We start from the raw sequence: 49,617 nt of genomic DNA on the forward strand, positions 1-49,617 counted from the left end.
TGCAGGGGGGACCCTGTGGGAGAGTAGGACGCCGCCGAACAAATATTGGGAAAGCCCCCGCACCTTTGGTGCGGGGGCTTTCTGCATTTCCGGGGAGTTTATTGTCGGGGTATGCGCTACGACCTCGTCCTCTTCGACAACGACGGTGTGCTCGTCGACAGCGAGCCGATCTCCAACCGGCTCCTGGCCGGCTACCTGACCGAGCTCGGGCACGAGACCTCCTACGAGGACTCGATCCGCGACTACATGGGCTCGGCGATGCACCGCATCCACGACCTGATCCTCGAGCGGACGGGACAGCGGCTGCCGGGCGACTTCGACGACGTGTTCCATGCCCGTGTCTTCGAGGCCTTCGAACGCGATTTGCAGCCGGTGCCCGGCGTCGCGGAGGTATTGCGGCGGCTGACCGAGGACGGGGTCCCGTTCTGTGTGGCCTCGTCGGGGAGTCACGAGCGGATCCGGGTCGGGCACCGGAAGACCGGGCTGGACCGCTGGTTCGACGACGCGCGGATCTTCAGTGCCCAGGACGTCGGGCGGGGCAAGCCGGCGCCGGACCTGTTCCTGCACGCCGCGCGGTCCATGGGCGTGCCTCCGGAGCGGTGTGCGGTGGTCGAGGACAGTCCGCTCGGTGTCCAGGCGGGGCTCGCCGCGGGAATGGACGTCTACGGGTTCACGGCGATGACGCCGGCCGCGAAGCTGGCGGGGGCGAAGGCGCTGTTCTCCACGATGGGGGAGTTGGCGGCGCTGCTTGCGTGACCGGCTACGGTGGCGGGCATGAGCGGCCGCGCGCAGATGATGTGGGACGAGGCAGTCACCGGATACGACTTCGGGCGAGGTCATCCGATGGATCCGGTGCGGTTGACGCTGACGCGCCGCCTGGTGGCCGCGCTGGAGCTGGACCGTGAGGTCACCGTGGCCGGTGGCAGGGCGGCCGGGGACTCCACGTTGCGGCTGGTGCACCGGCAGGACTACATCGACGCGGTGAAGGCGGCCTCGGCCGACCCGGCGGTGGCGGATCCCCGGTACGGGCTGGGTACGGAGGACGACCCGGCCTTCGCGGGGATGCACGAGGTGTCCGCCCTGATCGCGGGGCTGTCGGTGGGGGCGGCCGAGGCGGTGTGGCGGGGGGACGCGCTGCACGCGGTGAACTTCGCCGGCGGGCTGCACCACGCGATGCCGGGGGCGGCGTCCGGGTTCTGTGTGTACAACGACGCGGCGCTGGCCATCGCACGGCTCCTGGAGCTCGGTGCGGAGCGGGTCGCCTACGTGGACGTCGACGTGCACCACGGGGACGGGGTGCAGGCGGCGTTCTGGGAGGACCCCCGGGTCCTGACCGTCTCCCTGCACGAGCATCCGCGCACGCTGTTCCCGCAGACCGGGTGGCCCGAGGAGACCGGCGGTCCCGGCGCGGAGGGCACGGCGGTGAACGTGGCGCTGCCGGCCGGCACGGGGGACGCGGGGTGGCTGCGGGCCTTCCACTCGGTGGTGCCGGAGTTGCTGGAGGAGTTCCGGCCGCAGGTGCTGGTCTCGCAGCACGGGGCGGACACGCACTTCGAGGACCCGCTGGCGCATCTCGCGGTGTCGCTGGACGCGCAGCACGCGGTGCAGGCGGCGTGCCACGGGCTGGCGCACGCGCACGCGGAGGGGCGGTGGATCGCGCTCGGCGGGGGCGGGTACGAGGTGGTCGACGTCGTGCCGCGGTCGTGGGCGCATCTGGTGGCGGTCGCGGCGGGGAAGCCGGTGGCGCCGGAGACGGCGGTGCCGGAGGGGTGGCGCCAGGAGGTGTACGCGTCGACGCGGCAGGCGGGGCCGCGGCGGATGACGGATGGGCGGTGGCCGGTGACGTTCCGGGAGTGGGGGGACGGGTACGACCCGGCGGATCGGCTGGATCAGGCGATTCTGGCGACGCGTAAGGCGGTGTACCCCTTGCGGGGGCTGATGCCGTAGGCGATGGCCGGCCCCCGGCGGGGCCGCACGGCGGGCTCGCCCTCGCCTCCGCGGGCTTGCTCGCCCTCGCCTTCCGCGGGCTTGCTGCCGCCGTCCGTGCCGGGGAACCGGTGCCCCCTCTCGCCGCAGGTCCTCGTGCCCCCTCCCTGTACGGGGGTTGATCCGTTTCGGTCTTGTTGGGGCCCGGGGGCGGGCAGTATGTGATCGAGGGTGATCGCGGGCGGGGATGCGGAATCCCGGCGCGGGAGGCGGGAGCAGCGGGTTCCGGGGGGTCTGCGGCGAGGGCGGGGCGAGGTGCGGTCCGCCCGGGCGGTGGGGGCGGCTCGACGGGCGGCGGTGGTGACCTGCGCCCGATGCTGGGCCACCGTGTCGACAAAACGACCCGGTTCCGCCTACGCATCAGCAACCCCGGCAGCCCCTGGACCGCACCGCTCCGCCGCCCCCGCCGATTCCGCGGCCGGGGGCGCACCACCGGCGTGCCGTCGTCCGCGGGGCCGGTGGCGGCCGGGGCTCCGCGGCGGGCGCCAAGGGGTGCCGGGGCGGTTCCGGCGGGCGTGGTGAACGCGCGGTTCCGTGGCCGACGGGCAGGTCAGCGGGCGTGCGGGCCGACGCGCCGGCCGGGGTGGACGAGGTGCCGGTGGGCGTCGGTGGCGCGGGGGGCGCGGGACGCGGCCGGCGTTCCGGTTGGGGTGCGTGTGGGGCCCGGGCGGCGTCCCCCGCTTATCCGTTGCGTGCTCAATCGCGGGTGTCTGTCACGGTAGGCCGGTGATGGCTGCTCCTCTTCCCCACTCGCATCATCCGCCCCTAGCCTGGGGAGTGAGCACGCAGCGACGAAGAGTCACCGGAAGGGGAAGCCGGTGGCCGTCGAGTGCGAAGGGTTCAGGTGTGTCATGGCAGCTGGCAGCGAAAGGCCTCTGAACGAGGTTCAGTTCCTTACCGTGGCGGAGGTCGCCTCGGTGATGCGCGTGTCCAAGATGACCGTGTACCGGCTGGTGCACAGCGGTCATCTGCCCGCCATCCGGGTCGGACGGTCGTTCCGGGTTCCGGAGCAAGCGGTTCACGAGTACCTTCGCGAGAGCTATGTGGGGGTGGAGACGGCCTGACGGGCCGCCCGCGACGGTCCCGGGACCAACCCGGGACCCCCTCGATTACGACCTTGCGGCCGGGGGAAGGTAGGCTTTCCCCTCGAAGGTCGTATGGGCCCATGGCGCCCAACACCGAGTGATGAGAAGTGAGCGAGGGTAAGTCGTGGGCTCTGTTATCAAGAAGCGGCGCAAGCGGATGGCGAAGAAGAAGCACCGCAAGCTGCTCAAGCGCACGCGCGTCCAGCGTCGCAACAAGAAGTAGCGCGACGCGGCACACGCCGCGCGAAGCGTGCCTCTGCGGCCCCCCACCGGTTCGGTGGGGGGCCGCGGTCGTTGTGGCGGTGTTCCGGTGCCGTCGCGGAGGTGGCGTGCACGTGGCGTGGCCGGTGGGCGTCGGGGGCATGAGGGCCCTGCCCGCGCGCCGTGGAGCGGCTAAGTTGTCGCGTACCGCCGTAAGGGAGTCCGGCGGACGAGGGGAAGGCGCTGATCTTGGGCAGGATCGTGCTGGTGACCGGGGCGGCCCGGCGCCTGGGGTGCCTCTACGTGCGCCGGTTGCTCGAGGACCCGGACGTGGAGCGGGTGGTGGCGGTGGACGCCGTCCTGCCGGAGCACGACCTGGGCGAGGCGGTGTTCGTGCGGGCGGACATCCGGCAGCCGGTGATCGGCCGGGTGCTGGCCGAGCATTCCGTGAACACGGTGGTCCACCTCGACGTCACCGGTACCGCGCTGGCCGGCGGCGGCCGGTCCTCCGTGAAGGAGACCAACGTCATCGGCACCATGCAGCTGCTGGGCGCCTGCCAGAAGTCGCCGACGCTGCGGCGGCTGGTGGTGAAGTCCAGCACCACGGTGTACGGGTCGGCGCCCCGGGACCCGGCGGTGTTCACCGAGACGACGGCGCCGAAGGCGCTGCCCAGCGGCGGCTTCGCCAAGGACGCCGTCGAGGTGGAGGGCTACGTCCGCGGGTTCGCCCGGCGGCGGCCGGACGTGGCGGTGTGCGTGCTGCGGTTCGCCAACATCCTCGGCCCCGGCGCGGACACCCCGCTCGCCTCCTACTTCCGGCTGCCGGTGCTGCCGACGGTGCTCGGGTACGACCCGCGGCTGCAGTTCGTCCACGAGGACGACGTCACCGACGTCCTGCTGCTGGCCTCCCGGGAGCCGGCGCGGGGGACGCTCAACAGCGGCACCTTCAACATCGCCGGGGACGGCGTGCTGACGCTCTCGCAGTGCGCGCGGCGGATGGGGCGGCCCACGGCTCCGGTGCTGCTGCCCGCGGTCACCCTCACCGGGTCGCTGATGCGGACGCTGGGGCTCTCCGACTTCTCCCCCGAGCAGATCCGGCTGCTCACCCACGGGCGGGTCGTCGACACCGGCCAGATGCGCGAGGTCCTCGGCTTCACCCCCCGGTACGGCACGGCGGAGACGTTCGCGGACTTCGCCGAGGCGGCCGGTCCCGGGCTGCTGCCGCCCGCGCTGCTCGCGGCGGCCGTCGACCGGCTCGCCGAGGCCGTGACGCCGGACGCCGCCGGCGGGAACGCCGCGCGGGAGGAGGCCCCGCGCAACGCCGCCGGGGCGGCGCACACCAGCACCGAGGCCGGCAGCGGCCCGCAGGCCACGCGGTAGACGGAGGAGCACAGTCACCATGGCGGACGCGAAGGTCATCCCGTTCGACGACGACCGCGCCAGGCGGCGTTCCGCGCCGCGCGGCACCCGGTCCGGCCCGGGCGGCGCCGTCCCGCTGCCCGCCCAGGGCCACGGCACCCCGCACGACGAGGAGGCCCGCGCCGAGGACGCCCCGAGGGACCAGGACACCGGGAGCGGCGACGAGGCCGCCGCCGGGCAGCCCTCCCGCGCGGAGGCACCCGGGCAGCCCTCCCGCGCGGAGACGCCCGGGGAGACCGCTCCGGGCGGGCCGGCGCGGCGGCTGGCCAAGGGGCTGGCGTTCCTGCGCCGCCGGGTCACCGGCGAGTACGAGGTCGACGACTTCGGCTACGACGCCGAACTCACCGACGAGGTGCTGATGGCGATGCTCCGCCCGCTGTACGAGAAGTACTTCCGCATCGAGGTGAAGGGCATCGAGAACATCCCCGCCGAGGGCGGCGCGCTGATCGTCGCCAACCACTCCGGGACCCTCCCGCTGGACGGCCTGATGCTGCAGGTGGCCGTGCACGACCGGCACCCGGCGGGGCGTCACCTGCGGCTGCTCGCCGCCGACCTGGTCTTCACCCTGCCCGTGGTGAACGAGATCGCCCGCAAGCTGGGGCACACGCTGGCCTGCGCCGAGGACGCGGCGGAACTCCTCGGCCGCGGCGAACTGGTCGGGGTGATGCCGGAGGGCTTCAAGGGCATCGGGAAGCCGTTCGGCGAGCGGTACAAGCTGCAGCGGTTCGGCCGCGGCGGGTTCGTCTCCACGGCGCTGCGCGCGGGGGCGCCGATCGTGCCGTGCTCCGTGGTCGGCGCGGAGGAGATCTACCCGATGATCGGCAACGCCCGGACCGTGGCCCGGCTGCTCGGGCTGCCCTACTTCCCGATCACGCCCACCTTCCCCTGGCTGGGGCCGCTGGGCGCGCTCCCGCTGCCCACCAAGTGGACCATCCAGTTCGGGGAACCGATCCCCACCGACGGGTACGCGCCGGAGGCGGCGGACGACCCGATGCTGATGTTCAACCTCACCGACCAGGTGCGGGAGGAGATCCAGCACACCCTCTACAAGCTGCTGGTGCAGCGACGGTCGATCTTCTTCTGACTTCTTCCGAGTCCCCGTGCCCGGGTAACGGCCGCAGACCGCCCCGCGCGCACGCCGACGCGAGGGGCGGCGGACGGGCCGCCCCTCGCGTCGGGCTCACTCCTCGGAGTCCCCGCCCAGGCCGAGGCCCGGGAGCAGATCCGGAAGCAGCGGCGGCAGGACGACCCGGCGGTCGTCCTCGTCCTTGTCCTCCGGCGGGGCGCTGTCCTGGTCCTCCTGGGCCGGAGGATCGAACAGGCCGCCGGTGCCGCCGCCCAGGAGACCGTCCGGCTCCGCGGACGGGGACGCGTCGGGCCTGCCCGAACCACCGGGACCCGTGGAGCCCGTGCCCCGCTCCTCCTTGCCGGACTCGCCGGCCTCGCCGGAGGGCGAGGAACCGGGGGACCGGGTGCCGGCCCCGCCGGGCCTGGCGTCCTCCCCGCCGGCCGACGGCGCCTTCGGCAGCAGCGGACGCAGCGGCGCCACGTCCTGCTCCATGGCGTCGAAGACCGAGGAGACCTCCTCGCTCACGTCACCCAGCTGGACGGGGAGCCGGTCGCGGAGCTCGCTCCACGTCCGGCCGTGCCGCTCGGAGAACGCCGAGAGGGTCTGGATGGGGGACAGGGAGTCCGGATCGCGCTGGTACGCGTCGTGGAGCAGGCGGTGCCCCTCGGAGGCGTCCTCCTGCATCCCGGACAGCGTGCGGCGGATCTCGGTCAGGGACTCGTGGTCCAGATGGCCGCCGCGGCCCCGCTCCATCAGCCGCCGCGTCTCCGCGAGCCGCCGCGACGCCTGGTCGAGCAGCATCTCGCCGCGCTCGGCGCCGCCGTCGGCGAGGCCGAGACGGAAGTCCTCGATGCCGCGCTTGAGGCCGTAGAGCGAGTCACCGGGAAGGGCGTCGGAGCTGGCCGCGGCAACACCGCCGAAGGCACTCGCCGCCACGCCGACACCGAGTCCGCCGGCGGCCAGGCCCTTGGTCAGGCGCGAGCGCGGCCGGAGCTTTCCCAGCGGGCTCGCCCGGTGGGCGCCGCGCGCCCGGGTCGACCGCTGGTCGGAGACCTGCGCGGACACGTCGCCGCCCAGGGTCCCCTCCTGAACCATGGCCTCCATCGCCGCCACCAACTGGGCGCGCTGGACGACCTTCACCTCCGGATCGAGTTCCGGCTTGGGCAGTTCGCCGAGACCCGCGGCCACGGCCAGCATGGCCGCCTGCCCGGTCTCCTCCGCGGCAGCCGGGGTCGGTGCCGATCCCTGTGGCTGCTCGGCCGCCGTGCCCCGGTCGGACAGCTCCTCCAGGGCCTGGGCGAAGGCGTTCGCCCGCCGGTGCGCCGATACGTTCGCGATCACTGGCGGCACCTCCTCTCGTCATGACGGACGACTCCCGGCGGGACCTCGGGGAGTCCGCAGGGAGCCTGTATCCCGGACAACGAGCGGCTGGGTGCTTCGGTTACGGACATAGGGCGGATGGAATGAGGAATCAACCGCCTTTCACTCTTGGTGAGTTGACGATGGCGGAGCGTGCCCGGCCGGTGACCGCGCCCGGGCGGCGTCCCCCGGTCAGCGGGCGTCGTCGGGCAGCAGCCGGGCCAGGGTGCGGACGGCGCGGTACTGGAGGGTCTTGATGGCCCCCTCGTTCTTGCCCATCACCCGGGCCGTCTCGGCGACCGAGAGGCCCTGGAGGAACCGGAGCGTGACGCATTCCTGCTGCTGGGGGTTGAGCCTTCGGACGGCGTCGAGCAGGGCGGCGTTGGAGAGATGTTCCAGGACGGAGTCCTCGGGCGAGCGTTCGACCTCGTTGGCGTCGAGCATCTCGCCGGTGGTCACCTCGAGACGGAAACGGCTGGACTTGAAGTGGTCGGCGACCAGGTTGCGCGCGATGGTGACCAGCCATGCGCCGAAGTCCCTGCCCTGCCAGGTGAAGGTGCCGATGCGGCGCAGGGCGCGCAGGAAGGTCTCGCTGGTCAGGTCCTCCGCGGTCGCGCGGCTGTTCACGCGGTAGTAGATGTAGCGGTAGACGGTGTCGCTGTACTGGTCGTAGAGCCGCCCGAAGGCCTCGGCCTCGCCTCCCTGGGCGCGTTCGACCAGGTCCATCATGCGGGCGCTGTCGCTGTCCGCCGCCGGGCGGCGGGCGGGCGCGGCGGTGGCGCCCGCGCGGCCCCTCCGGACGACCGTGGAGGCGCCCTCGGCGAGGGCGTAGCACGGGCCGGCGGGGGCGGCGAGGGCGGGAACGGCGTACGCGGTGGGGACGAAGCCGCGCAACAGCTCCAGGGCCGCTGAGCGGAGCGCAGCCAGGCCCGAGGCGTCAACCCCGACGTGTGGGTACACGGGACTCCCAGAGGCAGAGCTTCCATCACGTGCAGTGCGGGACCGTTCACCCGTCGTAGCGACGGAGGGGTACCGGATTGCGTCTGAGGAGAATAACGCTTCGTACAGGCGCTGCTACGCCGAGTTGCTCAAATCACCGATTACGTTGCTTCCGTACCCGGTTGGGGTCGGATCCGGTGTCACAGAGCGACCGTTTGGCGATCGCATTCGGCCATGATTTGAGCGCGTGCTGTCCGGGTCCGGCCGATGTGAGCGGAGCGTCAGGGGCCCGCCGGGGTGCGCGCGAAGGCGCCCGACGGGGGGCCGGTCCGTCGGGGCCGGGCGCCGTCGGGCGCGGGGTGTCCGGGAGGGAAAGGAAAAGCGCCGGTCAGACCAGGCGTCGGCGGCGGTGCAGCGCTATCGCGGCGGCGGTGCCGCCGGCCACGGCGCCGACTCCGGCGGCGGCCGGGATGCCGACCATGGCCGCCTTGCGGCCGGTGCGGTAGTCGCGCAGTCGCCATTCGCGTTCGCGTGCGTATTTGCGCAGCCGGGTGTCGGGATTGATCGCGTAGGGGTTGCCGACCAGCGAGAGCATGGGGATGTCGTTGTACGAGTCGCTGTAGGCGGCGCAGCGGTCGAGGTCCAGGCCCTCGGCGGCGGCGAGGGCGCGGACCGCCTCGGCCTTGGCGGGGCCGTGCAGCGGCTCGCCGACCAGGCGGCCGGTGTAGACGCCGTCGACCGACTCGGCGACGGTGCCGAGGGCGCCGGTCAGGCCGAGGCGGCGGGCGATGGTCTGGGCGATCTCCACCGGGGCCGCGGTCACCAGCCACACCTTCTGGCCGGCGTCCAGGTGGGCCTGGGCCAGCGAGCGGGTCCCGCTCCAGATGCGGCCGGCCACGTACTCGTCGTAGATGTCCTCGCCGATGTCGCGGAGTTCCTCGACGCGGTGGCCCTTCACGATGGACAGGGCGGCGTCGCTGGCCTCCTGCATGTGGGCCGGGTCCTCGATGCCGGCCAGCCGGAAGTAGGCCTGCTGCCAGGCGAACCGGAGCAGCTCGCGGGTGTCGAAGAACTTCCTCTTGTAGAGGCCGCGGCCGAAGTGGAACAGGGCGGCGCCCTGCATCACGGTGTTGTCCAGGTCGAAGAAGGCGGCGGCGCGGGTGTCGCCGAGGACCGGGAACCGGTCCTGCTGTTCCAGCGCGCGGGAGGACTTGCGGGCGGCCTCCGCCGCGGCCTCGCCGGCCAGGACGCTGCGCGCCGTGGCGAAGCGCTTCCTAGGGAGGAGCCATCCAAGAGCGGCCATGCGGTGAGCATATCCACATCGTGGGACGGGTTCGGGGCGGTGAGGTTGTCGTGCTGTGAACACCGCCTTTACGCCGCCCCCGCGGGCCGGGGATCAGGTGAGGGCGGCGCGCAGGCGGGACTCGTCGACCCGCCAGAAGGTGTGCTGGCGCCCGTCGATCAGGACCACCGGGATCTGCTCCCAGTAGGCCCGGTGGAGTTCCTCGTCCTGGGTGATGTCCTTCTGCTCCCAGGGCACGCCCAGCTCGTCGCAGACCTTGGCCACGACCTTCTCCGCGTCCTCGCAGAGGTGGCACCCGGGCTTGCCGATCAAAGTCACCAGACCACTCATGCCGCCATTCTCGCGCCTCCGCGGAGCGCCCGGTGCGGCCCCCCGGTGCGGCCCCCGGTGGGTCCCCCGGGGCGGTGACGCGCAGGCGCGACGGCCGAGCGGATCGTGACGAGGTCGTGATCGTCTTCACGAAGAGGGCGCCGCGGAGGAGGCGGGAGGGGCCCGAGGGAGGAGAGATAGCTCTCACCCGGGACGGGAAGAACCCGCTGACCTGGGGTTTCGCGCTCCGTAACCGTGCGGTGGACTCCCTTCGGTCGCTTAGGATTTACCACGAATTTGCTTGCGGGGGCGTGCATCTGAAGAGGAGCGTGTGCTGCTTTGTCCCCGTCGAGTGAGGGACCCGGGCGTCTTGCCGGCGGTTCCACGCACGTGCGCGAACATCGCGTGACCCCGGTCACGTCGGTGGGGCAAAACGGACACCATCTTTGTGCACACGTTCACAAAGACATAGCCTGCATCCGACGAGGCGGTCCGGGGACGTGTGGCCGCCCCCAGCCCCGCTCTACCCGCAGGAGCATCGTGGCAACTGGCCGAACTCACCGACCGGCGACCCGTGGCCGAGGGATTCCCGAGGCCACTGTCGCCCGGCTTCCGCTGTACCTCCGTGCGCTGACCGCTCTGTCGGAGCGCTCCGTGCCGACGGTCTCCTCCGAGGAGCTCGCGGCCGCGGCCGGGGTCAACTCCGCGAAGCTGCGCAAGGACTTCTCGTACCTGGGCTCCTACGGAACGCGCGGCGTCGGCTACGACGTCGAGTACCTCGTCTACCAGATCTCCCGCGAGCTGGGCCTGACCCAGGACTGGCCCGTGGTCATCGTCGGCATCGGCAACCTCGGCGCGGCGCTCGCCAACTACGGCGGTTTCGCCTCCCGCGGCTTCCGGGTCGCGGCGCTGATCGACGCCGACCCGGCGATGACGGGCAGGCCGGTCGCCGGCATTCCCGTGCAGCACGCCGACGCGCTCGAGGACATCGTCCGCGACAACGGCGTCTCCATCGGCGTGATCGCCACCCCCGCGGGGGCCGCCCAGCAGGTCTGCGACCGTCTGGTCGGGGCCGGGGTGACCTCCATCCTGAACTTCGCGCCGACCATGCTGACCGTCCCGGACGGCGTCGACGTGCGCAAGGTGGACCTCTCCATCGAGCTGCAGATCCTGGCCTTCCACGAGCAGCGGAAGGCCGGCGAGGACGCGTCCGGCGACGCCGGCGCGATGCCGGCGCCGCCCGCCTCCAGGAGCGCCGCCGCCGCGGCCGCGGCGATGGACGCGGCCGACCCGAAGGGCACCGACGGGGAAGCCCCCGCCGTGATGCCGGCATGAGTCTGCTCGTCGTCGGGCTGAGCCATCGCAGCGCGCCGGTCAGCGCGCTGGAGCGCGCCGCGCTGGGCGCCGAGGCGAAGGCCAAGCTGCTGCGGGACACGGTGGCCGCCGAGCCGGCCGCCGAGGCCGCGGTGCTGGCCACCTGCAACCGCATCGAGCTCTACGCCGACGTGGACAAGTTCCACGCCGGTGTCGCCGAGCTGTCCACGCTCCTGGCCCGGCACAGCGGGGTGGGGCTGGAGGAGCTCACTCCTTATCTTTATGTGCACTACGAGGACCGCGCGGTCCACCACCTGTACTCGGTGGCCTGCGGGCTGGACTCGATGGTGGTCGGCGAGGGCCAGATCCTCGCCCAGATCAAGGACTCCCTGGCCCAGGCTCAGGAACTGCACACCGCCGGGCGGCTGCTGAACGACCTGTTCCAGCAGGCGCTGCGGGTCGGCAAGCGCGCCCACTCGGAGACCGGCATCGACCGTGCCGGGCAGTCCCTGGTCACCTTCGGCCTGGAGCAGCTCGCGGGCGGCGCCGGGGCGCCGTCCTGGCTGGAGGGCAGGCGGGCGCTGGTCATCGGCGCCGGGTCGATGTCCTCGCTGGCCGCCGCCACGCTGGCGCGCGGCGGGGTCGCCGAGGTCGTGGTCGCCAACCGCACCGTGGAGCGCGCCGAGCGGCTCGCGCAGATCCTCACCGAGAGCGGGGAGTCCTCCGTGCGCGCCCGCGCGGTGACGATGGACGCCGTCGCCGATGAGCTGGCTCGCGCCGACATCGCCGTGTCCTGCACCGGCGCGACCGGGCTGGTGCTCACCGCCGCGACGGTGGCCGCCGCCGTCGAGGGCCGGGTCGGCCCGGCCGGTCCGACCGGCGTCGCCGAGGGCACGGCTCCCCGGACGGACTCCCGCGCGCGCACCGGCGCGGCGAAGGCCGCCGAGGTCTGCCCGGTCGACGTCGCCGACCTCACCGGGCTGCCGCAGGGCGCGCCCGCCGCGGACTTCCCGGCCTCCGGCGAGGCCGCGGTGGCCGGGATGGACGCCGCCACGCTGGAGCAGCACGGCGCCTGGGTGGACCGCGGCGACGCGGAGCGCCTGGAGGCCGCGCGCGCCGGGCAGGAGGCGCGTCCGGAGCCCGACCCGGAGCTGGTCACCGCGCTGGCCGCGACCGCGGCCGCCGTGGGCCGGATCCCCGAGCGGCGCCGTCCGGAGGCCGTGGAGACCGTCCGGCCCGAGCCCGTGCTGTCCCTGCTGGACCTGGCGATGCCCCGTGACGTGGACTCCGCCGTGCACCGGCTCGCCGGTGTGCGCCTGGTGGACATCGAGTCGCTGGCCGACGCCTCCGCGGACGCGCCGATGGCGGCCGACGTGGACCAGGTGCGGCGGATCGTCGCCGACGAGGTCGCCGCGTTCGGCGCCGCGCAGCGGGCCGCGACCATCACGCCGACCGTGGTGGCGCTGCGCTCCATGGCCGCCGAGGTGGTGGCGAGCGAGATCGCCCGGCTCGAGGGCCGGCTGCCGGATCTCGACGCCAAGCAGCGCCAGGAGATCACCCAGACCGTCCGGCGGGTGGTGGACAAGCTGCTCCACGCGCCGACCGTGCGGGTCAAGCAGCTCGCCGCGGAGCCGGGTGGCGCCGGTTACGCCGACGCCCTGCGCACCCTGTTCGACCTCGACCCGGAGACGGTGGCGTCCGTCTCCCGGGCCGACAAGGCAGCCGGCCGCACCGCGACCGACGCCGGCCACGACACCCCGGTCGGCAGCACCCTGATCGACGCCAACGCCAAGAACCGAGGGCGAGCATGACAGAGAAGGCTTTGAGGCTCGGCACCCGGCGGAGCAAGCTCGCCATGGCCCAGTCCGGGCACGTGGCGGAGGCGGTGAGCCGGGTCACCGGCCGGCCCGTCGAGCTCGTCGAGATCACCACCCACGGCGACGTCTCGCGTGAGCACCTGACGCAGATCGGTGGCACCGGCGTGTTCGTCGCCGCCCTGCGCGAGGCGCTGCTGCGCGGCGAGGTGGACTTCGCGGTCCACTCGTTGAAGGACCTGCCGACCCAGCCGGCCGAGGGCCTGACGCTGGCCGCGATACCCGTGCGCGAGGACCCGCGCGACGTGCTGGTCGCGGCCGGTGGCGTCAAGCTGGCCGACCTGCCGCGCGGTGCCCGCGTGGGCACCGGGTCGCCGCGCCGGATGTCCCAGCTCAACGCGTACGCGCGGGCCCACGGCCTGGAGCTGGAGACGGTGCCGATCCGCGGCAACGTCGACACCCGGATCGGGTTCGTGGAGAGCGGGGAGCTCGACGCCGTCGTGCTCGCCGCCGCCGGACTGAACCGGATCGGCCGCGCGGACGAGGTCACCGACTTCCTGCCGGTCGACACCGTGCTGCCCGCCCCCGGCCAGGGAGCCCTGGCCGTGGAGTGTGCCGCGGACGACACCGCGCTGGTCGCCGCACTCTCGCAGCTCGACGACCCGCACACGCGGGCCGCCGTGACCGCCGAGCGATCACTGCTCGCCGCCCTGGAGGCCGGCTGCAGCGCACCCGTGGGTGCCCTGGCCGGCCTTCTGGGGGACGGGCAGATTGTCAAGGAAATGCGCCTGCGGGGCGTCGTCGGCACGACCGACGGCTCCCGCGTGGTGCAGATGTCCACCACCGGTCCCGTACCCCAGACGCACGAGCAGGCGATGGCGCTCGGCCGCGAACTCGCGGAGGAGATGCTTGCCCGGGGTGCGGCCGGTCTGATGGGGGAGCGAGCACAGTGAGCCCCACCACCCTTCCCGCCGGTCACGACCACGGGCACGTCACCTTCCTGGGTGCCGGGCCCGGCGATCCGGGCCTGCTGACACTGCGCGCAGTGGAGGCCCTGGCGAACGCGGACGTCCTCGTCGGCGAGCCCGACGTGCTCGACGTGGTGCGTGCACACGCCAGGCCGGGCGCCGTCCTGGAGAGCACCGGGACGGACGCGGACGCGCCGCAGCTCACGGTGGTTGACGGCACGTCAACAACCGTTGCGGTTCCGGCGGAACGCGATGCCGTTCATCTTGTCATGGCGGCCGTACGGTCCGGCAGGCGGGTGGTCCGTGCCGTCACGGGCGACCCCGGTCTGGACTCCGACGCGGCCCGCGAGATGCTCGCCTGCGCCACGGAGGGCGTGACGTTCGAGGTGGTGCCCGGCATCGCCTCCGCCGTCGGCGTCCCCGCGTACGCCGGTGTGCCGCTGCGCGACGACGAGGGCACCGACGTGCGCTTCGTCGACGCCCGCAGCGCCAGCGCCCGCTGCTGGACCGAGCTCGGGGCCTCCGACGGCACCGTGGTCGTCTCCACCACGCTGGACGGCGTCGCGGCGACCGCCGCCGAGCTGGTCTCGGCCGGCCGGAAGCCGGACACCCCGCTCACCGTGACGGTGGCCGGCACCACGACCCGCCAGCGCAGCTGGACGGCGACGCTGGGCACCATCGCGCAGGTCTTCAAGCAGGGCAAGGTCCTGCCGTCCGCGGACGGCGGCCGGGCCGTCATAGCCGTGGTCGGTGAGCGCGCCGCCGCGGGTGACCGGCGCGACCAGCTCTCCTGGTTCGAGTCCAAGCCGCTGTTCGGCTGGAAGGTCCTCGTGCCGCGGACCAAGGAGCAGGCCGTCTCGCTCTCCGACCAGCTCCGTTCCTACGGCGCGGTGCCGCACGAGGTGCCGACCATCGCCGTGGAGCCGCCGCGCACCCCGCAGCAGATGGAGCGCGCGGTCAAGGGCCTGGTGACCGGCCGCTACGAGTGGATCGCCTTCACCTCGGTCAACGCCGTCAAGGCGGTCCGGGAGAAGTTCGAGGAGTACGGCCTGGACGCGCGCGCCTTCGCGGGCATCAAGGTCGCGGCCGTCGGCGAGCAGACCGCCAAGGCGCTGATCGCCTTCGGCGTGAAGCCGGACCTGGTGCCCAGCGGCGAGCAGTCGGCCGCGGGTCTGCTGGAGGACTGGCCGCCGTACGACCCGGTCTTCGACCCGATCGACCGCGTCTTCCTGCCGCGCGCCGACATCGCCACGGAGACCCTGGTCGCCGGGCTGATCGAGCTGGGCTGGGAGGTCGACGACGTCACGGCGTACCGCACCGTGCGCGCCTCGCCGCCGCCGGCGGAGACCCGTGAGGCGATCAAGGGCGGTGGCTTCGACGCGGTGCTGTTCACCTCGTCCTCGACGGTGCGGAACCTGGTCGGCATCGCCGGCAAGCCGCACAACGTCACGGTGATCGCCTGCATCGGCCCGGCGACCGCCAAGACGGCCGAGGAGCACGGTCTGAGAGTGGACGTGATGGCCCCCGAGCCGTCGGTCACCAAGCTGGCGGCCGCGCTCGCGGACTTCGGCACCAAGCGGCGCGAGGCCGCGCTGGCGGCCGGCGACCCGGTCACCCGGCCCTCCGAGCGCCGCCCCGGCGCCCGCCGCCGCCGGGCGACCACCAGCTGAGGCGCCGTCCGCGTCGGCCACGCATGCCCCCGTACCCGGGACCCGGGTGCGGGGGCACGCGTGGCCGGCGCGGACGGCGGACGGGTGGGGCGGGGGACGGCACGATCATCCGGTTGCCCCCGTCCCGCGCGGGCATTCCCGCGCCCACCTGGCGTTTTCCCGTGGCCGGGCGGTCGGCCGCCGCCGTCGACACCGTGCTCGCGGCGACCGGTCCCCGGCACGGTCCTGGCCGCCCTCGGCATTTCGCTCGCGTTCGCCACGGTTCGATCCCTAGGCTCGGACGCATGATCGCCACCCTGCAGTGCGTCGTCATCGACTGTCCGCGGCCGCGTGAGCTCGCGGCGTTCTACCAGCGGGTGCTGGGCGGGGAGGTGGACGGGGAGGACCCGCGCTGGTCCACGGACGAGACCTGGGCCACGCTCCACACCCCGGGCGGCGGCGTCATCGCCTTCCAGCAGGCCCCCGACCTCCAGGCGCCCGCCTGGCCCGACCCGTCGCGCCCCCAGCAGTTCCACCTCGACCTGGGCGTCCCCGACCTCGACGCCGCCGAGGCGGAGGTGCTGAGGCTGGGCGCCCGGCTGCTCGACGCGGGGGAGGCGGGGCGGTCCTTCCGGGTGTACGCGGACCCGGTGGGCCACCCGTTCTGCCTGGTGCGTGAGTGACCGGAGGCCTGCCGGGCGGCGCGGTCCTGCTGATCACGGGGGTGATGGCCGCCGGGAAGTCCACCGTGGCCGAGCGGCTGGCCTCGAGGCTGCCGCGCGCGGCGCACGTGCGGGGCGACCTCTTCCGCCGGATGGTGGTCTCCGGCCGCGCGGAGATGTCACCGGAGGGCTCGGCCGAGGCGCTCGCCCAGCTCGACCTGCGGCAACGGCTCGCCGCGACGGTGGCGGACGAGTACGCGGAGGCCGGGTTCACCGCCGTGGTGCAGGACATCCTGCTCGGCGACGACCTGCCGCGCTTCGTCGCGCGGGTGCGTACCCGGCCGCTGTACGTGGTGGTGCTGGCTCCGTCGGCGGCCGCGGTGCGGGAGCGGGAGGCCGGACGGGCCAAGAGCGGGTACGGCGGCGGCTGGACGGTGGAGGACTTCGACCGGCTGCTGCGGGAGGGCACGCCGCGGCTTGGGCTGTGGCTCGACACGTCGGCGCAGGGCCCGGACGAGACGGTGGACGCGATCCTCGCCGGCGCGGACCGGGCGGCGGTCGGGAGACCACCTGAGGACACCTGAGGACACCTGAGGACGTGGGCCGCCGCATGGCCTCAGCCGACGGCGAGGTCCAGCATCCGGCGCAGGACCCGCTCAGGGACCGCGGGGTGGTCGGTGGCGCACCCGGCGGTGTCCGGATCCAGCAGCAGGCCGACCAGGACGTCGGCCGGCAGCCCCGGGTGGTGCCGGGCGGCGTGCCGTACCCGGCCGTCCGGGTGCGTGAGGAGCCGCACCGCGGTGGCGGCCGGCAGCCGGGGATCGGTGGCCGCCCGGTACCGCACGTCCGGGTCCGGGTCGTCGAGGAGTCGTTCGGCCACGTCCGGGGTGGCGGCGGGGTCGTCCAGGGCCAGCCGGCGGAGGTTCGGGTTCGGGTCGTCGGCGAACCGCAGCAGCCCCTCCCGGGGGAAGTTGGGGTGGTTGCCGGGACGGCCGGGGAAGCTGAGGCTGCCCGACCACCACTCGGCGACGCGGAGCAGCATCTCGGCGGGGGCGTCGTCGCAGGACTCGGCCAGGAAGAGCTGGACCACGCGGTCCTCGTCCCGGGCGAGGCGCTCGACGACGTCCGCCGGGAGGCGGCGGGCCCGTGCCACCGCGCGGCGGACCAGCGGGTGGGCGGAACGGGCGAGGCGGCGCATGGCCTCGGGATCGTCGTGCAGGTCGAAGACCCACAGGGGGAGGAAGTACCGCCCTTCGGGGCCGACGTCGATCTCCACCGCGGCGCGCTGCTCCTCGGTGAGGTCCGGGCGGAGGGACAGGCACCGGCGCACCGCCGGGTCCGGGTCGTCGCGCAGGCGGAACGCGTCCTCCGCGCCGACGCGGACGTTCTCGGCCAGGGCGGCGCGCAGGGAGGCGTCGGGGTGGCGGAGCACGTGGTCCACCAGGTCGTCGGCGAGGAGGCAGTTCCGGACGGCCTCCCGGTCCAGCCCCTCGGTCTCGAGGACCGCGGTGGTGAGCGGGTGGTCCCGGTGGTGGAGGAGAAGGGCGGCCCGCCGGATCCCGGGGCGGGGGTCGTCCAGGACGGCCTGGCGGGCGGCGGGTCCCAGGTGGTCCCAGGCCGTCCGGCGGGCGAACGCGCGGACGCCGGGGTCGGGGTCCTCGGCGAGCTGGAGGGCGAGCCGGACCGGGAGGCCGACGAGGCGGACGGCCTCCATCCGGATGCCGGCGGACGGGTCGGAGGCGAGCCGCTCGCACGCCTCCTCGGTGAGCTCGTGACGGTACTCCCCGGCGATCATGGCCAGCTGCCGCCGGGTCCGCTCGTCCGTCTCGGCCAGGATCATCCCTGACCGCTGCTCCCGGGTGAGCGGCTGGATGTCGAAGGCCGCCTGCCGCATCCTGGGGTCCGGGTGGACGAGTACGGCTTCCAGGACGCGCGGCGGGAAGCGGCGGTAGAAGAGGGTGGAGCGGGGCTCCAGGACGCGGAGCAGCAGGGAGGGCGGGGCGTCCGGGTGGAAGGCGAAGGCCTCCGCCCAGGCGTCCAGCGGCGGCTCGCCCCGGGTGCCGTCGAACAGGGCGTCCCAGACGGCGTCCCGCTCCGGGTCCTCGGCGTCGCCGCGTTCCGCCGTCGCCGCCGGGCTCCCCGCGTCCCCCATGTCGTCCACGCCGACCATGTCCCCCGTGCTTCCCACGCCGCCCACGTCCCCCGTGCCCTCGTGTCACCTGCGCTGTGCGGGCCTCATCGTCCCAGGCGGGTCACTCCAGGGGAACGTTCCAGGCGGTCCCGCCCAGGGGGTAGTCGTACCGGGGGCGGCCCTTGTTGCCGCTGGTGCGGAAGGGGTTGCCGCCGTCGTCCACCCGGACCGTGCCGGACCGGCCGCCGCTGGACCACTCCAGGTCCAGCGCCCAGCGCACGTCGCGGGCGGAGGCGTGCGCGGTGACGTACACGACCAGCGGCTCGGAGGCGGTGACCTTGTAGGGGAAGGCGCCCTGGCCGTTCTGGGGCCGGGCGGTCGGGCGCGGGTCGTCGAGGCGGACGTCGAACGACCGGGTGGAGACGTTGCCGCCGCAGCCGACGCCCATGGCGAAGTCGTTCCAGGCGAGCGGGGCGGAGGACGACAGGACCCGGACGTGGAGCGCGTCGAGGACCACGGTCTCCTTCCCGGAGGCCTGGACGGTCAGCGCGACCATCTGGTCGCCCGCGGGCACCGCGCCCAGCGCGGCGACCCACCCGGCGGCGTCCGGCTCGGCGGGCGGCGGGGGCACCTCGGCGGGCGGGCGGTTCACCAGGTAGTGCTGGCTGCAGGGACCCTCCCAGACGTGGGGCCGGGTGGAGACGGTCAGGGGTGTGCCGGTGGCCGCGGGGGCGTCGGCCCTGTCCCGGGCGGCGGACGGGGAGGCGGAGCCGGCGCCCTTCCCGCCCCGGTCCTTGTCCTTGTCCTTATCCTTGTCCTTGCTGCCGTCCGGTGAGGCGGAGACGGACGGGGAGGCGGAGGAACGGGTGCCGGTGGGGGACGCCTGCGCGCCCGCCGCCGCGGTGCGGTCGGGTGCGTCGCCGCCGCCCGGCTCCTGGCGGGTCATCAGGGTGCCGGCCAGCACCACCGCCGCGACGGCGGTCACCGCGGAGGCGACGAGGAGACGACGGCGGGCGCGCGGGCGGGCCGTGGGCACGGTTACGGGGTGGTCGGCCACGTCGTTCCGCGACGCCCCGGTCCCGGCCGCGCCGTCGTCCGCCGCACCGGTCCCGGTGGCGGCCGGGACGCCGACGGGGCGGTGCTCCGGGGTGCCGGGCCGCTCGGCGGGTGCGGGGTCGGCGGGTGCGGGCCGCGTCGCGCTGACCGCGGCGGCCGGAGCGGTGCCCGCGGCTCCCGGAGCGGTGTCCGCAGCCCCCGGGGCGGTGCCCGGGGCCCTCGGGGCGGTGCCCGCGGTTCCCGGGGCGGTGCCTGCGGCTCCCGGAGCGGTGCCCGCGGTTCCCGGGGCGGTGCCTGCGGCTCCCGGGGCGGTGCCCGGGGCCCCCGGAGCGGTGTCTGTGGCGGCCGGGGCGCTTTCCGCGGCGGCCGGAGCGGTGCCCGCGGCTCCCGGAGCGCTCTCCGCTGCCGCCGGAGCGGTGCCCGCGGCTCCCGGAGCGGTGTCCGCGGCGGCAGGGGCGGTGCCCGGGGCACCCGGGGCGGTGTCCGCGGCTCCCGTGGCGCTCTTCGCGGCGGCCGGGGTGTCGTCCGCGGTGGTTGTGGCGCGGCGGCGGTTGGCGTCGGCGAGGACCCAGGCGCGGTGGAGGCTCACCAGCTCCTCGGGCGACGCCCCGCACACCCGGGCGAAGCGCTCGACCGGCGCGTAATCGGCCGGAACCGCATCCCCGTTGCAGTAGCGGTGCAGGGTCGACGTGCTCATGTGCAGCCGCTTGGCGAGCATGCCGTAGCTGCGCCCCGACCGCTCCTTCAGCTCCCGCAGCCGTTCGGCGAACTCTGCGGTGCGCTCTTCCCCCGTCACGGTCCCTCTCCCCTTCGTCCGAGGTCGTCCGTCGCCTGGGACGTCCCGTCCGGGCGTTCCAGGCGACCGCGTTCTGGCTGGTCAGGGCGCCGGGAACGTTCCAGCGTCCCGTACGCCCCGGCATCGGCGCCGGTGGGACGAAACTGCCCACAAGCTGTGGTCATCCAAGCACGCCGCTCCGGTCAACAGGTCGAGCGGCCTGCCGAACTCCACTGCCTTGAGAGGTATTTCGCCATGCGTGTTCTCGCCTTCCGCCGCCCCCGTGTCCGTGTCCTCGCCGTCGCCACCGCCGCGTTCGCCGCCTTCTCGCTGACCGCCTGCGAGAGCGGCGCGGACGCCGGCGCTTCCGCCCCCTCCTCGGAGGGCTCGCACCCCGCCACCGCCCCCGAGACCACGGAGAGCGGCTCGGGCACCGAGCCGGCCGGCACGGACAAGTCGACCGACGGCGCCTCCGGCGACGGGAAGGACACCGCCGGATCCGCGAACGGCACCGGCGGCACCGGCGGCTCGGGCGGCACCGGGGGCGGCGACAAGGGCGCCTCGGGCTCCGGCTCCGGTTCGGGCTCCGACGCGTCCCCGGTGACCTGCACCGCCGCCAACACCAAGATCGTCGTGACCTCCGTCTCCCGCCCGATCAACCACCTGCTGGTCACGGCCACCAACACCGGCAAGGTCCCCTGCTTCGCCTACCACGCGCCGTTCCTGCGGTTCGACGACGCGCAGGCGGCCGTGCCGGTGCTGGACGCCAGCGTGCCGCAGGCGGTGGTGACGCTGGAGCCGGGGGAGTCGGCCTACGCCGGGGTGATGACCGCGGCGGCCACCGGCGAGGGCGAGGGGGGCCGCACCGCCCGCAAGGTGACGGTCACCCTGGCGGCCCGCTCCGGCGACGCGGGGTCCGGCGCCTCCACCGTCACGCTCCCCTCGGGCGGCGTGTACGTCGACAGCACCCACACGGTCACCTACTGGCAGCAGGAGATGGACCAGGCGCTGGCCTGGTGACGCGGCGGCCGGCCGGGTCGACCCGGCCGGCCCGGCCGACGAGGAGCTGGGCCCTCGGCCTTCGGACGTCCCGTACGTCGAGGCCGGGGGCCCGCCTCTCGTAGCGGACGAAGAGGTACGCCCCTCAGCGGCGGCGCCGGGGGACGGGGGCCTCGGTCCGTCCGCCGTTGTGCCGCGCGATCAGCGAGGCGACGGCGAGCATCACCAGGGCGAGGACGCCGATGAACCACGGGGCCGGCTCGCCCTCCGCCTTCGGGGCGACCCGGCGTTCGGGGTCGTAGGTGATCCGCACCCGGTCTCCCGCCCCGTACTCCTGGACGGTGGTGATCTTCGCGGGATGGCCGCCGGGGCACTTCAGGGTGAGGAAGTGACGGTCGGGGACGGCGGGACCGTCGGTGCCGGGTTCCCGGGAGCCGCCGGTCGCCTCCGTCACCGCGCAGTCGACGGCCACCGCGCGCGGGGTGCCGCGCTCGGCCGCGGTGACGGCGGCGAACAGGGCGAGCGCGGTCAGCAGAACGCCGAAGAAGCAGCCGACGCCCTTGACCAGCACCGTGTAGGCGATCGCGGCGGCGAGCATCAGGGCGCCGCCCACGGCGATGCCCGCGGACAGCGGGAGGCCGCTCGACGAGTAGAACCAGAAGGCCCATCCGTGGACCGCGACGGCGGTGCACGGCGGGATCAGTACGGCGGTCCAGCGCCGGAAGGTCATCTCCGGCGGACCGTCCTGGTGCGGGCGGTGAGTCGTGGCCATCTCCGGCACTCCCCGGGGTCGCCGCTGGGTCCACCGGCCGAGACGTGGGTCCGGGCGCCCGCAGTTCCCGCACCGCTCCGCGCCGCACGGCCGTACGGCCGCCGCGGACCGACCCGGCGTCGGCAAAACATCCGCTACCGCGGGCGTAGCGTGGAGGGCATGACGACGTACGGTTCCTTCCCCGGTACGCGGCCGCGGCGGCTGCGTACGACCCCCGTGATGCGACGCATGGTGGCCGAGACCCGGCTGCACCCCGCCGACTTCATCCTCCCCGCCTTCGTGCGGGAGGGCGTGAGCGAGCCGGTGCCGATCAGCTCGATGCCGGGCGTCTTCCAGCACACGCGGGAGACGCTGAAGAAGGCGGCGGCCGAGGCGGTCGAGGCCGGGGTCTCCGGGATCATGCTGTTCGGCGTGCCGGAGGACGGCAAGAAGGACGCCCTCGGCACCTGCGGCACGGACCCGGACGGCATCCTCCAGGTCGCGCTGCGCGATGTGCGGGCCGAGGTCGGCGACGACCTGATCGTCATGTCGGACCTGTGCCTGGACGAGTTCACCGACCACGGCCACTGCGGCGTCCTGGACGACGAGGGCCGGGTGGACAACGACGCGACGCTGGAGCGGTACGCGGAGATGGCCCAGGTCCAGGCGGACGCCGGCGCCCACGTCGTCGGCCCCAGCGGCATGATGGACGGCCAGATCGGCGTCATCCGCGACGCGCTCGACCAGATCGGGCGGGAGGACGTCTCGATCCTCGCCTACACCGCCAAGTACTCCTCCGCCTTCTACGGCCCGTTCCGCGAGGCCGTCGGCTCCTCGCTCCAGGGCGACCGGAAGACGTACCAGCAGGACCCCGCCAACGTCCGCGAGTCGCTGCGCGAGCTGGCCCTCGACCTGGAGGAGGGCGCGGACATGGTCATGGTCAAGCCGGCCGGCCCCTACCTCGACATCCTGGCCAAGGTCGCCGACGCGGTGGACGTGCCGGTCGCGGCGTACCAGATCTCCGGCGAGTACTCGATGATCGAGGCCGCCGCGGAGAAGGGCTGGGTCGACCGCGACAAGGCGATCCTGGAGACGCTGACCGGCATCAAGCGGGCCGGCGCGCAGAACATCCTCACCTACTGGGCGGTGGAGGCGGCGCGCATGCTGCGGTAGCCGGTGCCGACGGGGCTCCCCGCGGTGTCTCCCCTTGGGTACAGTCGCCCTCGCCCGTGGGCGTGCCGCCCCGAGTGAGGGCGAACCCGGGGAGCCGCCGTCCATGTCCACACCGTCCACACCGTCCATACCGCCGTCGGCGCCGTTCGCACCCCCCGCCTCGCCCACGCGTCCGGGCCTCGACGACCCCGCCTGGGGACCGCTGCCCGCCCGCCCGGCGGTGCTGCGCTGGCTGGTGCTCCTTCCGCTGACGCTGCTGTTCCTGCCGGTCTGGTGGGTGGTGTGGCTCCTCCTGGCGTTCTGCCTGTACTGCGTGGCGCCGTTCGTCGAGCTGTTCGTGTACCTGGTGCCGCGTGCCGAGAACGGCGCGGTGCGGATGATCGACGCCACGCTGGGCCGGGTGCCGTTCGTTCCGCTCTGGTGCGTGACCCCGGTTTCGCTCCTGCGGGAGGGCGACACGGAGTACTACCGGGCGAGGGTGGACCGGCGCGTCGAGAAGGCGACCCGGCGGGCGGAGACGTCCTCGGGCTTCCGCCCCTGGGACCGTGAACTGGTCCTCCGGGCGCGCGTCTTCCGCGGCGTCGGCGCCGGACACGTCGTGCGGGTGGCGTCGGAGCGCAACTGGACCCTGCAACCCCGCTCGCACCCCCGGCGCCGGCTCCGGCTGCGCCACAACGGCCGGACGCGGGCCTGACCGGATCGGTACGGTCGACCCCGTGCCGCGCCGAGAGAACGCATCCCGCCGCCTGGTCGCCGACGGGCGGACGTACCTGTGGAACCAGCGCCACCGTCACCGGGTGCCGGACGGCAGCGGCGGCGTGTGCTGCAGCCAGCTGCTGACCCTGTCTCCGCAGCCCTCCGGCTCGGGCGGCCCGCTGCGGATCGTGTTCGACGGAGGGCCGGGGCGGATCGTCGCCGACGGGTTCACCTCGGGCAGCGGGGACGTCGGCCTGGTGCACGGCGCCCACCTCAACCTGCACGCGCCGGGCGCCGTCCGGGCCCTGCTGGACGTGGCGCTGGCGCGTGGCTGGGACCCCGACGTCCGGGGCGAGGCGTGGGTCGACGGCTGGAGCCTGCTGGAGGAGGCCGCCGCCGCGTACGCCGAGCGGCAGGCCGACGCGGGCGGGGACGGCGACGGCGACGGCTGAATGATCGTTGACGGGCCTCGGACAAGGGCCGTAGCTTCAGCACCGTGCCCTGCGGTTCGCCGGTCACCTGTCGCGCGGGAACGCGCCGGAAGAGGGGGGCGGCATGGTGCACGAGCACATCGCCACGGTGTTCAGGAAGGGCGGGTCCGTCCGAGGACGTGCCCGGCGGGCGGAGTTCTGGCGGTACGCGGTGGTGATGACGGCGGGCAACCAGTTGGCGCTGATGCTCATGGGGCTCACCGACGTCCGCGCCCTCGACCTCGCCCTGACGGTCGTGGTGGGTTACCTCACCGGCCTGGGCGTGGCCACGCTGATCCGGCGGCTGCACGACACGGGCAACTCCGGGCTGATGGCCCTGTGGGTGTTCGTCCCGCTCGGCGTGCTCGTCGTCTGGTGGCTCGCCCTGCGGGACGGCAAGCCGGACCCGAACAAGTGGGGCGACAGCCCGAAGTACCCGGCCGTCACCGTCGCGGCGTGACCCCGGCGGTGAACGCCGCCCAGGCGGCCGGCCCGACGCGGAACGTGGGGCCGTCGGGGTTCTTCGAGTCCCGCACGTGCACGGCGTGGGGGCAGCCGGCGACCTCGACGCACTCGCCGCCCTCATCGCCGCTGTAGCTCGACTTGCGCCACACGTAGGCTACTTCGAGGCATTCGCCGCCTTCACTGCCGCTGTGGCTCGACTTGAACCACTCGAGTGCGGTGCTCATGAAACTCCTAGCAGTCGGTCCAGCAGAGCCTTCGACTCCTGCGGAGTCATGCTCTGCGACCGCAGCATCGCATGCTTGCAGGCCAGGATCGACACCTCGTCGGCGCCGGAGACCCATTGGCTGCCACGCTGGCCCTCGACGTAGGCGAGGTGCTGGTGCTCCGGGGTCTCCAGGAGGACGAACGGTCCGTTCAGGCCCGCGTGGGAAGGGCTGTCCAGCGGGATGAACTGGACTGTTACGCCAGGCAGTTCCACGCACCGGCGCAGGTGCCGCAGCTGTTCGAGGTGGATGTCGGGTGGTCCGAAGCGGAGCGCCAGGACCGGCTCCCAGATGACGAAGCTGACCGTCGGTGGCCCTTTGCGGCGGAGGATGTCCTGGCGGGCCACACGAGCGGCCGTTTTCGCCTCCACCTCGTCCTCGTCGTACGCCGGGACCCGTTCGCGCAGTACCGCCCTGGCGTAGGCCTCCGTCTGCAGAAGTCCGGGCAGGACCTGGTTGGCGTAGAAGGACAGCGCGATCGCCTCGCGCTCGTGAACCATGTACTGCTCGGCGTACATCGGGAACTGGTCGATCTCCGGCAGGTTCTCCACGCCCGCCGCCAGCAGGCCGCGCGTGCCGAGGGCCTGGTCCAGCCGTCCTGCGAGGTCCGGCATCAGGCGGCGGCGGCCCTGCTCGATGGAGGCGATGGTCTCCGCGTCCACGTGGACGGCGTCGGCGAGCGACCGCTGGGTGAGGCCCGCGGCGCGGCGTGCCGTCTGCATCTGCGCGCCGAGCAGGCGCATGGCGGACGGGTTCTTGGCCTTGCGCGACGTCGGCATCCGGCGCCTCCCTGGTCGTGCTCGTACTGGCAGCGAGTACGGGCTAACGCACTGTGCACTGTAGTCGCGCAGGGTGACAGTCGTCCCGTGAATGAGCTGATGCAACACGCCGGGCTGCGGGAGCGGTTCTACCGGCGGGACAGGCGATCGGCGCGGGCGGCGCGGCGGTTCGCGGTGGGCGTGCTCGAGGAGTGGGGGCTCGCCGGCCGGACCGAGGAAGTGGCGCTCTGCGTGAGTGAGTTGGTGACCAACGCGCTGCTGCACGGGGTACCGCCCGGCCGCGGCCTGCTGCTGCGGATGCGGTACGGGGACGGCGTGCTGAGGGTGGAGGTCCACGACAGCGGGCCCGCCCACCCGCGGATCCGCGAGGGGTCGGGCGACGCCGAGGGCGGACGCGGGCTGCCGCTGGTGGCGGCGCTCGGCGACCGCTGGGGTGTCGCCCCGCGACCGGGGGCGCCGGGCAAGGCGGTGTGGTGCGAGTGGGACGAGGCCGGATGAGCGACAGCGGCCCTCGGCCTGCTTGTAGAGGTACACTTTATATAACTGTACCTCTACAAGAGGGATCCCTCCTTTGCTGAAGCCCGCCGACATGTTCGACCGCGACTACGAGTGGTCGGCGCTGACCCGCTTCATCACGGACGAGCAGCCCGGGGCCACGCTCGGCGTGGTGTCCGGGCGGCGGCGCCAGGGCAAGACATTCCTGCTGGAGGCCGCCTGCGGTGCCGCGGGTGGCTTCTATTTCGGGGCCACCGAGGCCACGGAAGCGGAGTCCCTGCGCCGACTGAGTGCCGAGCTCACCGCGCACGTCCGGCCGCCCAGTCCGTTTCACTTCGCCGACTGGGCGGAGGCGCTCGACGCCCTGCTGGCGCTCGGCGCGGACCGGCCCGTCCCGGTGGTGATCGACGAGTTCCCCTACCTCGCCAGGGCCACTCCGGAGCTGCCCTCCGTCGTCCGGAACGCGTTCCGCCCGTTGCGTGAGGGGCGCACCGGGTCCCGGACGCGGCTGCTGCTGTGCGGATCGGCGCTGTCGTTCATGGGCCGACTGCTGTCGGGCAATGCGCCCTTGCGGGGCCGGGCGGGGCTGGAGCTGGTGGTGCGGTCGCTCGACCATCGGCTGGCTGCCGACTTCTGGGGGATCGAGGACCCAGCACTCGCGCTGCGGGTGCACGCGGTCGTGGGGGGAACGCCGGCGTACCGACGGGAGTTCGCGCGGGGCGACGCGCCGACCGGGCCGGAGGACTTCGACGACTGGGTCGTCCGCACCGTCCTCAATCCGGAGACGCCGCTCTTCCGGGAGGCCCGGTACCTGCTGGCGGAGGAGCCCGACCTCAGGGACACCGCGCTGTACCTGTCGGTGCTGGGGGCGGTGGCGGAGGGGAACAACACGCGCAGTGGGATGGCCGGCTTCCTGGAGCGCAAGGCGACCGACATCGCCCATCCGATCAATGTGCTGGAGGACGCGGGGCTGTTGCGGCGGGAGGCCGACGCCTTCCGGGCCAACCGGTCCACCTACCGCATCGCGGAACCTCTGATCGCCTTCTACCACGCGGTCATGCGGCCGGTGTGGCCCCAGTTGGAGCGTCCGGGCAGCGCGGCACGGGTCTGGCAGGCGAGCCGGCGGCGTTTCGCGTCCAACGTGCTCGGGCCGCACTTCGAGGAGGTGTGCCGCGAGTGGGCGCTGCACCACGCCGACCCGGACGTCATGGGCGGGCTTCCGGCGCACGTCGGGCACGGAGTGGTGAGCGACCCGTCGGCGCGTGCCTCGCACGAGGTCGACGTCGCGGTGGTCGGCGTCGCCGAGGGGGCGAAGCCGCCGCTGCTGGCGATCGGTGAGGCGAAGTGGAACGACACCATGGGCATCGCCCACATCGACCGCCTGCGCCGCATCCGTGACCTCATCGCCCGGTCCGGCCGGTACGACACGAGCCGCACCCGGCTGCTGTGCTTCAGCGGAGCGGGCTTCGACGACAAGGCGCGAGCGGCGGCGGCCGCGGATCCCGGGGTCGGGCTGATCGGGCTGCCGGAGTTGTACGGGCGTGCGGTGGCCTGACGGGGCGACGGTGCGCCGGGCTCAGTCCCACCAGAAGCGCCACAGATGGGTGTCGAGGACCGCGTCCCGCGCGTAGCGGGAGAGCGGGGAGACGCCCTGGTCGATGTTGTCGGGGCAGAAGGCATAGTGCTCGGCGGCGACCTCCTCGGCGTGCTGGAGGGTGGTGGGCGGGGCGGCGACCGAGAGGACCAGCTGGTCGAAGGTGAGGGCGAGGACGCGGGCGCCGAAGCGGTCCTCCCAGGAGCGCAGGACGGCGCAGAGGCGGGCCACGTCGTTGTCGTGGTTCACCGGGCCGGACCAGCCGACGGCCGCCGGTATGTCCGCGCTGCGGCGGGCCGGGACGAGGGCGGGGCGCAGGTGGTGGAGCCACGGGACGCCGTCGGCGAGGACGTCCGCGGTCTCGGCGGCGTCGCGGTCCGGGTCGGGGTGGGGTTCCGTGGCGGGGGCGAGGCCCTGCCAGGCGCCGGGGGCGGCGTCCTGCTCGTCCGGGTCGCCCCCGTCCCCGTCCCCGTTCTCCGCGAAGTCGGAGTCGAGGCCGGAGTCGAGGTCGAAGCCGAAGTCGGACCGGTAGTCGTCCAGGACCTCGTACGCGTCGTGGTCCCCGGGGTACGACACGCGGGCGGGGTCGAGGTCCCAGTCCTCGGGGCCGCCCCGCGGCGTGTCGACGTCGAGGAGGACGGGCAGCAGCCCGAGGTCGCGGCCGGCCGCCCGCAGCGAGGCCCAGTCGCCGGGCGCCACGGGCTTGTCCCCGCACCAGAGCAGCGGCTCGTGCCACGGCCCGTCGACGGTGGCGTCGACGAGCCGGCCCGGCGGCAGCCGGAGCACGGAGGACGGGTTCGCGAGGGCGTTGGGAAGGCTGGCCATGGGCCTGGACTGTAGGGGGCGGCACCGACAACCGGGACGGCCGGAGGCCCGGCGCGGGGAACGCGCCGGGCCTCCGGGGGTGTGACAGGGACCGGGTGGGACTACAGGCGCTCGGGGGTCCGGATGCCCAGGAGGTCGAGGCCCTTGTGGAGGGTGCGGGCGGTGAGGTCGCAGAGCAGGAGGCGGTTCTCCCGGAGCTCCTGCGTGGGGGCGTCCTTCACCCGGCACTTGTCGTAGAAGGTCGTGAAGTGGGACGCCAGCTGGAACAGGTAGGCGGTCAGCTTGTGCGGGGCGTACTCGGCGGCGGCCTCGGTGATCAGGTCGCCGAAGGCGTCCAGGTGGAGGCCCAGCGCGCGCTCCGCCTCGTGCAGCTCCAGCTCCGGGTGGGCGACCGGCTGGAGGTCGCCGACCTGGCGGAAGATGGAGCGGATACGGGCGTAGGCGTACTGGAGGTACACCGAGGTGTCGCCGTTGAGGGAGACCATCTGGTCGAGGTCGAACTTGTAGTCGCGGTTCGCGGAGGTGGACAGGTCCGCGTACTTGACCGCGCCCACGCCGACCTGGGCGCCGCGCTCGAGGATCTCCTCCTCGGTGAGGCGCTCGCCCTCCGGCAGGTTCTCCGCCTTCTCGCGCACGACCGACGCCGCCCGCTCGGAGGCCTCGTCGAGGAGGTCCTCCAGACGGACGGTCTCGCCCTCACGGGTCTTGAACGGCTTGCCGTCCTTGCCGAGGACCGTGCCGAACTCCAGGTGCACGGCCTTCACGTCCTCGTTCAGCCAGCCGGCGCGGCGGGCCGTCTCGAAGACCATGCGGAAGTGCAGCGCCTGCCGGGCGTCCACGACGTACAGCAGCGTGTCGGCCTTCAGCGTGAACACGCGGTCGCGGATGGCGGAGAGGTCGGAGGCGGCGTAGCCGAAGCCGCCGTCGGCCTTCTGCACGATCAGCGGGACCGGCTTGTCGTCCTTGCCGCGGATCTCGTCGAAGAAGACGACCAGCGCGCCCTCGGAGCGGACCGCGACGCCGGACTCCTCCAGGAGGCGGGCGGTCTCGGCCATCATGTGGTTGTACGCCGACTCGCCGACGATCTCCTCGTCCGCCACCGGCATGTCCAGCTTGTCGAAGACGGAGTAGAAGTAGATCTTCGACTCGTCCACGAACCGCTGCCACAGGGCGAGGGTCTCCTCGTCGCCGGACTGCAGGGCGACGACGCGCTTGCGGGCACGGGTCTTGAACACCTCGTCGGAGTCGAAGACCGCGCGGGAGGCCTTGTAGAGGCGGTTCAGGTTGGACATCGCCTCCTCGCCGGCCGCCTCGACGTCCGCCTGCGGGTCGGCCTTGTGGTCCAGCTCGTGCGGGTGCTCGATCAGGTACTGGATGAGCATGCCGAACTGGGTGCCCCAGTCGCCGATGTGGTGACGGCCGACGGTCTTCTCGCCGGTGAAGTCCAGGATGCGGCGCACCGCGTCGCCGATCACCGCGGAGCGCAGGTGACCGACGTGCATCTCCTTGGCGACGTTCGGCTGCGCGTAGTCGATGACCGTGGTGCCGGTCTCCTCGCGCTGCGGGACGCCGAGGCGGCCCGAGGAGTCCGCGGCACGCGCGGCAAGGTTCTCGGTGATCGCCTTGTCGGAGACGGTGACGTTGAGGAAGCCGGGGCCGGAGACCTCGATGTCCTTGATCACGTCACCGGTGACGACCTGCTCCACGACCCGCGTGGCCAGCTCGCGCGGGTTGGCCTTGGCCTTCTTGGCCAGGGCGAGGATTCCGTTGGCCTGGTAGTCAGCCCTGTCGCTTCGTCGCAGCAGCGGGTCCGCGGGAGCGGCCTCCGGCAGGGCAGCCGAGAGGGCGTCCGCGAGGCGCGCGTGGACGGAGGCGGTGAGGGACTTGACCGAGGTCATGGAGTGGGTGCCGTTCTCCTCGAAGATGGGTGAGCCCGGCCAGTATCCCATCTCGGGCACCGCCGCCGCCTCGCCGTTTCGCCGTGCGGTGGGGCTGGAGGGAAAGGCGTTTTCACCGTGGGGGCCGCACCTGGGAGAATGGACGACACGGCCGCGCGGGCGTCGCGGCGGCCGGGCGTCTCCCCTCAGGAAAGAAGGACGTGCCGATCGTGGCTCAGAGCACCGAGACCACCGACTGGGTCTCCCGTTTCGCGGATGAGGTCATCGAGGAGTCGGAGCGTCGGGCCCCTGGGAAACCCGTGGTCGTCGCGTCCGGCCTGTCGCCCTCCGGCCCGATCCACCTGGGCAACCTGCGCGAGGTGATGACCCCGCACCTGGTCGCCGACGAGATCCGCCGCCGCGGACACCAGGTCCGGCACCTGATCTCCTGGGACGACTACGACCGGTACCGCAAGGTCCCCAACGGCGTCGAGGGCGTCGACGAGTCCTGGGCCGAGCACATCGGCAAGCCGCTGACCTCCGTCCCCGCGCCGAAGGGCTCCGAGCACCCGAACTGGGCGGAGCACTTCAAGGCCGCGATGGTCGAGTCGCTGGGCCGGCTGGGCGTCGAGTTCGACGGCATCAGCCAGACCGAGCAGTACACCACGGGCGTCTACCGCGAGCAGATCCTGCACGCGATGAAGCACCGCGGCGACATCGACGCCGTCCTGGCGCAGTACCGGACCAAGAAGAAGGACCCGGCCCAGCAGCTCAAGCAGCAGCAGAAGCCGGTGGACGAGGCCGAGCTGGAGGCCGCCGAGGGCTCCGGCGCGGCCGACGAGGACGACGGGTCGTCCGCGGCCGGCGGCTACTTCCCGTACAAGCCGTACTGCGGGAACTGCGGCAAGGACTTCACCACCGTCACCTCCTACGACGACGCGTCCACGGAGATGGCGTACGCCTGCACGACCTGCGGGTTCACCGAGACGGTGCTGCTCAGCGAGTTCGACCGCGGCAAGCTGGTCTGGAAGGTCGACTGGCCGATGCGGTGGGCGTTCGAGGGCGTGATCTTCGAACCGTCCGGCGTGGACCACTCGTCGCCCGGGTCCAGCTTCCAGGTGGGCGGACAGATCGTCGAGATCTTCGGCGGCAAGCAGCCGATCGGCCCGATGTACGCCTTCGTCGGCATCAGCGGCATGGCGAAGATGTCCTCCAGCAAGGGCGGCGTGCCCACGCCGGCCGACGCGCTGAAGATCATGGAGCCGCAGATCCTGCGGTGGCTGTACGCCCGGCGCAAGCCCAACCAGTCGTTCAAGGTCGCCTTCGACCAGGAGATCCAGCGGCTCTACGACGAGTGGGACCGCCTGGAGGCCAAGGTGAAGGACGGCAGCGCGCTGCCGGGCGACATCGCCGCCCACACCCGCGCCGCCTCCACCGCCGCCGGTGAGCTGCCGGGCACGCCGCGCCCGCTGCCGTACCGGACGCTGGCCTCGGTCGCCGACATCACCGGCGGCCACCAGGACCAGGCGCTGCGGATCCTCAGCGACCTCGACCCGGCCCACCCGCTGTCCTCGCTGGACGAGGCGCGGCCGCGGTACGACAAGGCGGAGGCGTGGATCAACACCCACGTCCCGGCGGACCAGCGCACCATCGTCCGCGACGAGCCGGACGCGGAGCTCCTGGGCTCGCTGGACGACACCTCGCGGGAGTCGCTGCGGCTGCTGCTGGACGGGCTGGACGACCACTGGTCGCTGGACGGCCTGACCCACCTCGTCTACGGCGTGCCCAAGGTGCAGGCCGGGTTCTCGGCCGACGCCACGCCGAAGGAGCTGCCGCCGGAGATCAAGACGGCGCAGCGGGAGTTCTTCGCGCTGCTGTACCAGCTGCTGGTCTCCAAGGACACCGGCCCGCGGCTGCCCACGCTGCTGCTGGCGGTGGGCGCGGACCGCGTGCGTCGCCTGCTCGGCGGCGCCGCGGCCTGACCGGGCCGGCGCGGGACGACGGTGCCCCGGTGGTCGTGACGACCACCGGGGCACCGGTGCGTTCGGGGCTGCGCGCCGCTCACGCCCGCTCGGGGGCTGCTCAGCGCTGCTCGGGGCCTGCTCAGGCGATGTGGTCCTGGGCCAGTTCGACGTCGTAGCGGACGGCGAAGCGGTCCACGTACTCCTTCAGCTCGGTGGGCGTGAAGGTGTGGCCGTACTCCGCCTCGAGGATCTCGCCCAGCTGACGCGGGGTCGGCAGGCTGCCGTCTATGGCACGGCGGAAGACCTGGTAGTACGCGTCCTCGCGTTCCTTCTCGTCCTCGAACTCCACCGTGGCGCGGGAGGCCGGCTGCTGCTCCTGGCGCTGGCCGGGGATGCTGACCTCCGGCTGCGGCTCCGGCGTGGGGCCGGGCCCCGGCTCGGGCGCCGGCTCGGGCAGCGGCTCGGTCTCGGGCTGGGCGCCCTCGCCGAGCTGCCGGGTGCGGCCGCCGGGCTGGCCGACGGGGACCGGGAAGGTGCCGGTGTCCTCGGGGGAGGGCGGGAAGTCCTGCGCGGGGTAGTCCTGGGCGGGGAAGCCCTGGGCCGGGAAATCCTGGGCGAACTGCTGCGTGCCTTGGGGGCCCTGGCCGCCTTGGCCGCCTTGGCCGCCCTGCGCGGGCTGCTGCGGATCCTGCTGGGCGTACCACTGCTCGGTGGCGGGGTCCGGCTGGTACGTGGCCGGGCTGTAGCTGCCGAGGCGCGGGTCGTAGAACCAGGCGCTGCCGTTCTCGTCGTAGTGGATCCGCTGGTCGGCGGGGGTCTGCTGCGGCCCGGCGTACGCCTGCGCGTCCTGCGGCTGCTGCCGGTGGCCGCGCTGCTCCTGCTGCCACGGGTCCTGCTCGTGCGGGCCGGGGGCCTGGCGGCGGGCGGCGCTCTCCAGTTCCGGCGCCGGCTCGGCGGCGGTGGCCGCGGCGGGGCCGGCCTGGCGGCGGCGGTCCTCGCGCTCCACCTCCGCGGCCGGGACCACCGCGGGCTCGATGCCCGCCGCCGCGAGACCCTCCGCGGCGGTGTCGGCCAGCGGGACGCCGTACTTGGCGAGCCGCAGCGGCATCAGCGACTCCACCGGGGCCTTGCGCCGCCAGCCGCGCCCGAAGCGGGCCCGCAGCCGGGTCCGGTAGACCAGCCGCTCCTGCTCCAGCTTGATCACCTCGTCGTAGGAGCGCAGCTCCCACAGCTTCATCCGGCGCCACAGGAGGAAGGTGGGGACCGGCGACAGCAGCCACCGGGTGAGGCGGACGCCCTCCATGTGCTTGTCGGCCGTGATGTCGGCGATGCGGCCGATGGCGTGCCGGGCGGCCTCGACGGCGACCACGAACAGGACCGGGATGATGGCGTGCATGCCGACGCCCAGCGGGTCCGGCCAGGCGGCGGCGCCGTTGAAGGCGATCGTCGCGGCCGTCAGCAGCCAGGCCGTCTGCCGGAGCATCGGGAACGGGATGCGGATCCACGTCAGCAACAGGTCGAGCGCCAGCAGCACGCAGATGCCGGCGTCGATGCCGATCGGGAAGACGTAGGAGAAGTTCCCGAAGCCCTTCTGGAAGGCGAGTTCCTTCACGGCCGCGTACGACCCGGCGAAGCCGATCGCGGCGATGACCACGGCGCCCGCGATCACCACCCCGATGAGGATGCGATGCGTCCGTGTGAGCTGTGGCGCGGCCACCTGACTCCCCTTCCAGACTGTCCTGTTGCGCGCACCAGGGTTGCACATGTGTACGGGTGCCGGGCGGTCGGTCGACCGCACCGGCACCCTCGAGGTGCCGAGCGAGTCGGACGGCGCCGGACGTAGGGGACGTCTCGCACCCGGGAGGGTGCCGGTTAGCCTGACCGCATGCGTGTCACCAGGGAGCTGCCGGCGCTCGCCGCCGGCGAGGTGGACGTGCCCTTCGTGATCCAGGGGTACGAGGAGGTCGTCGCCACCGACACGGCCTGGAACGAGCACTCCCACCCGTGGCACGAGCTGCTCTGGAACGAACACGGCGCGTCCACCGTCGTGGTGGGCACCCAGGTGTGGTGCGTGACGCCGACCCTGGGACTGTGGATGCCGGCGGGGCAGCTGCACTCGGCCTCCGCGGTCGCCGGCACCGCGTACCGGGCCCACTTCTTCCGGCACGGCACCGTCTCCGCGCTGCCCGACCGGCCGGTGGCCGTGGACATCACGCCGCTGCTGCGGCTGCTGCTGGAGCGGCTGGAGGAGCCGGACCTGTCCGCGCGCTCCCGGGAGGTGACCGAGGCGACGGTCCTGGACGTCCTGCGGCCCTCGTCCCGCGCGCTGCTGGTGCAGATGCCCACGTCCCCGCTGCTGCGGCCGATCGTGGACGCGGTCCGGGCCGACCCCGCCCATCAGCGGACGCTGGCCGGCTGGGCGGCCTCGCTCGGGTGCAGCGCCCGCACGCTGACCCGGGTGTTCCGGAGCGAGACCGGTACGAGCTTCGCCCGGTGGGTGGCGGCGGTGCGGGCGCAGCACGCCGTGCAGCTCCTCTCCCGCGGCTTCGAGGTCGACGTGGTGGCCGACGCGGTCGGCTACCGCTCGGCGAGCGCCTTCGGTGCCGCCTTCCGCCGGACGACGGGCACGACCCCCGGCAGGTTCCGGGTGCGCTGACTCCCGCGGAGGGATGTCCCGATCGCTACAAGGGCTGTCGAAAAGGCTCGATTGATGTCCCCACACCGACTCCTTAATCTGTGAGGACAGGCAAGGCTTACCTAACTTGCCGCGCCGTGAGGCGTATCCCTGAACCGAAAGTGACGACCGGGTCGATGAGAACTCCACGTGTGCGCGCGCTCGCCCTCGCGGCGACCCTCCTGCTCGGCCTCACCGCCTGCGGCGGCGGCCAGGACGGTGACCAGGACGGCAGCGGCGCCTCCGATGCCGCCGCCGGTGCCGACGCGCAGTTCCCGATGACGGTCGAGCACGCGCTCGGCGAGACCGTCGTCCCCGAGAAGCCGACCCGCGTCGCCACCGTGAACTGGGCCAACGAGGAGGTGCCGCTCGCCCTCGGCGTCGTCCCCGTCGGCATGGCCAAGGCCACCTTCGGCGACGACGACGGGGACGGCGTGCTGCCCTGGACCGAGGAGCGGCTGAAGAAGCTCGGCGCCAAGACGCCGGTCCTCTTCGACGAGACCGACGGCATCGACTTCGAGGCCGTCGCCGACACCAAGCCCGACGTGATCCTCGCCGCGTACTCCGGACTGACCGAGCAGGACTACGAGACGCTCAGTCAGATCGCCCCCGTAGTGGCCTACCCCGAGGCCGCCTGGGCGACCCCGTGGCGCGACATCATCCGCATGAACAGCAAGGCCATCGGACTCGCCGACGAGGGCGACGAGCTGATCGGCGACCTGGAGGCGCAGATCGAGCAGACCGCCGCCAAGTACCCGCAGCTCAAGGGCAAGACGGCGATGTTCATGACGCACGTGTCGTCCAAGGACGTCAGCCAGGTCGGCTTCTACACCGTCCACGACACCCGCACGCAGTTCTTCACCGACCTCGGCATGAAGATCCCCGCCAGTGTCGCCGGGCCCTCCGAGTCGACGAAGAAGTTCGTCCTCACCAAGAGCGCCGAGCGCATCGACGACTTCAACGACGTCGACATCATCACCGGCTACGGCGACGACAAGGGCGAACTGCTGAAGGCGCTCGAGTCCGACCCGCTGACCTCGAAGCTGGCCGCGGTCGAGCGGGGCTCCATCTACCTGCTGCCCGGCAGCTCCTCCCCCCTGGCCACCGCCGCCAACCCCACCCCGCTGTCGATCCCCTACGTCCTCGACGACTACGCGAAGGCGCTCGCCCAGGCCGCGGACAAGGTCAAGTGACACTCACCGCCACCCCGACCGCGCCGGACACCGTCCCGATACGGCGTCCGGCGCGCGTCCGCCTCCTGTGGCTCCTCGTCGTCGCCGTGGCCCTGGCCGCCGTCATGGCGGCCTCCCTCGCCTTCGGCTCCCGCTCCGTCGCCTGGTCCGACGTGTGGGCGGCGCTCGGCGGCGCGGAGCACACCCTGGAGGAGGCGTCGGTCGCCAAACGCATACCGCGCACCCTCCTGGCCGTCGTCGTCGGCGCCGCCCTCGGACTGTCCGGCGCGGTCATGCAGGGCGTCACCCGCAACCCGCTGGCCGACCCCGGCATCCTCGGCGTCAACATGGGCGCCTCCCTGGCCGTGGTCACCGCCATCGCCCACTTCGGCCTCGCCTCCGCGTCCGGCTACATCTGGGTGGCGATGCTCGGGGCGGCGCTGACCGCCGGCTTCGTGTACGCCGTCGGTTCGCTGGGCCGGGGCGGCGCCACCCCGCTGAAGCTGGCGCTCGCCGGGGCCGCCATCTCGGCCGCGCTCGCCTCACTGGTCAGCGCCGTCGTCCTGCCGCGCAACGACATCTCCGACACCTTCCGGCTCTGGCAGATCGGCGGCGTCGGAGGCGCCTCCTGGGACCAGCTCGGCACGGTCCTGCCCTTCCTCGGCGCCGGGTTCGTGATCTGCCTGGCCGCCGCCCGCGCCCTCAACTCCCTCGCCCTCGGCGACGACCTGGCCGCCGGACTCGGGGAGCGGGTGGCGCTGGTCCGGGCCGGCGCGGCACTCGGCGCGGTCGTGCTGTGCGGGGCGTCCACCGCCGTCGCCGGACCGATCGTCTTCGTCGGACTCGTCGTGCCGCACACCTGCCGCCTCCTGGTCGGCGTCGACCACCGCTGGCTGCTGCCCTTCTCCGCGCTGAGCGGCGCGATCCTGCTGACGGCCGCGGACGTGCTGGGCCGCGTCGTGGCCCGGCCGGCCGAGATCGACGTGGGCATCCTGACCGCCATCATCGGCGCCCCCTTCTTCATCCACATCGTCCGCAGGCAAAAGGTCAAGTCACTGTGAGCGCCCCAGCCCTCAGCGCCCCCGCCGCCACCGCCGCACAACCGGCCGTCACCCGGGCCCGGATCCGCGGCGCCCGCCGGCGCCGGCTCATCGCCCTGGCGCTGCTGCTCCTGGTCGCCGCCGCGTTCGTCACCACCCTCATGGCCGGCCACACCTTCTACCCGGCCGGCGACGTGCTGCGCGTGGTCATGGGCGAGCAGGTCCCCGGCGCGTCCTTCACCGTCGGCACGCTGCGGCTGCCGCGGGCGGTGCTCGCCCTGACCGCCGGCTTCAGCTTCGGCATGGCCGGCGTCACCTTCCAGACCATGCTCCGCAACCCGCTCGCCAGCCCCGACGTCATCGGCATCAGCGCGGGCGCGAGCGCGGCGGCCGCCGTCGCCATCGTGACCTTCTCGCTGAGCGGGACCGAGGTGTCGGTCGTGGCGATCGCCGCCGCGCTCGGAGTGGCCCTGCTCATGTACACCCTCGCGTTCCGCGACGGGGTCGCCGGCACCCGGCTCATCCTGATCGGCATCGGCGTCGCCGCCCTGCTCGACAGCGTCACCTCCTACGTCCTGTCGCAGGCCGGCGAATGGGACCTCCAGGAGGCCATGCGCTGGCTCACCGGCAGCCTCAACGGCAGCACCTGGCAGGAGACCCTGCCCGCCGTCGTCGCCCTGCTCGTCTGCGGACCGCTGCTGCTGGCCCGGGCCCGCGACCTCAGCGCGCTGAGCCTGGGCGACGACACCGCCTCCGCCCTCGGCGTCCGCGTCGAACGCACCCGCGTCACGGTGATCGTCGCGGCCGTCGGGCTCATCGCGTTCGCGACCGCGGCCGCCGGACCGATCGCCTTCGTCGCCTTCCTCTCCGGGCCGATCGCCGCCCGGCTGGTGGGCACCGGCGGCTCCCTGCTGGTCCCCGCGGGGCTCGTCGGCGCGCTGCTCGTCCTGGTCGCCGACTTCACCGGCCAGTACGCCTTCGACACCCGCTACCCCGTGGGCATCGTCACCGGCGTCCTCGGCGCGCCCTACCTCGTTCACCTGATCGTCCGCACCAACCGGGCCGGAGGCTCACTGTGACCGCGTCGCACACCCTCGCCACCGAGGACCTCACGCTCGGCTACGGCGACCGTGCCGTCATCGAGGGCCTGGACCTGTCCCTCGCGGCCGGACGGATCACGGTGATCGTCGGAGCCAACGCCTGCGGCAAGTCGACCCTGCTGCGCGCCATGTCCCGGCTGCTCGTGCCGCGCACCGGACGGGTCGTCCTGGACGGCAAGGAGGTGCACCGCACCCCCGCCAAGGAACTCGCCCGCACCCTGGGCCTGTTGCCCCAGTCGCCGGTCACGCCCGAGGGCATCACGGTCCTGGACCTGGTCGGCCGCGGCCGCCACCCCCACCAGCGCGCCTTCTCCCGCTGGACCGCCCAGGACGACGCGGCGGTCGCCGCCGCCCTGGAGGCCACCCACACGACCGACCTGATGGACCGGGCCGTCGACGAACTCTCCGGCGGCCAGCGCCAGCGCGTGTGGATCGCGATGGCGCTGGCCCAGCAGACCGACCTGCTGCTGCTCGACGAGCCCACCACGTTCCTCGACATCAGCCACCAGATCGAGGTCCTCGACCTGCTCACCGACCTGAACCGGACCCGCGGCACCACGATCGTCATGGTCCTGCACGACCTCAACCTGGCCGCACGCTACGCCGACCGGCTCGTGGCCCTGGCCTCCGGACGCCTGCACGCCGCCGGAACCACCGCGGAGGTGATGACCGAGGAGACGGTCCGGGCGGTCTACGGCATGGAGAGCCGCGTCATCGAGGACCCGGTCTCCGGCAAGCCCCTCGTCCTGCCGATCGGACGCCACCACTCGACCGCACCGGCCGGGAGCCGCTGAACCATGGCCCCCAAGCTCGCCGCGCTGCTGCCCGACCTCGCCCCCTGGCGCTCCTCCCGGGACTTCCGCCTCCTGTGGTCCCAGGGCCTGGTGACCTACCTCGGCAGCGTCATGGCCCTGATCGCGCTGCCGCTCCAGATCAAGGAGCTGACCGGCTCACCGCTCGCGGTCGGCGTGATGGGCGCCGTCGAACTCGTCCCCCTGGTGGTCTTCGGCCTCTACGGCGGCGCACTCGCCGACGCCGTGGACCGGCGCAAGGTCATCCTGCTGACCGAGGCGGGCCTCGGACTGCTCGCCGTCGTGCTCCTGCTCAACGCGATGCTGCCGCGGCCCAGCCTGTGGCCGCTGTACGTGGTGGCGGCCGGGGTGGCGGCACTCGCCGGGCTGCAGCGCCCGGCGCTGGACTCCCTGCTGGCCCGCATCGTCCCGCACGACCAGCTCGCCGCGGCGGCCGCGCTGAACGCGCTGCGCTGGCAGGCCGGCGCGATCGCCGGACCCGCCCTGGCCGGGCTCGTCGTCGCCTACGCCGGCAACGTCCCCGCGTACGCCACCACCGTCGCCTGCTTCGCCGTCTCGGTCCTGATGTGCCGCCGGCTCAGCCCCGCGCCGCCCGTCGAGCACGCGGCCAAGCCGTCCTGGCGGGGCATCGTGGAAGGGGCCCGGTACGCCTGGTCCAGGCCGGTGCTGCTGGGCACGTACGCCATCGACCTGGCGGCGATGTTCTTCGCCTTCCCGAACACCATCTTCCCCTTCCTCGCCGACGACCTGGACGCCCAGTGGTCGCTCGGGCTCATGTACTCGGCCGGAGCCGTCGGGTCGCTGCTGGTCAGCCTGACCAGCGGCTGGGTGTCCCGCACCCGGCGGCACGGCCTGCTGGTGGTGTTCGGCGCCGCCGGCTGGGGCCTGGCCATGGCGGCGGCCGGCTGGACGTCCGAGGTCTGGCTGGTGCTGGCCTGCCTCGCCCTGGCCGGGGCGGGGGACATGCTCAGCGGGCTGGGCCGGTCGACCATCTGGAACCAGACCATCCCCGACCGGCTGCGCGGGCGCCTCGCCGGCATCGAGGTCCTCTCCTACAGCGTCGGCCCGCAGCTCGGCCAGGTCCGCGCCGGCGCGATGGCGGGCTGGACCGGCGCCCGCCCGGCCATCTGGAGCGGCGGCCTGGCCTGCGTCGCCGCGGTGGGCCTGCTCACCATGGCCCTGCCCCGGCTGCTCGCCTACGACTCCCGCACCGACGAGGACGCCGTACGGCGCCGGGCCCAGGAAGCGGGCCCCACCGCTCCCGCGGAGGGGCCCGTCGTTTCCGCCTCCGAGCCGGAGGGGGAGAGCCGATGAGGCCGTCGGGTCTCCCAGGGGGCAGGCCCTAGGCCGGGCCCCAGGGGGGCAGGCCCTAGGCGAAGTGGCGCCCGGGCGTCAGGACTTGGTGGCGGAGGAGGAGGGGGAGGCCGACGGGGAGGCGGAGGCGCCGGAACCGGAGCCGCCGTCACCGTCGCCGTCACCGTCGCCGTTCGCCTCGGCGACCTTCGCGGCGGCCTCCTCGGCGGCGTCGACCGCCCGCTCGCTCAGCTTCTTCACGCTCGGGGCGTCCTCGCCCGCCAGACCGGCGCCGTTGTAGTCGACCGTCACCACGACGTTCTCGACCAGCGCGACCACGGTCTGCTGCTTGAAGAGGCCCTCCTTCTTCTTCAGGTCGTAGGTGACCAGGGTGGCCTCCCCGCCGATGCCCTTGACCGGCTCGGCGGCTACCTTCTTGGCGTCGGAGGTGTTCCGGGCCTCCTCGATCATGGCCTGGTACTGCTCCTCGGCCTGCGTCGCGGCCGCGCCGCGGACCGGGTCGGAGTCGAAGCGCAGCAGGGAGACGCTCAGCCAGCGGTACTGGGAGCCGTCGACGCCGTTGTCGTCCAGGCTGTTCCAGGTGCAGCTCGACCGGTTGCCCTCGTCGTCGGTGCGGCCGGCCTTCTCGGTCTTCGAGCCCTTGGGCACCAGCTCGCCCAGCGTCTTCTTGCCGAGCGTGTCGCACGCCTTGGGCAGGCTCTCGTAGGCGGCCGGCTCGACGGTCGGCGATGCCTTCGCGGAGGGCTTGTCGCTGCTGCTCGCGCTCTGCTTGGCGTCGGCCGTCGGCTCGGCGTCCGAGGAACACCCCGCGGCGACGAGCATCACGGGGACGACTGCCGCGCCGGTCAGGGCGCGGACGACTCGCTGAACGGGACGGTTGGCTCGGTGCGCTCGCTGCATGGTTCCTTCACTCACGGCTTCGCTTCGGCTCCTGCGGGACCCGGATACCCCCGACCCGGCGGATGACGTCAGGCGTGGTGCTCGATCCCGGTCCGACAGGTCACGGTACGCGGTGGGCGGGACCCGTCGCCCGCGCCGGGACGTTCGCCGGACAGCCGGGCGAGGGCTGTGCCAAGGTGTCAGCCGAGCAGTTCCTCGACCAGCTCGGCGGCCAGTTCCTGGGCCCTGTCCTGCATTTCCTCGCTGTCCGCGGTCTCTCCGGCGCGCGTCGGACGGCTCGTGTAATCGATCTTCACGAGGACGTTGGACGTGCGGAACACCACAGTGACGGTGCGTTCGGAAGCGGTGGTTCCGGCGGTCCCGAGGTCGTCGTCGAGGAACGCCTCGTCCGCGAGGTCCTCCAGGGCGCGCGGGGCGAGGTCCACCGGGCCGGTGGCGGTGGCCGAGGCGGTGGCCGAGGCGGAGGCGGTGGCCTCGGTGTCGGCACCGGCCTCGGCCTCGGTGTCGGCACCGGCCTCGGCCTCGGCGTCGGAGCCGGCGTCGGGGGAGCCGGATGCGGACGCGTCGGTCCCGCCCGTCTTCTTCCCGGGCTTCTCCGAGGCGGAGGAGGTGGGGGAGGCGGACGCGGATCCGGACGCGTCGGCGGACTGCCCGGCGCCGGGGGCGGGCACGCCGGCCTCGTCGCGGAGGTCGGCGAACAGCTCCCCGGCCTTGTCCTCGTCGCTCACCCCGGGCTCGTAGGAGACCACCCGCTCGAAGTCCAGGGCGAGCGAGGAGGTGGCGTCACGGGACTCGGCCTGCCAGCGGCAGCCGACCTGGCGGTCCAGGTCGAAGGTGAGCGACGCCTTGCCCTCGTAGGCGGCCTCGCGCTTCCTGGCGTCCGCGATCTTCCGCAGGCCGGGGAGCAGTTCCTCCAGCCGCTCGTCGCCGATCACGCCGCAGGGCTCGGGCAGCGTCTGGTAGCGGCCAGGCTCGGCCTCGGCCGTGGTGGCGTTCTGCGCGCCCGGCTTGGAGTCGTCGGCCTGCTCGCCCTCGGAGGGGCCGCCGCTGCAGCCGGCCAGCACGGCCGCGAGCAGCGCGGCGGTGCCGATGGTGAACGCCTTCCGCTGCACGGTCGGGCTCCTCTCGGGGTTAATCGGTTGCCGGGGGAACGGGGTCCCGGCAGACAATGTGTATCGCACACGCCACCGGGAACGCCGGTTCGCGGTCCCATTCGTGACGTTGGTCATGCATTTCGCGTTTGCCTGAATCCGCTGAGCCCGTCGGCTCTCGTTCGCTGTTCTCTGTTGTCGCTTTTCGGGGGAGATGGTCGGTCATGTCGTACGTCGAGGTACCGGGGGCGCAGGTGCCGATCCGGATGTGGACGGATCCGGCGTCCGTGGAGGACGGCGCCATGCGGCAGCTCCAGAACGTGGCGACGCTGCCGTGGATCAAGGGCCTCGCGGTGATGCCGGACGTCCACTACGGCAAGGGCGCGACCGTGGGTTCCGTGATCGCCATGCGGGGCGCGGTCTGCCCGGCGGCGGTGGGCGTCGACATCGGCTGCGGGATGTCCGCGGTGAAGACCTCGCTGACCGCCAACGACCTGCCGGGGGACCTCTCGCGGCTGCGGTCGAAGATCGAGCAGGCCATTCCGGTGGGCCGCGGCATGCACGACTCCCCGGTGGACCCGGGCCGGCTGCACGGCTTCGCCACCGCGGCCTGGGACGACCTGTGGGCGCGGTTCGACGGGGTCGCCGAGGCGGTCAGGTTCCGCGAGGAGAGGGCCGCGAAGCAGGCGGGAACGCTTGGATCAGGTAATCATTTTATTGAATTCTGCCTGGACACCGAGGGTGCGGTGTGGCTGATGCTGCACTCCGGCTCGCGGAACATCGGCAAGGAACTGGCCGAGCACCACATCGGCGTGGCCCAGCGACTGCCGCACAACCAGGGCCTGGTCGACCGCGACCTGGCGGTCTTCGTCGCGGACACCCCGCAGATGGCGGCCTACCAGAACGACCTGTACTGGGCGCAGGAGTACGCCCGCTTCAACCGGTCGATCATGATGGCGCTCTTCAAGGACGTGGTCCGCAAGGAGTTCAAGAAGGCCAGGGTGACCTTCGAGCAGGAGATCAGCTGCCACCACAACTACGTCAGCCGCGAGCGCTACGAGGGCATGGACCTGCTGGTCACCCGGAAGGGCGCGATCAGCGCGCGGTCGGGGGAGTACGGAATCATCCCGGGGTCCATGGGCACCGGCTCGTACATCGTGAAGGGCCTGGGCAACGAGAAGTCGTTCAACTCGGCCTCGCACGGCGCGGGCCGGCGGATGAGCCGCAGCGCGGCCAAGCGGCGCTTCTCGGCCGCGGACCTGGAGCGGCAGACGGCGGGCGTGGAGTGCCGCAAGGACTCCGGAGTGGTGGACGAGATCCCGGCGGCCTACAAGCCGATCGAGCAGGTCATCGACCAGCAGCGGGACCTGGTGGCCGTGGTCGCGCAGCTCAAGCAGGTCGTCTGCGTCAAGGGCTGACCTCGTCCACCGTGAAGCCGATGACGGAGCCGCCGCCCTCGCGGCGGAAGGCGAAGGGGGAGCCGTTGTGGGAGACGGCGACCTCGCGGACGATCGAGAGGCCGAGGCCGGAGCCGGGGAGGCTGCGGGCCGCGGGGGTGCGGTAGAAGCGGTCGAAGACGCGGGTGAGGTCGGCGGGGGCGATGCCCGGGCCGCGGTCCAGGACCTCCACGCGGAGGTGGCCGGTGCCGCGGTGGCGGACCACCCGGACGTCGATGGGGGCGGTGCCGTCCTGGTCGAACTTGGCGGCGTTCTCCACCAGGCTGGAGACGGCGCGCTGGAGGGCGGCGGCGCGGCCGTCGACCGTGGTGTCGCCGGTGGCCAGGACGCGGATGTCCCGGCCGGTGCGGCGGCGGGCGTGCACGGCGACGTCCTCGGCGAGCTCGGCGAGGTCGACCGGGCGGACCGGTTCGGCGTCCGACTGGCCGGCGGCGAGGTCGACCAGCTCGTTCACCAGGTCGGTCAGCTCGCGTGACTCGGTGGCCAGGTCCTCCACCAGTTCCTCCCGGACCCGGGGCGGCAGCTCGTCGATCCGGCGGAGCATCGAGATGTTGGTGCGCAGCGAGGTCAGCGGGGTGCGCAGTTCGTGGCCGGCGTCCTGGACCAGGCGGCGCTGGTCCTCCTCGGAGCGGGCGAGCCGGTCCAGCATGCGGTCGAAGGAGCGGCCGAGGCGGCCCACCTCGCCGGCGCCGGTGACCGGGACCTGGATGGACAGGTGCCGGGTGCGGGCCACGGCCTCGGCGGCGTCGGTGAGGGCGACCAGGCGGCGGGTGATGCGGTGGGCGAGCCACCAGCCGAAGAGGCCGGCGGCGAAGACCACGGCGACGATCTGCCAGGCGGTGCGGCGCTGGAGTTCGCGCAGCAGGTCCTCGGTGTCGCTGAACTCGTGGGCGACCTGGACCGCGCCGCGTCCGTCGCCGAGGGAGACGGTGGCGATGCGGTAGATGTCGTGGCCGGCCACGATGTCGGCGTGCTCCACGGTGAGGCCGGCGGTGCGCCGCAGGGCGGTGCGGCGGTCCTCGTCGGTGACCGGCAGGGCGGGGCGTCCGGGGTCGTCCACCGATCCGTCGGGTCCGAGGACCTGCACGACGGTGCGACTGGGGCGGACGATGTCGTGCCCGGGGACGTGCGAGGAGAAGTCCTCCGGCGTCATCCGCCGCTGCCGGACCTCGGCCTTCAGGTCGCCGACGACCTCGGCGAATATCGTCTGCTGGTCCACCCGCACCATCCGCGCGGCGGCGTTGTAGGAGAGCAGGCCGACCACCACGGTGACGGCGGCGGCGACGGCGGCGAAGGAGACGGCGAAGCCGGTGCGCAGCGAGGCCAGCCGGCCGAGGAGTCCGGGCACCGGCTCAGCCCTCCCGCAGCACGTACCCGATGCCCCGCACGGTGTGGATCAGCTGCGGGGCGCCGGGCTCGTCCAGCTTGCGGCGCAGGTAGCCGACGTAGACGGCGAGGTTCTTGGAGCCGGGGCCGAAGTCGTAGCCCCAGATGCGGTCGTAGATGGTGGCGTGCTCGAGGACGACGCCGGCGTGGCGGAGGAGCAGTTCCAGCAGGTCGAACTCGGTGCGGGTGAGCTCGATCTCGCGGTCGCCGCGCCAGACGCGGCGGGCGGAGGGGTCCATCCGCAGCCCGGCGGCGTCGAGGGTCCGGGGGTCGCGCGCCGTGTCGGGGTCCTGCGGGGCGGGGTGGCGGAGGGGTTCCTTGCCGGCCCGGCGGAGCAGGGCGCGCAGGCGTGCGAAGACCTCCTCGACCTCGAAGGGCTTGGGCACGTAGTCGTCGGCGCCGGCGTCCAGGCCGGCGATCCGGTCGGCGGTCTCCACCAGCGCGGTCAGCATCAGGATCGGGGTGCGGTCGCCGCGGGCGCGCAGTTCGCGGCAGACCTGGAGGCCGTCGACGCCGGGCATCATCACGTCCAGCACCAGCACGTCGGGCGCGGCCGCGGTGGCCTGTTCGAGCGCGGCGGCGCCGTCCGCGACGGCGGTGACCGCGTATCCCTCGAGGGTGAGGGCGCGGGCGAGGGCGTTGCGGATGGCGCGGTCGTCCTCGGCGAGCAGCACGGTGTGGGGCACGGACCCATCCTGTCATTCCGGGTCCGTGCCCCACGGTGCGGCTCAGGAGGTGCGCAGCGCCTGGAGTGCCTGTTCGAAGGGGACGGTCTCCAGGTCGCCGACCCGGACGACGCCGGGGTCGTCCTCCCGCGCGGAGCGGGCGGCGGGCAGCTCGGCCGGGCCGGACATCAGCGCGGCGAGCTGGCCGGCGGCGCGTTCGATCCGCTCCTGGAGCCCTTCGGCCCCCCAGTCCTCGGAAGCCGCGTAGACGCCGGTGGGCACCACCACGGCGCGCAGGTAGGAGAAGAGCGGCCGCAGTGCGTGGTCCAGGACCAGGGAGTGGCGGGCGGACCCGCCGGTCGCGGCGACCAGCACCGGCTTGCCGTCCAGGGCGTCCTTGTCGAGCACGTCGAAGAAGGCCTTGAAGAGCCCGCTGTAGGAGGCGGAGAAGACCGGGGTGACGACGATCAGTCCGTCGGCGGCGGTCACCGCCTCCTGCGCGGCGGCCAGCTCGCGGCCGGGGAAGCCGTTGGTGAAGTTGTGCGCGATCTCGACGGCGAGGTCGCGCACCTCGATCACCTGGACGTCCGCGCCGGTGCGGTCGGCGGTGGCGCGGCCGAGGCGGTCGGCCAGCAGCCGGGTGGAGGACGGGACGCTCAGTCCCGCCGAGACGACGGCCAGCTTCATCGTGCGGCCTCCTTCTCCTTCGTGGTGTCGTTCAGCGCAGTCCCGGCCCCGGTGCCGGCCTTCGCCTCGGCCTCGGCCTTCGCCCTGGCGACGAGGGAGGCGTGGGTCGGCGCGTCGGGCACGTCGGCCGGGCGGCCCTTGGCGAACTCCTCGCGGAGCACCGGCACGACCTCCTCGCCGAGGATGTCGAGCTGCTCGAGCACGGTCTTCAGCGGCAGCCCGGCGTGGTCCATGAGGAAGAGCTGGCGCTGGTAGTCGCCGGCCACCTCGCGGAAGGACAGGGTGCGCTCGATGACCTGCTGCGGGGAGCCGACGGTCAGCGGGGTGTCACGGGTGAACTCCTCCAGCGAGGGGCCGTGGCCGTAGACCGGCGCGTTGTCGAAGTAGGGGCGGAACTCGCGGACGGCGTCCTGGGAGTTCTTCCGCATGAACACCTGGCCGCCGAGGCCGACGATCGCCTGCTCGGGCCGGCCGTGCCCGTAGTGGGCGAAGCGGGTGCGGTAGAACTCGACCATCCGGCGGGTGTGGTCGGCGGGCCAGAAGATGTTGTTGTGGAAGAACCCGTCCCCGTAGTACGCGGCCTGCTCGGCGATCTCGGGGGACCGGATCGAGCCGTGCCAGACGAACGGGGGCACGTCGTCCATGGGGCGCGGGGTGGAGGTGAAGCCCTGCAGCGGGGTGCGGAACTTGCCCTCCCAGTTCACGACCTCCTCGCGCCACAGGCGGTGGAGCAGGGCGTAGTTCTCGATGGCCAGGTTGATGCCCTGGCGGATGTCCTGCCCGAACCAGGGGTAGACCGGGCCGGTGTTGCCGCGGCCCATCATCAGGTCGACGCGGCCGTCCGCGAGGTGCTGGAGCATCGCGTAGTCCTCGGCGATCTTCACCGGGTCGTTGGTGGTGATCAGCGTCGTCGAGGTCGAGAGGGTGAGCGTGTTCGTCCGCGCTGCGATCCAGCCCAGCATGGTGGTGGGCGAGGACGGCACGAAGGGCGGGTTGTGGTGCTCGCCCATCGCGAAGACGTCGAGGCCGACCTCCTCCGCCTTCAGCGCGATCGCGACCATGGCCTTGATGCGCTCGCGCTCGGTGGGGGTCCGGCCGGTGGTGGGGTCGGGCGTCACGTCGCCGACCGAGAAGATCCCGAACTCCATGGTCATGGTCGCTCACTCCAATGTTGTTGACCATTGAACTATATCCGAGAACGAGGCGGGGGCGACAGGTATTCCGGGGCGACAGGTGTGCCGCCGCCCGCGGCATGGCATGGCATGGTGACCCGATGGTGATCGTGAGGTCCGCGGCGCTGTTCGCGCTGGCCGCGGTGTTGGAGATCGGCGGCGCGTGGCTGGTCTGGCAGGGGTTCCGGGAGAGCCGGGGCTGGGCGTGGATCGGGGCGGGGGTGCTGGCGCTGGGGGCGTACGGGTTCGTCGCGACGTTCCAGCCGGAGGGGGAGTTCGGGAGGGTGCTGGCGGCGTACGGGGGCGTCTTCGTCGCCGGGTCCCTCGCGTGGGGGGCGGTCGCGGACGGGTACCGGCCGGACCGGTGGGACGTCGTGGGGGCGCTCGTCTGCCTCGCGGGCATGGCGGTGATCATGTACGCCCCCCGCCGCTGACCCGCCGCGTCCTCCCTTGGCGCCGCGCCCCCCGCGCTGCGCCGTCCCGGCCCCTGCGCTGCCCCGGCCCCTGCGCTGCCGCGGCCACCGCGCTGCCCTGGCGCCCGCGCCGTCCCGGTCCTCGCGCTGCCCCGGCCCCTGCGCTGCCGCGGCCACCGCGCTGCCCTGGCTCCCGTGCCGTCCCGGTCCCTGCGCCGCCCTGGCTCCCGTGCCGTCCCGGTCCTCGCGCTGCCCCGGCCCCTGCGCTGCCCCGGCGCCCGCGCTGCCCCGGCCCCTGCGCTGCCCCGGCGCCCGCGCTGCCCGGCCCCGCACCGCACTTGGCCCCCGCGCCGTCCCGGCCCCCGTGCCGCACCCCGCGCTGCCCGGAGTGGGACGGGGTGCCGGGGGCAGGGGGGTGGTGCTTAAGGTGGCGGGGTCCGTGGAAACGACTCGAACGGGAGCGCCGCGCCGTATGACCGCCGCCTACACCGCCACCCCCACCCCCGCCTCCCGCATCGCCGTCGTCACCGGCGCCAGCAGCGGCATCGGCGCCGCCACCGCGCGGCAGCTCGCCGCGGCGGGGTACCGCGTCGTCCTCACCGCCCGCCGCAAGGACCGCATCGAGGCGCTCGCGGAGGAGATCACCGCAGCCGGCCACTCCGCCACCGCGTACGCCCTGGACGTCACCGACCGCGCCGCCGTCGACGAGTTCGCCACCGCCTTCAAGACCGTCGGCGTGCTGGTCAACAACGCCGGCGGGGCCCTCGGCTCGGACCCGGTGGCCACCGGCGACCCGCAGGAGTGGCGGACCATGTACGAGACGAACGTGATCGGCACCCTCAACGTCACCCAGGCGCTGCTGCCCGCCCTTACCGCGAGCGGCGACGGCACGGTCGTGGTGGTCTCCTCCACCGCCGGTCACGCCACCTACGAGGGCGGCGCCGGCTACGTGGCCGCCAAGCACGCCGAGCACGTCCTCGCGGAGACCCTGCGGCTGGAGATCGTCGGCACCCCGGTCCGGGTGATCGAGATCGCGCCCGGGATGGTGAAGACCGAGGAGTTCGCGCTCACCCGCTTCCACGGGGACGAGGAGAAGGCGGCCAAGGTCTACCGGGGCGTGGCCGAGCCGCTGACCGCGGACGACGTCGCCGACACCATCGCCTGGGCGGTCACCCGCCCCAGCCACGTCAACGTCGACCTGCTGGTGGTCCGCCCCCGCGCCCAGGCGTCCAACACCAAGGTGCACCGGGAGCTCTGACCCCGCCCGGCGCCCGGCATCGCCGCCCCGAGGGCACCCGAGAAGGCCCGGGCGGCGCCCGTCCACAGTCTGTGGACGGGCGCCGC

47 protein-coding genes are annotated in these 49,617 nt (G+C 73.4%); 29 read left to right on the top strand and 18 right to left on the bottom strand.

Going from position 1 to position 49,617, the window contains the following annotated elements:
* Nucleotides 1–111: 111 nt before the first annotated feature.
* The 6 genes from ACWD3O_RS32515 to ACWD3O_RS32540 all read left to right on the top strand — a co-directional run bounded on the left by ACWD3O_RS32515 (nucleotide 112) and on the right by ACWD3O_RS32540 (nucleotide 5,775).
* The gene (locus ACWD3O_RS32515; RefSeq protein WP_451414122.1) at nucleotides 112–756 is read left to right on the top strand and encodes an HAD family hydrolase; all 645 of its coding nucleotides are present in this window, start codon (nucleotides 112–114) and stop codon (nucleotides 754–756) included.
* Nucleotides 757–774: 18 nt separating this feature from the next.
* A complete protein-coding gene (locus ACWD3O_RS32520; protein WP_451418358.1) occupies nucleotides 775–1,947 on the top strand; it encodes an acetoin utilization protein AcuC in 1,173 nt (390 codons plus the stop codon).
* 890 nt (nucleotides 1,948–2,837) lie between these two features.
* Nucleotides 2,838–3,050 carry a helix-turn-helix domain-containing protein gene (locus tag ACWD3O_RS32525; protein ID WP_159105670.1) on the top strand — a complete coding sequence of 71 codons (213 nt, stop codon included), beginning with the start codon at nucleotides 2,838–2,840 and terminating at the stop codon, nucleotides 3,048–3,050.
* Nucleotides 3,051–3,195: 145 nt separating this feature from the next.
* Nucleotides 3,196–3,294 carry a 30S ribosomal protein bS22 gene (locus ACWD3O_RS32530; RefSeq protein WP_003948845.1) on the top strand — a complete coding sequence of 33 codons (99 nt, stop codon included), beginning with the start codon at nucleotides 3,196–3,198 and terminating at the stop codon, nucleotides 3,292–3,294.
* 227 nt (nucleotides 3,295–3,521) lie between these two features.
* Entirely contained in the window at nucleotides 3,522–4,652 is a 1,131-nt protein-coding gene (locus ACWD3O_RS32535) for an NAD-dependent epimerase/dehydratase family protein (protein WP_451418359.1), read from the top strand.
* 19 nt (nucleotides 4,653–4,671) lie between these two features.
* Nucleotides 4,672–5,775, top strand: a complete 1,104-nt coding sequence (locus ACWD3O_RS32540; RefSeq protein ID WP_451418360.1) for a 1-acyl-sn-glycerol-3-phosphate acyltransferase — start codon at nucleotides 4,672–4,674, stop codon at nucleotides 5,773–5,775.
* Nucleotides 5,776–5,871: 96 nt separating this feature from the next.
* On the opposite strand, the gene ACWD3O_RS32545 is transcribed toward ACWD3O_RS32540, so the two are convergent.
* The 4 genes from ACWD3O_RS32545 to ACWD3O_RS32560 form a co-directional block, all read right to left on the bottom strand.
* Nucleotides 5,872–7,101: a DUF5667 domain-containing protein gene (locus ACWD3O_RS32545; protein ID WP_451418361.1), complete on the bottom strand. Its 1,230-nt coding sequence runs from the start codon at nucleotides 7,099–7,101 to the stop codon at nucleotides 5,872–5,874.
* 210 nt (nucleotides 7,102–7,311) lie between these two features.
* Nucleotides 7,312–8,079, bottom strand: coding sequence for an ECF subfamily RNA polymerase sigma factor, BldN family (locus ACWD3O_RS32550; protein ID WP_451418362.1), 768 nt, complete (start codon nucleotides 8,077–8,079; stop codon nucleotides 7,312–7,314).
* Between the two features lie 367 nt (nucleotides 8,080–8,446).
* A complete protein-coding gene (locus ACWD3O_RS32555) occupies nucleotides 8,447–9,361 on the bottom strand; it encodes an HAD family hydrolase (protein ID WP_451414116.1) in 915 nt (304 codons plus the stop codon).
* Nucleotides 9,362–9,454: 93 nt separating this feature from the next.
* The gene (locus ACWD3O_RS32560) at nucleotides 9,455–9,691 is read right to left on the bottom strand and encodes a glutaredoxin family protein (protein WP_356137316.1); all 237 of its coding nucleotides are present in this window, start codon (nucleotides 9,689–9,691) and stop codon (nucleotides 9,455–9,457) included.
* 519 nt (nucleotides 9,692–10,210) lie between these two features.
* Between ACWD3O_RS32560 and ACWD3O_RS32565 the strand changes: the two genes are divergently transcribed.
* The 6 genes from ACWD3O_RS32565 to ACWD3O_RS32590 all read left to right on the top strand — a co-directional run bounded on the left by ACWD3O_RS32565 (nucleotide 10,211) and on the right by ACWD3O_RS32590 (nucleotide 16,661).
* Complete coding sequence (locus ACWD3O_RS32565) at nucleotides 10,211–11,005, top strand: redox-sensing transcriptional repressor Rex (protein WP_451414114.1); 795 nt, start codon at nucleotides 10,211–10,213, stop codon at nucleotides 11,003–11,005.
* Complete coding sequence (locus ACWD3O_RS32570) at nucleotides 11,002–12,795, top strand: glutamyl-tRNA reductase (RefSeq protein ID WP_451418363.1); 1,794 nt, start codon at nucleotides 11,002–11,004, stop codon at nucleotides 12,793–12,795. Before ACWD3O_RS32565 ends, ACWD3O_RS32570 begins: the two co-directional genes overlap by 4 nt.
* The gene (hemC, locus tag ACWD3O_RS32575; RefSeq protein WP_451414112.1) at nucleotides 12,792–13,751 is read left to right on the top strand and encodes a hydroxymethylbilane synthase; all 960 of its coding nucleotides are present in this window, start codon (nucleotides 12,792–12,794) and stop codon (nucleotides 13,749–13,751) included. Before ACWD3O_RS32570 ends, hemC begins: the two co-directional genes overlap by 4 nt.
* Nucleotides 13,748–15,436, top strand: coding sequence for a uroporphyrinogen-III synthase (locus ACWD3O_RS32580; RefSeq protein WP_451414111.1), 1,689 nt, complete (start codon nucleotides 13,748–13,750; stop codon nucleotides 15,434–15,436). The genes hemC and ACWD3O_RS32580 overlap by 4 nt, the downstream gene beginning before the upstream one ends.
* Before the next feature lie 284 nt (nucleotides 15,437–15,720).
* Nucleotides 15,721–16,098: a VOC family protein gene (locus ACWD3O_RS32585; protein ID WP_451418364.1), complete on the top strand. Its 378-nt coding sequence runs from the start codon at nucleotides 15,721–15,723 to the stop codon at nucleotides 16,096–16,098.
* Nucleotides 16,095–16,661, top strand: coding sequence for an AAA family ATPase (locus ACWD3O_RS32590; RefSeq protein WP_451418365.1), 567 nt, complete (start codon nucleotides 16,095–16,097; stop codon nucleotides 16,659–16,661). Before ACWD3O_RS32585 ends, ACWD3O_RS32590 begins: the two co-directional genes overlap by 4 nt.
* A 32-nt stretch (nucleotides 16,662–16,693) precedes the next feature.
* Here the strand turns inward: ACWD3O_RS32590 and ACWD3O_RS32595 are convergent, their stop codons facing one another.
* Both ACWD3O_RS32595 and ACWD3O_RS32600 read right to left on the bottom strand, forming a co-directional pair.
* Nucleotides 16,694–18,265, bottom strand: a complete 1,572-nt coding sequence (locus tag ACWD3O_RS32595) for a PE-PGRS family protein (RefSeq protein ID WP_451418366.1) — start codon at nucleotides 18,263–18,265, stop codon at nucleotides 16,694–16,696.
* A 64-nt stretch (nucleotides 18,266–18,329) separates the two neighbouring features.
* Nucleotides 18,330–20,060 (bottom strand): helix-turn-helix domain-containing protein, encoded by a 1,731-nt coding sequence (locus ACWD3O_RS32600; protein ID WP_451418367.1) that lies wholly within the window; start codon nucleotides 20,058–20,060, stop codon nucleotides 18,330–18,332.
* Between the two features lie 234 nt (nucleotides 20,061–20,294).
* On the opposite strand from ACWD3O_RS32600, the gene ACWD3O_RS32605 reads away from it, so the two are divergent.
* Nucleotides 20,295–21,059: a DUF4232 domain-containing protein gene (locus tag ACWD3O_RS32605; protein WP_451414107.1), complete on the top strand. Its 765-nt coding sequence runs from the start codon at nucleotides 20,295–20,297 to the stop codon at nucleotides 21,057–21,059.
* Nucleotides 21,060–21,183: 124 nt separating this feature from the next.
* Here the strand turns inward: ACWD3O_RS32605 and ACWD3O_RS32610 are convergent, their stop codons facing one another.
* Nucleotides 21,184–21,810 carry a hypothetical protein gene (locus tag ACWD3O_RS32610; protein WP_451414066.1) on the bottom strand — a complete coding sequence of 209 codons (627 nt, stop codon included), beginning with the start codon at nucleotides 21,808–21,810 and terminating at the stop codon, nucleotides 21,184–21,186.
* Nucleotides 21,811–21,969: 159 nt separating this feature from the next.
* On the opposite strand from ACWD3O_RS32610, the gene hemB reads away from it, so the two are divergent.
* The 4 genes from hemB to ACWD3O_RS32630 all read left to right on the top strand — a co-directional run bounded on the left by hemB (nucleotide 21,970) and on the right by ACWD3O_RS32630 (nucleotide 24,588).
* Nucleotides 21,970–22,962, top strand: coding sequence for a porphobilinogen synthase (hemB, locus tag ACWD3O_RS32615; protein ID WP_451418368.1), 993 nt, complete (start codon nucleotides 21,970–21,972; stop codon nucleotides 22,960–22,962).
* 103 nt (nucleotides 22,963–23,065) lie between these two features.
* The gene (locus ACWD3O_RS32620; protein WP_451418369.1) at nucleotides 23,066–23,656 is read left to right on the top strand and encodes a hypothetical protein; all 591 of its coding nucleotides are present in this window, start codon (nucleotides 23,066–23,068) and stop codon (nucleotides 23,654–23,656) included.
* Between the two features lie 22 nt (nucleotides 23,657–23,678).
* On the top strand, nucleotides 23,679–24,110 hold the full coding sequence (locus tag ACWD3O_RS32625; protein ID WP_451418370.1) for a hypothetical protein: 432 nt from the start codon (nucleotides 23,679–23,681) through the stop codon (nucleotides 24,108–24,110).
* A gap of 103 nt (nucleotides 24,111–24,213) precedes the next feature.
* On the top strand, nucleotides 24,214–24,588 hold the full coding sequence (locus ACWD3O_RS32630) for a DUF805 domain-containing protein (protein WP_451418371.1): 375 nt from the start codon (nucleotides 24,214–24,216) through the stop codon (nucleotides 24,586–24,588).
* Here the strand turns inward: ACWD3O_RS32630 and ACWD3O_RS32635 are convergent.
* Together ACWD3O_RS32635 and ACWD3O_RS32640 are read right to left on the bottom strand one after the other, a co-directional pair.
* Nucleotides 24,572–24,817 carry a DUF397 domain-containing protein gene (locus tag ACWD3O_RS32635; RefSeq protein WP_451418372.1) on the bottom strand — a complete coding sequence of 82 codons (246 nt, stop codon included), beginning with the start codon at nucleotides 24,815–24,817 and terminating at the stop codon, nucleotides 24,572–24,574. The genes ACWD3O_RS32630 and ACWD3O_RS32635 overlap by 17 nt on opposite strands.
* Nucleotides 24,814–25,635, bottom strand: a complete 822-nt coding sequence (locus ACWD3O_RS32640; RefSeq protein WP_451418373.1) for a helix-turn-helix domain-containing protein — start codon at nucleotides 25,633–25,635, stop codon at nucleotides 24,814–24,816. Before ACWD3O_RS32640 ends, ACWD3O_RS32635 begins: the two co-directional genes overlap by 4 nt.
* 87 nt (nucleotides 25,636–25,722) lie before the next feature.
* Here ACWD3O_RS32640 and ACWD3O_RS32645 point away from each other — a divergent pair, with 87 nt between their 5' ends.
* Nucleotides 25,723–26,133: an ATP-binding protein gene (locus tag ACWD3O_RS32645; protein ID WP_451414059.1), complete on the top strand. Its 411-nt coding sequence runs from the start codon at nucleotides 25,723–25,725 to the stop codon at nucleotides 26,131–26,133.
* Between the two features lie 73 nt (nucleotides 26,134–26,206).
* Complete coding sequence (locus ACWD3O_RS32650; protein WP_451414058.1) at nucleotides 26,207–27,685, top strand: AAA family ATPase; 1,479 nt, start codon at nucleotides 26,207–26,209, stop codon at nucleotides 27,683–27,685.
* A 21-nt stretch (nucleotides 27,686–27,706) separates the two neighbouring features.
* On the opposite strand, the gene ACWD3O_RS32655 is transcribed toward ACWD3O_RS32650, so the two are convergent.
* The gene (locus tag ACWD3O_RS32655) at nucleotides 27,707–28,549 is read right to left on the bottom strand and encodes a DUF4253 domain-containing protein (protein ID WP_451418374.1); all 843 of its coding nucleotides are present in this window, start codon (nucleotides 28,547–28,549) and stop codon (nucleotides 27,707–27,709) included.
* A 101-nt stretch (nucleotides 28,550–28,650) separates the two neighbouring features.
* Nucleotides 28,651–30,447: an arginine--tRNA ligase gene (gene argS / locus ACWD3O_RS32660; RefSeq protein ID WP_451418383.1), complete on the bottom strand. Its 1,797-nt coding sequence runs from the start codon at nucleotides 30,445–30,447 to the stop codon at nucleotides 28,651–28,653.
* A gap of 200 nt (nucleotides 30,448–30,647) precedes the next feature.
* On the opposite strand from argS, the gene lysS reads away from it, so the two are divergent.
* Complete coding sequence (gene lysS / locus ACWD3O_RS32665; RefSeq protein WP_451418375.1) at nucleotides 30,648–32,408, top strand: lysine--tRNA ligase; 1,761 nt, start codon at nucleotides 30,648–30,650, stop codon at nucleotides 32,406–32,408.
* Nucleotides 32,409–32,529: 121 nt separating this feature from the next.
* Here lysS and ACWD3O_RS32670 read toward each other — a convergent pair whose 3' ends face one another.
* On the bottom strand, nucleotides 32,530–34,107 hold the full coding sequence (locus tag ACWD3O_RS32670; protein WP_451418376.1) for a DUF2637 domain-containing protein: 1,578 nt from the start codon (nucleotides 34,105–34,107) through the stop codon (nucleotides 32,530–32,532).
* A gap of 168 nt (nucleotides 34,108–34,275) precedes the next feature.
* On the opposite strand from ACWD3O_RS32670, the gene ACWD3O_RS32675 reads away from it, so the two are divergent.
* The 6 genes from ACWD3O_RS32675 to ACWD3O_RS32700 all read left to right on the top strand — a co-directional run bounded on the left by ACWD3O_RS32675 (nucleotide 34,276) and on the right by ACWD3O_RS32700 (nucleotide 40,502).
* Entirely contained in the window at nucleotides 34,276–35,046 is a 771-nt protein-coding gene (locus tag ACWD3O_RS32675) for an AraC family transcriptional regulator (protein ID WP_451414054.1), read from the top strand.
* Nucleotides 35,047–35,201: 155 nt separating this feature from the next.
* On the top strand, nucleotides 35,202–36,257 hold the full coding sequence (locus ACWD3O_RS32680) for an iron-siderophore ABC transporter substrate-binding protein (RefSeq protein WP_451418377.1): 1,056 nt from the start codon (nucleotides 35,202–35,204) through the stop codon (nucleotides 36,255–36,257).
* Nucleotides 36,254–37,297: a FecCD family ABC transporter permease gene (locus tag ACWD3O_RS32685; RefSeq protein ID WP_451418378.1), complete on the top strand. Its 1,044-nt coding sequence runs from the start codon at nucleotides 36,254–36,256 to the stop codon at nucleotides 37,295–37,297. The genes ACWD3O_RS32680 and ACWD3O_RS32685 overlap by 4 nt, the downstream gene beginning before the upstream one ends.
* The gene (locus ACWD3O_RS32690; RefSeq protein WP_451418379.1) at nucleotides 37,294–38,355 is read left to right on the top strand and encodes a FecCD family ABC transporter permease; all 1,062 of its coding nucleotides are present in this window, start codon (nucleotides 37,294–37,296) and stop codon (nucleotides 38,353–38,355) included. The genes ACWD3O_RS32685 and ACWD3O_RS32690 overlap by 4 nt, the downstream gene beginning before the upstream one ends.
* A complete protein-coding gene (locus ACWD3O_RS32695; protein ID WP_451414050.1) occupies nucleotides 38,352–39,170 on the top strand; it encodes an ABC transporter ATP-binding protein in 819 nt (272 codons plus the stop codon). Before ACWD3O_RS32690 ends, ACWD3O_RS32695 begins: the two co-directional genes overlap by 4 nt.
* A gap of 3 nt (nucleotides 39,171–39,173) precedes the next feature.
* The gene (locus ACWD3O_RS32700; RefSeq protein WP_451418380.1) at nucleotides 39,174–40,502 is read left to right on the top strand and encodes an MFS transporter; all 1,329 of its coding nucleotides are present in this window, start codon (nucleotides 39,174–39,176) and stop codon (nucleotides 40,500–40,502) included.
* Nucleotides 40,503–40,580: 78 nt separating this feature from the next.
* Here the strand turns inward: ACWD3O_RS32700 and ACWD3O_RS32705 are convergent, their stop codons facing one another.
* Both ACWD3O_RS32705 and ACWD3O_RS32710 read right to left on the bottom strand, forming a co-directional pair.
* The gene (locus tag ACWD3O_RS32705; protein ID WP_451418381.1) at nucleotides 40,581–41,402 is read right to left on the bottom strand and encodes a DUF3558 family protein; all 822 of its coding nucleotides are present in this window, start codon (nucleotides 41,400–41,402) and stop codon (nucleotides 40,581–40,583) included.
* Nucleotides 41,403–41,581: 179 nt separating this feature from the next.
* Complete coding sequence (locus ACWD3O_RS32710) at nucleotides 41,582–42,514, bottom strand: DUF3558 domain-containing protein (protein WP_451418382.1); 933 nt, start codon at nucleotides 42,512–42,514, stop codon at nucleotides 41,582–41,584.
* 203 nt (nucleotides 42,515–42,717) lie between these two features.
* Between ACWD3O_RS32710 and ACWD3O_RS32715 the strand changes: the two genes are divergently transcribed.
* Nucleotides 42,718–43,911 carry an RtcB family protein gene (locus ACWD3O_RS32715; protein WP_451414046.1) on the top strand — a complete coding sequence of 398 codons (1,194 nt, stop codon included), beginning with the start codon at nucleotides 42,718–42,720 and terminating at the stop codon, nucleotides 43,909–43,911.
* Here ACWD3O_RS32715 and ACWD3O_RS32720 read toward each other — a convergent pair.
* The 4 genes from ACWD3O_RS32720 to ACWD3O_RS32735 are packed head-to-tail and all read right to left on the bottom strand — an operon-like array spanning nucleotide 43,901 to nucleotide 47,836.
* Nucleotides 43,901–45,298, bottom strand: coding sequence for a HAMP domain-containing sensor histidine kinase (locus ACWD3O_RS32720; protein WP_451414045.1), 1,398 nt, complete (start codon nucleotides 45,296–45,298; stop codon nucleotides 43,901–43,903). The genes ACWD3O_RS32715 and ACWD3O_RS32720 overlap by 11 nt on opposite strands.
* 4 nt (nucleotides 45,299–45,302) lie before the next feature.
* Complete coding sequence (locus tag ACWD3O_RS32725) at nucleotides 45,303–46,022, bottom strand: response regulator transcription factor (protein WP_451414044.1); 720 nt, start codon at nucleotides 46,020–46,022, stop codon at nucleotides 45,303–45,305.
* Nucleotides 46,023–46,064: 42 nt separating this feature from the next.
* The gene (locus ACWD3O_RS32730; protein ID WP_451414043.1) at nucleotides 46,065–46,688 is read right to left on the bottom strand and encodes an FMN reductase; all 624 of its coding nucleotides are present in this window, start codon (nucleotides 46,686–46,688) and stop codon (nucleotides 46,065–46,067) included.
* Nucleotides 46,685–47,836, bottom strand: coding sequence for an LLM class flavin-dependent oxidoreductase (locus ACWD3O_RS32735; protein WP_451414067.1), 1,152 nt, complete (start codon nucleotides 47,834–47,836; stop codon nucleotides 46,685–46,687). Before ACWD3O_RS32735 ends, ACWD3O_RS32730 begins: the two co-directional genes overlap by 4 nt.
* 125 nt (nucleotides 47,837–47,961) lie before the next feature.
* Between ACWD3O_RS32735 and ACWD3O_RS32740 the strand changes: the two genes are divergently transcribed.
* Nucleotides 47,962–48,294 (top strand): YnfA family protein, encoded by a 333-nt coding sequence (locus ACWD3O_RS32740; protein WP_451414042.1) that lies wholly within the window; start codon nucleotides 47,962–47,964, stop codon nucleotides 48,292–48,294.
* Between the two features lie 451 nt (nucleotides 48,295–48,745).
* Nucleotides 48,746–49,531: an SDR family NAD(P)-dependent oxidoreductase gene (locus ACWD3O_RS32745; RefSeq protein ID WP_451414041.1), complete on the top strand. Its 786-nt coding sequence runs from the start codon at nucleotides 48,746–48,748 to the stop codon at nucleotides 49,529–49,531.
* The last annotated feature ends 86 nt before the right edge of the window (nucleotides 49,532–49,617 follow it).

Source organism: Streptomyces sp. NPDC002640 (assembly GCF_053592575.1).

Coding starts and splice junctions, on each gene's coding strand:
- ACWD3O_RS32740 (WP_451414042.1), top strand. CDS start 47,962: ATGGTGATCGTGAGGTCCGCGGCGCTGTTCGCGCTGGCCGCGGTGTTG.
- ACWD3O_RS32520 (WP_451418358.1), top strand. CDS start 775: ATGAGCGGCCGCGCGCAGATGATGTGGGACGAGGCAGTCACCGGATAC.
- hemC (WP_451414112.1), top strand. CDS start 12,792: ATGACAGAGAAGGCTTTGAGGCTCGGCACCCGGCGGAGCAAGCTCGCC.
- ACWD3O_RS32745 (WP_451414041.1), top strand. CDS start 48,746: ATGACCGCCGCCTACACCGCCACCCCCACCCCCGCCTCCCGCATCGCC.
- ACWD3O_RS32700 (WP_451418380.1), top strand. CDS start 39,174: ATGGCCCCCAAGCTCGCCGCGCTGCTGCCCGACCTCGCCCCCTGGCGC.
- ACWD3O_RS32730 (WP_451414043.1), bottom strand. CDS start 46,688: ATGAAGCTGGCCGTCGTCTCGGCGGGACTGAGCGTCCCGTCCTCCACC.
- ACWD3O_RS32560 (WP_356137316.1), bottom strand. CDS start 9,691: ATGAGTGGTCTGGTGACTTTGATCGGCAAGCCCGGGTGCCACCTCTGC.
- ACWD3O_RS32655 (WP_451418374.1), bottom strand. CDS start 28,549: ATGGCCAGCCTTCCCAACGCCCTCGCGAACCCGTCCTCCGTGCTCCGG.
- argS (WP_451418383.1), bottom strand. CDS start 30,447: ATGACCTCGGTCAAGTCCCTCACCGCCTCCGTCCACGCGCGCCTCGCG.
- ACWD3O_RS32585 (WP_451418364.1), top strand. CDS start 15,721: ATGATCGCCACCCTGCAGTGCGTCGTCATCGACTGTCCGCGGCCGCGT.
- ACWD3O_RS32675 (WP_451414054.1), top strand. CDS start 34,276: ATGCGTGTCACCAGGGAGCTGCCGGCGCTCGCCGCCGGCGAGGTGGAC.
- ACWD3O_RS32515 (WP_451414122.1), top strand. CDS start 112: ATGCGCTACGACCTCGTCCTCTTCGACAACGACGGTGTGCTCGTCGAC.
- ACWD3O_RS32640 (WP_451418373.1), bottom strand. CDS start 25,635: ATGCCGACGTCGCGCAAGGCCAAGAACCCGTCCGCCATGCGCCTGCTC.
- ACWD3O_RS32630 (WP_451418371.1), top strand. CDS start 24,214: ATGGTGCACGAGCACATCGCCACGGTGTTCAGGAAGGGCGGGTCCGTC.
- ACWD3O_RS32620 (WP_451418369.1), top strand. CDS start 23,066: ATGTCCACACCGTCCACACCGTCCATACCGCCGTCGGCGCCGTTCGCA.
- ACWD3O_RS32610 (WP_451414066.1), bottom strand. CDS start 21,810: ATGGCCACGACTCACCGCCCGCACCAGGACGGTCCGCCGGAGATGACC.
- ACWD3O_RS32635 (WP_451418372.1), bottom strand. CDS start 24,817: ATGAGCACCGCACTCGAGTGGTTCAAGTCGAGCCACAGCGGCAGTGAA.
- ACWD3O_RS32705 (WP_451418381.1), bottom strand. CDS start 41,402: ATGCAGCGAGCGCACCGAGCCAACCGTCCCGTTCAGCGAGTCGTCCGC.
- ACWD3O_RS32715 (WP_451414046.1), top strand. CDS start 42,718: ATGTCGTACGTCGAGGTACCGGGGGCGCAGGTGCCGATCCGGATGTGG.
- ACWD3O_RS32680 (WP_451418377.1), top strand. CDS start 35,202: ATGAGAACTCCACGTGTGCGCGCGCTCGCCCTCGCGGCGACCCTCCTG.
- ACWD3O_RS32540 (WP_451418360.1), top strand. CDS start 4,672: ATGGCGGACGCGAAGGTCATCCCGTTCGACGACGACCGCGCCAGGCGG.
- ACWD3O_RS32555 (WP_451414116.1), bottom strand. CDS start 9,361: ATGGCCGCTCTTGGATGGCTCCTCCCTAGGAAGCGCTTCGCCACGGCG.
- hemB (WP_451418368.1), top strand. CDS start 21,970: ATGACGACGTACGGTTCCTTCCCCGGTACGCGGCCGCGGCGGCTGCGT.
- ACWD3O_RS32735 (WP_451414067.1), bottom strand. CDS start 47,836: ATGGAGTTCGGGATCTTCTCGGTCGGCGACGTGACGCCCGACCCCACC.
- ACWD3O_RS32605 (WP_451414107.1), top strand. CDS start 20,295: ATGCGTGTTCTCGCCTTCCGCCGCCCCCGTGTCCGTGTCCTCGCCGTC.
- ACWD3O_RS32525 (WP_159105670.1), top strand. CDS start 2,838: ATGGCAGCTGGCAGCGAAAGGCCTCTGAACGAGGTTCAGTTCCTTACC.
- ACWD3O_RS32570 (WP_451418363.1), top strand. CDS start 11,002: ATGAGTCTGCTCGTCGTCGGGCTGAGCCATCGCAGCGCGCCGGTCAGC.